The 55,309-nt window shown below is 59.0% G+C and carries 58 protein-coding genes (1 of these 58 only partly in view); 17 read left to right on the top strand and 41 right to left on the bottom strand.

Features of this window, described 5'->3' with window-relative positions:
* Positions 1–447: 447 nt before the first annotated feature.
* Both PSH78_RS08605 and PSH78_RS08600 read left to right on the top strand, forming a co-directional pair.
* Positions 448–867 (top strand): organic hydroperoxide resistance protein, encoded by a 420-nt coding sequence (locus PSH78_RS08605; RefSeq protein WP_305499765.1) that lies wholly within the window; start codon positions 448–450, stop codon positions 865–867.
* Positions 868–903: 36 nt separating this feature from the next.
* Positions 904–1,917: an alpha/beta hydrolase gene (locus PSH78_RS08600; protein WP_305499763.1), complete on the top strand. Its 1,014-nt coding sequence runs from the start codon at positions 904–906 to the stop codon at positions 1,915–1,917.
* Between the two features lie 89 nt (positions 1,918–2,006).
* Here the strand turns inward: PSH78_RS08600 and PSH78_RS08595 are convergent, their stop codons facing one another.
* Positions 2,007–2,576 (bottom strand): elongation factor P, encoded by a 570-nt coding sequence (locus PSH78_RS08595; RefSeq protein ID WP_025113141.1) that lies wholly within the window; start codon positions 2,574–2,576, stop codon positions 2,007–2,009.
* A gap of 48 nt (positions 2,577–2,624) precedes the next feature.
* Positions 2,625–3,758: an elongation factor P maturation arginine rhamnosyltransferase EarP gene (gene earP / locus PSH78_RS08590; RefSeq protein ID WP_305499759.1), complete on the bottom strand. Its 1,134-nt coding sequence runs from the start codon at positions 3,756–3,758 to the stop codon at positions 2,625–2,627.
* A 123-nt stretch (positions 3,759–3,881) separates the two neighbouring features.
* On the opposite strand from earP, the gene PSH78_RS08585 reads away from it, so the two are divergent.
* On the top strand, positions 3,882–4,274 hold the full coding sequence (locus PSH78_RS08585; protein ID WP_305499758.1) for a hypothetical protein: 393 nt from the start codon (positions 3,882–3,884) through the stop codon (positions 4,272–4,274).
* 2 nt (positions 4,275–4,276) lie between these two features.
* Positions 4,277–4,759, top strand: a complete 483-nt coding sequence (locus PSH78_RS08580) for a transcription elongation factor GreAB (protein ID WP_305499756.1) — start codon at positions 4,277–4,279, stop codon at positions 4,757–4,759.
* Between the two features lie 8 nt (positions 4,760–4,767).
* Here the strand turns inward: PSH78_RS08580 and cysB are convergent, their stop codons facing one another.
* The 4 genes from cysB to PSH78_RS08560 all read right to left on the bottom strand — a co-directional run bounded on the left by cysB (position 4,768) and on the right by PSH78_RS08560 (position 8,302).
* Positions 4,768–5,742 (bottom strand): HTH-type transcriptional regulator CysB, encoded by a 975-nt coding sequence (cysB, locus tag PSH78_RS08575; RefSeq protein WP_090284966.1) that lies wholly within the window; start codon positions 5,740–5,742, stop codon positions 4,768–4,770.
* A gap of 112 nt (positions 5,743–5,854) precedes the next feature.
* Entirely contained in the window at positions 5,855–6,355 is a 501-nt protein-coding gene (locus PSH78_RS08570) for a universal stress protein (protein ID WP_305499752.1), read from the bottom strand.
* A gap of 67 nt (positions 6,356–6,422) precedes the next feature.
* Positions 6,423–7,328 carry a 5'-nucleotidase gene (locus PSH78_RS08565; RefSeq protein WP_305499751.1) on the bottom strand — a complete coding sequence of 302 codons (906 nt, stop codon included), beginning with the start codon at positions 7,326–7,328 and terminating at the stop codon, positions 6,423–6,425.
* A 20-nt stretch (positions 7,329–7,348) separates the two neighbouring features.
* Entirely contained in the window at positions 7,349–8,302 is a 954-nt protein-coding gene (locus tag PSH78_RS08560; RefSeq protein WP_305499750.1) for a putative 2-dehydropantoate 2-reductase, read from the bottom strand.
* A 265-nt stretch (positions 8,303–8,567) separates the two neighbouring features.
* On the opposite strand from PSH78_RS08560, the gene PSH78_RS08555 reads away from it, so the two are divergent.
* Positions 8,568–9,644, top strand: coding sequence for a 3-deoxy-7-phosphoheptulonate synthase (locus PSH78_RS08555; protein WP_305499748.1), 1,077 nt, complete (start codon positions 8,568–8,570; stop codon positions 9,642–9,644).
* Between the two features lie 82 nt (positions 9,645–9,726).
* Here the strand turns inward: PSH78_RS08555 and PSH78_RS08550 are convergent, their stop codons facing one another.
* Both PSH78_RS08550 and PSH78_RS08545 read right to left on the bottom strand, forming a co-directional pair.
* A complete protein-coding gene (locus PSH78_RS08550) occupies positions 9,727–10,008 on the bottom strand; it encodes a GNAT family N-acetyltransferase (RefSeq protein WP_186610534.1) in 282 nt (93 codons plus the stop codon).
* Positions 10,009–10,193: 185 nt separating this feature from the next.
* Positions 10,194–10,475, bottom strand: coding sequence for a hypothetical protein (locus PSH78_RS08545; RefSeq protein ID WP_305499747.1), 282 nt, complete (start codon positions 10,473–10,475; stop codon positions 10,194–10,196).
* Positions 10,476–10,641: 166 nt separating this feature from the next.
* Between PSH78_RS08545 and oprI the strand changes: the two genes are divergently transcribed.
* On the top strand, positions 10,642–10,893 hold the full coding sequence (oprI, locus tag PSH78_RS08540; RefSeq protein WP_011335311.1) for an outer membrane lipoprotei OprI: 252 nt from the start codon (positions 10,642–10,644) through the stop codon (positions 10,891–10,893).
* Between the two features lie 129 nt (positions 10,894–11,022).
* Here the strand turns inward: oprI and PSH78_RS08535 are convergent, their stop codons facing one another.
* The 3 genes from PSH78_RS08535 to PSH78_RS08525 all read right to left on the bottom strand — a co-directional run bounded on the left by PSH78_RS08535 (position 11,023) and on the right by PSH78_RS08525 (position 13,190).
* On the bottom strand, positions 11,023–11,994 hold the full coding sequence (locus PSH78_RS08535) for a L,D-transpeptidase family protein (RefSeq protein ID WP_305499745.1): 972 nt from the start codon (positions 11,992–11,994) through the stop codon (positions 11,023–11,025).
* A gap of 240 nt (positions 11,995–12,234) precedes the next feature.
* Positions 12,235–12,528, bottom strand: coding sequence for a hypothetical protein (locus PSH78_RS08530; protein WP_024776677.1), 294 nt, complete (start codon positions 12,526–12,528; stop codon positions 12,235–12,237).
* Between the two features lie 56 nt (positions 12,529–12,584).
* Positions 12,585–13,190, bottom strand: a complete 606-nt coding sequence (locus PSH78_RS08525; RefSeq protein WP_305499743.1) for an arylesterase — start codon at positions 13,188–13,190, stop codon at positions 12,585–12,587.
* A gap of 10 nt (positions 13,191–13,200) precedes the next feature.
* Here PSH78_RS08525 and PSH78_RS08520 point away from each other — a divergent pair, with 10 nt between their 5' ends.
* From PSH78_RS08520 to greB, 3 genes are read left to right on the top strand one after another with little or no spacing between them, the layout of a single operon-like run.
* Positions 13,201–13,884 carry an ABC transporter ATP-binding protein gene (locus PSH78_RS08520; RefSeq protein WP_305499741.1) on the top strand — a complete coding sequence of 228 codons (684 nt, stop codon included), beginning with the start codon at positions 13,201–13,203 and terminating at the stop codon, positions 13,882–13,884.
* The gene (locus PSH78_RS08515) at positions 13,884–16,388 is read left to right on the top strand and encodes an ABC transporter permease (protein WP_305499740.1); all 2,505 of its coding nucleotides are present in this window, start codon (positions 13,884–13,886) and stop codon (positions 16,386–16,388) included. The genes PSH78_RS08520 and PSH78_RS08515 overlap by 1 nt, the downstream gene beginning before the upstream one ends.
* Positions 16,389–16,422: 34 nt before the next feature.
* Positions 16,423–16,920, top strand: a complete 498-nt coding sequence (gene greB / locus PSH78_RS08510) for a transcription elongation factor GreB (protein WP_305499739.1) — start codon at positions 16,423–16,425, stop codon at positions 16,918–16,920.
* Between the two features lie 11 nt (positions 16,921–16,931).
* On the opposite strand, the gene PSH78_RS08505 is transcribed toward greB, so the two are convergent.
* The 3 genes from PSH78_RS08505 to PSH78_RS08495 form a co-directional block, all read right to left on the bottom strand.
* Complete coding sequence (locus PSH78_RS08505) at positions 16,932–17,240, bottom strand: class I SAM-dependent methyltransferase (protein ID WP_305499738.1); 309 nt, start codon at positions 17,238–17,240, stop codon at positions 16,932–16,934.
* A gap of 250 nt (positions 17,241–17,490) precedes the next feature.
* Positions 17,491–17,925 carry a DoxX family protein gene (locus tag PSH78_RS08500; protein ID WP_305499737.1) on the bottom strand — a complete coding sequence of 145 codons (435 nt, stop codon included), beginning with the start codon at positions 17,923–17,925 and terminating at the stop codon, positions 17,491–17,493.
* A gap of 99 nt (positions 17,926–18,024) precedes the next feature.
* Positions 18,025–19,446, bottom strand: a complete 1,422-nt coding sequence (locus PSH78_RS08495) for a transglycosylase SLT domain-containing protein (protein WP_305499736.1) — start codon at positions 19,444–19,446, stop codon at positions 18,025–18,027.
* Between the two features lie 235 nt (positions 19,447–19,681).
* On the opposite strand from PSH78_RS08495, the gene PSH78_RS08490 reads away from it, so the two are divergent.
* The 3 genes from PSH78_RS08490 (at position 19,682) to PSH78_RS08480 (ending at position 22,565) form a co-directional block, all read left to right on the top strand.
* Positions 19,682–20,488 (top strand): TatD family hydrolase, encoded by an 807-nt coding sequence (locus PSH78_RS08490; RefSeq protein WP_305499735.1) that lies wholly within the window; start codon positions 19,682–19,684, stop codon positions 20,486–20,488.
* A 209-nt stretch (positions 20,489–20,697) separates the two neighbouring features.
* Entirely contained in the window at positions 20,698–21,915 is a 1,218-nt protein-coding gene (locus PSH78_RS08485; RefSeq protein WP_305499733.1) for a methyl-accepting chemotaxis protein, read from the top strand.
* 287 nt (positions 21,916–22,202) lie between these two features.
* On the top strand, positions 22,203–22,565 hold the full coding sequence (locus tag PSH78_RS08480; protein WP_305499732.1) for an Mpo1-like protein: 363 nt from the start codon (positions 22,203–22,205) through the stop codon (positions 22,563–22,565).
* A 14-nt stretch (positions 22,566–22,579) separates the two neighbouring features.
* On the opposite strand, the gene PSH78_RS08475 is transcribed toward PSH78_RS08480, so the two are convergent.
* The 3 genes from PSH78_RS08475 to PSH78_RS08465 all read right to left on the bottom strand — a co-directional run bounded on the left by PSH78_RS08475 (position 22,580) and on the right by PSH78_RS08465 (position 24,754).
* Positions 22,580–23,377, bottom strand: a complete 798-nt coding sequence (locus PSH78_RS08475) for an acyl-CoA thioesterase II (protein WP_305499731.1) — start codon at positions 23,375–23,377, stop codon at positions 22,580–22,582.
* A gap of 229 nt (positions 23,378–23,606) precedes the next feature.
* Positions 23,607–24,368 (bottom strand): CHAD domain-containing protein, encoded by a 762-nt coding sequence (locus tag PSH78_RS08470; RefSeq protein ID WP_305499729.1) that lies wholly within the window; start codon positions 24,366–24,368, stop codon positions 23,607–23,609.
* 95 nt (positions 24,369–24,463) lie between these two features.
* The gene (locus PSH78_RS08465; protein ID WP_039588883.1) at positions 24,464–24,754 is read right to left on the bottom strand and encodes a hypothetical protein; all 291 of its coding nucleotides are present in this window, start codon (positions 24,752–24,754) and stop codon (positions 24,464–24,466) included.
* Positions 24,755–24,961: 207 nt separating this feature from the next.
* Between PSH78_RS08465 and PSH78_RS08460 the strand changes: the two genes are divergently transcribed.
* A complete protein-coding gene (locus tag PSH78_RS08460; protein ID WP_305499728.1) occupies positions 24,962–25,999 on the top strand; it encodes a patatin-like phospholipase family protein in 1,038 nt (345 codons plus the stop codon).
* Positions 26,000–26,168: 169 nt separating this feature from the next.
* On the opposite strand, the gene PSH78_RS08455 is transcribed toward PSH78_RS08460, so the two are convergent.
* The 6 genes from PSH78_RS08455 to kdpF all read right to left on the bottom strand — a co-directional run bounded on the left by PSH78_RS08455 (position 26,169) and on the right by kdpF (position 34,153).
* Positions 26,169–26,867, bottom strand: a complete 699-nt coding sequence (locus PSH78_RS08455; RefSeq protein ID WP_305499726.1) for a response regulator — start codon at positions 26,865–26,867, stop codon at positions 26,169–26,171.
* A 48-nt stretch (positions 26,868–26,915) separates the two neighbouring features.
* Positions 26,916–29,564, bottom strand: coding sequence for a sensor histidine kinase KdpD (locus PSH78_RS08450; protein ID WP_305499725.1), 2,649 nt, complete (start codon positions 29,562–29,564; stop codon positions 26,916–26,918).
* A gap of 139 nt (positions 29,565–29,703) precedes the next feature.
* Positions 29,704–30,249, bottom strand: coding sequence for a potassium-transporting ATPase subunit KdpC (gene kdpC / locus PSH78_RS08445; protein ID WP_305499723.1), 546 nt, complete (start codon positions 30,247–30,249; stop codon positions 29,704–29,706).
* Positions 30,250–30,295: 46 nt separating this feature from the next.
* The gene (gene kdpB / locus PSH78_RS08440; RefSeq protein WP_305499722.1) at positions 30,296–32,350 is read right to left on the bottom strand and encodes a potassium-transporting ATPase subunit KdpB; all 2,055 of its coding nucleotides are present in this window, start codon (positions 32,348–32,350) and stop codon (positions 30,296–30,298) included.
* Between the two features lie 10 nt (positions 32,351–32,360).
* Entirely contained in the window at positions 32,361–34,055 is a 1,695-nt protein-coding gene (gene kdpA / locus PSH78_RS08435; RefSeq protein ID WP_305499720.1) for a potassium-transporting ATPase subunit KdpA, read from the bottom strand.
* An 8-nt stretch (positions 34,056–34,063) separates the two neighbouring features.
* Positions 34,064–34,153, bottom strand: a complete 90-nt coding sequence (gene kdpF, locus PSH78_RS08430; protein WP_003218754.1) for a K(+)-transporting ATPase subunit F — start codon at positions 34,151–34,153, stop codon at positions 34,064–34,066.
* A 405-nt stretch (positions 34,154–34,558) separates the two neighbouring features.
* On the opposite strand from kdpF, the gene eat reads away from it, so the two are divergent.
* The gene (gene eat, locus PSH78_RS08425; protein WP_305499719.1) at positions 34,559–35,923 is read left to right on the top strand and encodes an ethanolamine permease; all 1,365 of its coding nucleotides are present in this window, start codon (positions 34,559–34,561) and stop codon (positions 35,921–35,923) included.
* Between the two features lie 118 nt (positions 35,924–36,041).
* Positions 36,042–36,209, top strand: coding sequence for a DUF2897 family protein (locus PSH78_RS08420; RefSeq protein WP_003183831.1), 168 nt, complete (start codon positions 36,042–36,044; stop codon positions 36,207–36,209).
* 61 nt (positions 36,210–36,270) lie between these two features.
* Here the strand turns inward: PSH78_RS08420 and PSH78_RS08415 are convergent, their stop codons facing one another.
* The 4 genes from PSH78_RS08415 to PSH78_RS08400 form a co-directional block, all read right to left on the bottom strand.
* Positions 36,271–37,122 (bottom strand): DUF1989 domain-containing protein, encoded by an 852-nt coding sequence (locus PSH78_RS08415; RefSeq protein ID WP_305499718.1) that lies wholly within the window; start codon positions 37,120–37,122, stop codon positions 36,271–36,273.
* 15 nt (positions 37,123–37,137) lie between these two features.
* Positions 37,138–37,791 (bottom strand): GntR family transcriptional regulator, encoded by a 654-nt coding sequence (locus tag PSH78_RS08410; RefSeq protein WP_305499716.1) that lies wholly within the window; start codon positions 37,789–37,791, stop codon positions 37,138–37,140.
* 110 nt (positions 37,792–37,901) lie between these two features.
* Positions 37,902–38,237, bottom strand: coding sequence for a helix-hairpin-helix domain-containing protein (locus tag PSH78_RS08405; RefSeq protein ID WP_305499715.1), 336 nt, complete (start codon positions 38,235–38,237; stop codon positions 37,902–37,904).
* 114 nt (positions 38,238–38,351) lie between these two features.
* Positions 38,352–40,349, bottom strand: a complete 1,998-nt coding sequence (locus PSH78_RS08400; protein WP_305499714.1) for a nucleoside-diphosphate sugar epimerase/dehydratase — start codon at positions 40,347–40,349, stop codon at positions 38,352–38,354.
* 270 nt (positions 40,350–40,619) lie between these two features.
* Here PSH78_RS08400 and PSH78_RS08395 point away from each other — a divergent pair, with 270 nt between their 5' ends.
* Positions 40,620–41,615 (top strand): glycosyltransferase family 2 protein, encoded by a 996-nt coding sequence (locus PSH78_RS08395; protein WP_305499712.1) that lies wholly within the window; start codon positions 40,620–40,622, stop codon positions 41,613–41,615.
* A gap of 117 nt (positions 41,616–41,732) precedes the next feature.
* Here PSH78_RS08395 and PSH78_RS08390 read toward each other — a convergent pair whose 3' ends face one another.
* Positions 41,733–42,461, bottom strand: a complete 729-nt coding sequence (locus PSH78_RS08390; RefSeq protein ID WP_305499710.1) for a hypothetical protein — start codon at positions 42,459–42,461, stop codon at positions 41,733–41,735.
* A 231-nt stretch (positions 42,462–42,692) separates the two neighbouring features.
* Between PSH78_RS08390 and cysC the strand changes: the two genes are divergently transcribed.
* The gene (gene cysC, locus PSH78_RS08385; RefSeq protein ID WP_305499708.1) at positions 42,693–43,295 is read left to right on the top strand and encodes an adenylyl-sulfate kinase; all 603 of its coding nucleotides are present in this window, start codon (positions 42,693–42,695) and stop codon (positions 43,293–43,295) included.
* A 62-nt stretch (positions 43,296–43,357) separates the two neighbouring features.
* On the opposite strand, the gene PSH78_RS08380 is transcribed toward cysC, so the two are convergent.
* From PSH78_RS08380 to PSH78_RS08320, 13 genes are all read right to left on the bottom strand, one after another.
* Positions 43,358–44,512, bottom strand: a complete 1,155-nt coding sequence (locus PSH78_RS08380; protein ID WP_305499706.1) for an acyltransferase — start codon at positions 44,510–44,512, stop codon at positions 43,358–43,360.
* Between the two features lie 130 nt (positions 44,513–44,642).
* On the bottom strand, positions 44,643–45,647 hold the full coding sequence (locus tag PSH78_RS08375) for a glycosyltransferase family 4 protein (RefSeq protein WP_305499705.1): 1,005 nt from the start codon (positions 45,645–45,647) through the stop codon (positions 44,643–44,645).
* 83 nt (positions 45,648–45,730) lie between these two features.
* A complete protein-coding gene (locus PSH78_RS08370) occupies positions 45,731–46,675 on the bottom strand; it encodes a glycosyltransferase (protein WP_305499703.1) in 945 nt (314 codons plus the stop codon).
* 47 nt (positions 46,676–46,722) lie between these two features.
* Positions 46,723–47,613 carry a glucose-1-phosphate thymidylyltransferase RfbA gene (gene rfbA / locus PSH78_RS08365; RefSeq protein ID WP_305499701.1) on the bottom strand — a complete coding sequence of 297 codons (891 nt, stop codon included), beginning with the start codon at positions 47,611–47,613 and terminating at the stop codon, positions 46,723–46,725.
* Entirely contained in the window at positions 47,610–48,503 is an 894-nt protein-coding gene (gene rfbD / locus PSH78_RS08360) for a dTDP-4-dehydrorhamnose reductase (RefSeq protein WP_305499700.1), read from the bottom strand. The genes rfbA and rfbD overlap by 4 nt, the downstream gene beginning before the upstream one ends.
* Positions 48,500–49,576: a dTDP-glucose 4,6-dehydratase gene (rfbB, locus tag PSH78_RS08355; RefSeq protein WP_305499698.1), complete on the bottom strand. Its 1,077-nt coding sequence runs from the start codon at positions 49,574–49,576 to the stop codon at positions 48,500–48,502. Before rfbB ends, rfbD begins: the two co-directional genes overlap by 4 nt.
* A gap of 214 nt (positions 49,577–49,790) precedes the next feature.
* Complete coding sequence (locus PSH78_RS08350; RefSeq protein WP_305499697.1) at positions 49,791–50,021, bottom strand: lipopolysaccharide assembly protein LapA domain-containing protein; 231 nt, start codon at positions 50,019–50,021, stop codon at positions 49,791–49,793.
* 25 nt (positions 50,022–50,046) lie between these two features.
* Positions 50,047–50,340, bottom strand: a complete 294-nt coding sequence (gene ihfB / locus PSH78_RS08345) for an integration host factor subunit beta (RefSeq protein WP_025805547.1) — start codon at positions 50,338–50,340, stop codon at positions 50,047–50,049.
* Positions 50,341–50,486: 146 nt separating this feature from the next.
* Complete coding sequence (locus PSH78_RS08340; RefSeq protein WP_305499694.1) at positions 50,487–50,765, bottom strand: hypothetical protein; 279 nt, start codon at positions 50,763–50,765, stop codon at positions 50,487–50,489.
* 128 nt (positions 50,766–50,893) lie between these two features.
* Positions 50,894–51,853, bottom strand: a complete 960-nt coding sequence (locus PSH78_RS08335; RefSeq protein ID WP_305499693.1) for an NAD-dependent epimerase/dehydratase family protein — start codon at positions 51,851–51,853, stop codon at positions 50,894–50,896.
* 179 nt (positions 51,854–52,032) lie between these two features.
* Entirely contained in the window at positions 52,033–53,721 is a 1,689-nt protein-coding gene (rpsA, locus tag PSH78_RS08330) for a 30S ribosomal protein S1 (protein WP_186704721.1), read from the bottom strand.
* 119 nt (positions 53,722–53,840) lie between these two features.
* Entirely contained in the window at positions 53,841–54,530 is a 690-nt protein-coding gene (gene cmk / locus PSH78_RS08325) for a (d)CMP kinase (protein WP_305499691.1), read from the bottom strand.
* Positions 54,527–55,309 carry the final stretch of a bifunctional prephenate dehydrogenase/3-phosphoshikimate 1-carboxyvinyltransferase gene (locus PSH78_RS08320; protein ID WP_305501208.1) on the bottom strand. 1,425 nt of this gene lie beyond the right edge of the window, so only the last 783 of its 2,208 coding nucleotides appear in the window; its start codon lies off the right edge, out of view; it ends in the stop codon at positions 54,527–54,529. Before PSH78_RS08320 ends, cmk begins: the two co-directional genes overlap by 4 nt.

Raw genomic sequence — 55,309 nt, 5'->3', positions numbered from 1 at the left:
CGCTTTCGCGAGCAGGCTCACTCCCACATTGACCTTCACTGGTCACAAAATCCGTGGCCACCACCACTTCCCCTGTGGGAGCGAGCCTGCTCGCGAAGGCGTCGGCATCTCCAGCATCGCCGCCAACTGAACCACCGCTTTCGCGAGCAGGCTCGCTCCCACATTGACCAGCACTGGTCACAAAATCCATGACCACCACCAATCCCTGTGGGAGCGAGCTTGCTCGCGATAGCGGTCACACCGTCCGCCAGACCTCACGCATCAAAAAAATCTGCCACCTATAAAACCGCTCTAGAACAAGGCTTTCAGCCATCCAGGGTCAGTCTGTCCAAACTCATCCCAAAATTTATCTTGCGCCCAAAATACTTGTGCATTACATTCTCTTCACACCTACTTAGCGCGCAAACATTTAGCGTAATAAACCAACCATAAAACGAGGCGTCCATCATGAAAACTCTCTACACCGCAATCGCAACCTCCACCGGCGGCCGTGACGGTCGTGCCATCTCGAGCGACAACATCCTCGACGTCAAACTTGCCACGCCCAAGGAACTCGGCGGTGCGGGCGGTGCTGCGACCAACCCAGAGCAACTGTTCGCCGCCGGCTACTCGGCCTGCTTCATCGGCGCGCTGAAATTTGTCGCCAGCCAGAGCAAACGCAAGATTCCGGACGACGCCTCGATCACCGCTCACGTCGGCATCGGCCAGATCCCCGGTGGTTTCGGTCTCGACATCGACCTGCACATCAGCCTGCCAGGTCTTGACCAGGCCGACGCCCAAAGCCTTGTGGAAGCTGCTCACCAGGTTTGCCCGTACTCGAACGCCACCCGCGGCAACGTTGATGTTCGCCTGCACGTAACTGTCTAAACCCCCTACCCCGGACCGACCTTCAAGGAGATTCACATGAACACCCTCAGCAAAGCCCTGACCGGCACCCTCCTCGCCCTGAGCATCAGCAACGCCTTCGCCGACGGCATCGTCGAGCACAACACCCAGGCGTTCCTCGACGCACTGAATGCCGGCACCGGCAAACCGCTGGAGCAGCTGTCGCCCAAGGACGCCCGTGCCGTACTGGTCGGCGCCCAGGCGGGGGTGAAGTTGACGCTGCCCAAGGCCGACGTCAGCGAGAAAACCATCCAGGTCGATGGCCAGTCGATCAGCCTGACCATCGTTCGTCCGGCCGGGGTCAAGGGTGAGCTGCCCGCGTTCATGTTCTTCCACGGCGGTGGCTGGGTACTGGGTGATTTCCCCACCCATGAACGACTGGTTCGGGATCTGGTAGCGGGTTCGGGTGCCGTTGCGGTGTTCGTCAACTACACGCCATCGCCCGAGGCGCATTACCCGGTCGCGATCAACCAGGCATACGCCGCGACAAAGTGGGTGGCCGAGAATGGCAAACAGATCAACGTTGATGGCAAGCGCCTGGCCGTAGCGGGCAACAGCGTCGGCGGCAACATGGCGGCCGTGGTCGCGCTGATGGCCAAGGACAAGGGTACGCCGGCGATCCGCTTCCAGGCATTGTTGTGGCCGGTGACTGATGCCAGCTTCGAGACGGCGTCCTACAACCAGTTTGCCGAAGGGCACTTCCTCAGCAAGAACATGATGAAGTGGTTCTGGGACAACTACACCACCGATGCCGGGCAGCGAAACGAGATCTATGCCTCGCCATTGCGGGCAACCACCGCACAACTCAAGGGCCTGCCGCCGGCGCTGGTGCAGACCGCCGAGGCTGATGTGCTGCGCGACGAAGGTGAAGCCTACGCTCGCAAACTGGATGCGGCGGGTGTACCGGTTACAGCCGTGCGCTACAACGGCATGATCCACGACTATGGCTTGCTTAACGTGGTGAGCCAGGTGCCGGCGGTGCGTTCGGCGATGCTGCAGGCGTCCCAGGAACTCAAGCAACACCTGAAGTAATGGTGGAGCCACAGAGCCCGGACCGAAAATGAAGGAAATAAAAAGCCCGACTCAATGGTCGGGCTTTTCTTTCATACAGAAAGCTTCGCTTATTTAGCGCGGCCTTTGTAGGAACCGCCTTCGCGGGTATCGATCTCAATCTTGTCACCGATTTCGATGAAATCAGCAACTTGCAGCTCAGTACCGTTGCTCAGCTTGGCAGGCTTCATGACCTTGCCGGAAGTGTCGCCGCGAGCGGAACCTTCAGTGTAGTCAACTACACGCACGATAGTGGTCGGCAGTTCCACGGAAACCAGGCGCTCTTCGAAGAATACGGCTTCGCAGACGTCGGTCATGCCTTCTTCAACGAATGGCAGGACGCTTTCGATGTCTTCGGCGTTCAGTTCGTACATGGTGTAGTCGGTGGTGTCCATGAACGTGTAGGTATCGCCGCTGATGAAAGACAGGGTCGCCTCTTTACGGTCCAGGATCACGTCGTCCAGCTTGTCGTCCGCACCGTAGACGGTTTCGGTCTTGTAGCCGGTCAGCAGGTTTTTCAGCTTGGTCTTCATGATCGCGCTGTTACGACCCGACTTGGTGAATTCAGCTTTCTGAACCAGCCAAGGATCGTTGTCGATACGAATCACGGTACCGGGTTTGAGTTCTTTACCAGTTTTCATTGCGAATATCCGAATTTGGATGGGATTTACAAAAATCTAGGCCGCGTATCATATCCAATTTCGGTAAAACTTCACCAGCGCCGTGGCAAGATCGGCTCGAGAGGCCTGTTTCTGGCACCATGCCTGGGCATGTTCGGCGAGCACCTGGTGTTGCTCGCAGGCGGCGCTCCAGTGCTCTGCCACGCCTTGGCCGGCGTTCCAGGCCCGCCAGAGACCGCTGATCGCTTTTTCCGCAGCCTCCGGGAGCCCCTCGGTATACAAGCGGAGAAACGCCTCGAGTTTTTCCAGGTGGACGTCTTCTTCCTGTTGATAGATGTGCCAGAGCAGCGGCCGGCCAGCCCACTGCGCGCGCACGAAGGAATCTTCACCACGCACGGCGTTGAAATCACAGCACCACAACAGTTGGTCGTATTCATCCTGACGCACGAAAGGCAGCACCTGCACGGTCAGGGCGCCACGGCGATGCACGGCACCGGCTTTCAGGCCGCCGATACCAACCCAACGCTCCACATCGGCGAGGATGCGGCTTTCCGGAACCAGCACATGCGACGGACGAGCATCCCTCGCCAGCGCATCAAACCAGCTGGCCAAACCGTCGTTCTCATAGGCAAACAGCGAAATCAGCCGCGCCCCGGACTCGCGCTCGACGCCCAATCCTTGCAGGAAAGCCCTTTGTGCCTCGCCATTCTGCTGAAACTCTCGACGACGCTCCAACAAACCGGCCTCACGCAGCAAGCCACCCGTGCCCTCCTGGAAGCCCGGAAAAAAGAAATATTTCTGCACATGTTTGTACTTCACCGACGGCAAACCGTGACAACCGATCACCCAGTCCTCGGCGCTCAGGTAATCGAGGTTCATCCACAAAGGCGCCGCCGGACGCTCGGCCATCGCGTCCATGTAGGCGCTGGGCAACTGGCAGGCAAAAGCGGCGATCACCACATCGACAGCTTCGGTGGGCTGCCAGTCCTGGGGCCAGTGGCGCACTTGTACGCCTTGCTGCCATTGCTCGGTCAGCGTGACGTCGATAGACGGACATAACCGCTCGAAGGCACGCAGGTCGTCGACCCACAGCCGCACCGCGCATTGATGCTCGGCGACCAATTGCCGAGCCAGGCGCCAGGTGACGCCGATGTCGCCATAGTTATCGACGACGGTGCAAAAAATATCCCAACGCACAGTCATTCCCGACTCCCTGTGGCAAAGCCTGATTGTCCCGCATTAAAGCCTTGAAGCAGAAGGGCCGACGGCGATTAATCTTCATGCGACAATCAACGCATCCTCCATGTTCATCGCCAGGTAGCAGACATGCCCGACCACTCCTCTCCCCGCCTCACAACGTTGCAACTGACGCTGGGCATCGCCTTGGGTTTGTGGCTGGGATTCCTTGCCATCGTGCTGACAGGATGGCTGCTGTCCAGGTTTCTGTTCGATGAACAACTGGCCCCGGTGGCCGCCGCGGTTCATCAATTGGCGCAGCCGCCGGCAGCACCGCCAGCCCCGGAGCCGACCCCAACGCCAACCCCAATGTTCGAGCAGTATCAACAGAACCTGCAGAAGAACGAGCAACGCCAGGCCCTCGACCAGGCCCGCAGCAACCCTCGCAACCTGTCCAACCCCAAGTGTCAATTCTGGCTCCAACAGGACCAGAACGCGCCTAGCGAGAAAAGCCGCGCCAATGTCCTGCAATTCTGCGAATGAACATGAACAAACAGACCGTCCACCAACTGATTCTCGACAAGCTCAGGATTGACCTCGATATCGCCGAACGCGCCGCGCAGACCGCCTACGAAACCGCGACCCACGAGGAAAATATCGCCGAAAACAAATACGACACCCTGGGCCTGGAGGCTTCATACCTTGCCGCCGGGCAAGCCAGGCGCGTGGAGGAAATCCGCCAGGCACTGGTGCTCTGCCAGAACCTGGCGCTGAGACCTTACGATGAAGAACGCGGCATCCAGGTCGGCACATTGATCGGGCTGGAAGATGAGGAGGGTCGCCAGCAGTGGCTGTTCCTGGGACCTGACGCAGCAGGACTGAAGGTCTCCCTGGTGGGGCAGCCGATCACCGTCATCACCCCTCGCTCACCACTGGGACGAGGCCTGTTGGGCAAATTCGAAGGGGATGAAGTGGAGATCGTCGTGGCAGGCGCCCGGCAACAGTTCGCTGTCACCGAGGCGATCTAGAGGTCTGTTTAATGCACCGGCAGTTCGACGCCGTCGAACAGTTCTTCAAGTTCCTGCTTGTTGTGGCACTGGATGGCCTTGGCCATGACTTCCCGGGTCAGGTGCGGGGCAAATTTCTCGATGAAATCGCACATGAATCCGCGCAGGAAAGTACCGCGGCGGAAACCGATCTTGGTCACGCTGGATTCGAACAACTCGCTCGCATCCAGAACCACCAGGTCATTGTCGAGCTTGGTGTCGACCGCCATCTTCGCGACGATGCCCACGCCCAGTCCGAGGCGCACATAGGTCTTGATCACGTCGGCGTCGGCAGCGGTGAATACCACTTTCGGGGTCAGGCCGCGATGGCTGAAGGCTTCGTCGAGTTTCGAACGACCGGTGAAACCGAACACATAAGTCACGATCGGGTATTCGGCCAGCGCTTCGAGAGTCAGTTTCGGCAGCTTGGTCAGCGGATGCCCGTGAGGCACGACCACGCAGCGGTTCCAGCGATAGCACGGCATCATCACCAAGTCCCCGAACAGTTCCAGGGCCTCGGTGGCGATGGCGAAATCGACGGTGCCGTCAGCGGCCATTTCGGCGATCTGCATCGGCGAACCCTGATGCATGTGCAGCGCCACGTCCGGGTATTGCTTGATGAAATTGCTGATGACCGGCGGCAAGGCATAACGCGCCTGGGTGTGGGTGGTCGCGATGGACAGGGTGCCTTTTTTCTCGTTGGAGAATTCCTGGGCGATCTGCTTGATGCTTTCGACCTTGCGCAGGATCTCGCCGGCGGTGGTGATGATGCGTTCACCGGCGGGCGTGACGCGAGTCAGGTGCTTGCCGCTGCGGGCGAAGACTTCGACGCCCAGCTCGTCTTCCAGGAGGCGGATCTGCTTGCTGATGCCAGGTTGCGACGTGTAGAGGCTTTGAGCGGTTGCGGAAACGTTGAGGTCGTGGTGCGCCACTTCCCAGATGTAGCGCAGTTGTTGAAGCTTCATATGTATCCCTCAAAGCAGTTGGACGTCACGGGCATCAGCGACGGTGTATATAACTATATGAATGGTCGCACCAATAAATCTAGAACTTTTTATAAAAAGCCATCATTTAGCCTCAAGCTTCGCCCTGGCGCCTGCGCTGGACCAGCGGCACCAGGTAGACCGGCACGCGGGATAACTGCAATACCCGCGCGGCGGTCCTGCCCAACGGCGTCTCGCCGCTCGCCCCCTGGCAATGACTGCCTACGATCAGCAAATCGACAGAGAGTTTCGCAGCCTGTTCAAGAATGACCTGGGAGGGATCGCCCTGGAACACCCGAACCGACTTGATCAGTTTCAGGTCCTGCTGCCCCTCGCCCAACTCTTCGCGAAAATTGTCGAGGACCCGCTGCTCGATGTTAGCCATCACCGTACTCAGACCCTGGCGATGAAATTCGTTCAACGCCTGCTCGTCGAGATAGCTCTGCAACACCGATTCGGCGAACAGCCCCATCGGCTCTACCGCATGCACCACATACAACTCGGCTTCAAACGTCCGTGCCAACGCCAAGGCATGCTGCATCACATACGGGGCGTACAGCCCCAGGTCCGTGGCATACAGCATCGAACGAATCATGTGACCTCCTCGAGTGCCAGGATGGCGGAGATTGATTCAGCTTAGCAGCGCCCCGGGGAACGGGCGCTCAGGGCTTCACTTCGTTACTGATGCCGTGGGGCACATGCCCGGTGGCGACCACTTCCCGGGCAAGTTCGCAGTGCCCGGTCTGGTCGTCGAAAAACACGTCGGCGGCAAAGGCTTCGAGGAAGGCGGACTTGGTCAGCCCGCCGAGGAACAGCGACTCGTCCAGGCGGATGTCCCATTCGCGCAACGTGCGGATGACCCGCTCATGGGCCGGTGCCGAACGGGCGGTGACCAGCGCGGTGCGGATCGGGCAGGCGTCCTCGGGGAATTCGCGTTGCAGCGCATTGAGCGCCGCGAGGAACCCCTTGAACGGCCCTCCTCGCAGCGGCTCGCGCGCGGCCTGGCGTTCGCTGGCCTGGAACGCTTCCAGGCCACCAGCCTGGTAGACGCGCTCAGACTCGTCGGAAAACAGCACCGCGTCGCCGTCAAAGGCAATGCGCAGCTCTTCGCTGGCGGCGCGGCTGGCACCGCCCGAGAGAATCGTCGCCGCGGCAAATCCGGCGTCCAGGGCACTGCGCACATCTTCGGCGTGAGTGGACAGGAACAGATCACAGCCGAACGCCTTGAGGTACGGGTATGGGCTGCGACCGCCGACGAACGCGGCACGGGAAATCGCCAGGCCGTAATGATGAATCGAATTGAATACCCGCAGACCGGTGTCGGCGCTGTTACGCGAAACCAGGATCACCTCGACGCGGGCACGGCCCAGATGCTCGTTGAGGTTGAGCAGTTTCTGCACGAGCGCGAAGGCATCCCCCGGCGCGAGGACTTCATCCTCGTGTTCGATCTGGTATTGCCGATAGGCTTCGACGCCCCCCGACAGGTAAACCTTGTGGCTTTCGCTCAGGTCGAACAGCGCTCGCGACGAAATCGCCAGCACCAGCCTGTCATCGATATTGTTTGCCATGCTTCCCCCGTTTCGTCCGATCAGCGGTTGCGTCGATCGATGAACGCCAGCGCCTGATACAAGGCTTCGATTTTCGGCAACTCGCACCCCGCCGCCCTGGCCCTCGCCAGTGGCCGAGCGTAGATCGCCTCCAGCTCCAACGGGCGCCGTTGGGAATAATCGTGGTACATGCTGGGCCAATAGTCGGGCATTTTTCCGGTCATCGTGAACAGATATTCCGCGTAGCCTGGCGCGATCTCATGACCGCAGGCTTGTGCGCCACGCACCACTTCAGCCATCAGCGCCTGGATCAGGCCACGACTGTGGTCGTCGGCCATCAACGGCGTGGTGCTCGCGCCAAGCAGAACCGAAAGGCCGTTATAAGGCACGTTCCACACCAGTTTCTGCCAGCGTGCCTGCCCGAGGTCTGGCATGGCCTGTGAATCCAGGCCCGCAGCCCGGAACAGCCGCGCCCCCTCCTCGACGATCGCCATGCGTGCGGCCTGATCCGTCCCGGGACCGCTGTGGTAACCGATGTTGATCGCGCCGAGCGCCTGGTGGGCAATGACGCCCGGGCCGACCCGATTCACGCAGATCAGGCACAAGCCGCCAAGCAGGTGCAGTGAATCGGGTAACAGTGGTCGCAGTTGCTCTTCGACATCCAGGCCATTCTGCAGCAACAGGACTTTCGCGCCGTCGGCCGCGGCCTGGATGATGGCTGGGGCCAGGTCGGCATTGCTGGTGGTCTTGGCACCGACCAGCAGCCAGTCGCAAGGCGGCATGTCGGCCGCCGAGCGATAGGCCTGGGCCGGCTGGAGCGTCAGCGCGCCATGCACCGCGCTGTCGACCCGCAGGCCAGCCTCGGCCACGGCGGTAAATTCGCTGCGCAGCAGAAAGTGAACGTCGTAGCCGGCACGAGCCAGCATCACGCCATAGAACCCGCCAATCGCGCCTGTGCCGATCACCCCGATCCTCGGTTTACCGCCTGCCTGCATCACACGACTCCTCTGGTGAACAATCCCTGCACACTATCAGCGCGAGCGGCCAGGCATGCAAACGTCCTTACACCCGGTTACCTATTCCTTCGCGGGCCGACCCGATCACGGTTACCCGGAAAATAGGGGAGTAAACCCGCCCCTGCCCATTGTCGAGCCACCTCTTAACGCGCTAAGGTTCGGCTCCCCGCCGCGCTTAAATCCGCTGTGCACCGCCGCGCGGGGATCGCTGGCGGCCGGCACCCGTGACCTGACGAGTAACACGATGGCTGATTTACCGATCAATGACCTTAACGTCGCCTCCAACGAGACCCTCATCACGCCTGACCAGCTCAAGCGCGATATCCCCCTGAGCGATGCTGCACTGCGCACCGTGACCAAGGGCCGGGAAGTCATCCGCAACATTCTCGACGGCACCGACCATCGCCTGTTCGTGGTCATCGGGCCCTGCTCGATCCATGACATCAAGGCCGCCCATGAATATGCCGAGCGCCTGAAAGTGCTCGCGGCGGAAGTCTCCGACACCTTGTACCTGGTGATGCGGGTGTATTTCGAAAAGCCCCGGACCACCGTCGGCTGGAAAGGCCTGATCAACGACCCTTACCTGGACGACTCCTTCAAGATCCAGGATGGCCTGCACATCGGTCGCCAGTTGCTGCTGGACCTGGCCGAAATGGGCTTGCCCACCGCCACCGAAGCCCTGGACCCGATCTCCCCGCAATACCTGCAGGACCTGATCAGCTGGTCGGCCATCGGCGCGCGCACCACCGAATCCCAGACCCACCGCGAAATGGCTTCCGGCCTGTCATCGGCAGTAGGCTTCAAGAACGGCACCGACGGCGGCCTTACCGTGGCGATCAACGCCTTGCAATCGGTGTCCAGTCCTCACCGTTTCCTGGGCATCAACCAGGAAGGCGGCGTTTCGATCGTCACCACCAAGGGCAACGCCTACGGCCACGTCGTACTGCGTGGTGGCAACGGCAAGCCGAACTATGACTCGGTCAGCGTCGCGCTGTGCGAGCAGGCGCTGAACAAGGCGAACATCAAGCCGAACATCATGGTCGATTGCAGCCACGCCAACTCCAACAAGGATCCGGCATTGCAGCCGCTGGTGATGGAGAACGTCGCCAACCAGATCCTCGAGGGCAACCAGTCGATCATCGGCCTGATGGTCGAAAGCCACTTGAACTGGGGCTGCCAGGCGATTCCGAAGGATCTTGCCGATTTGCAGTACGGCGTCTCCATCACCGATGCCTGCATCGACTGGAGCGCCACCGAGAAGACCCTGCGCGGCATGCACGCCAAACTCAAGGACGTGCTGCCAAAGCGTCAGCGCAGCTGATCGGGCTTTATTCCCCGAACTTCAACACATAAAAAAACGCCGGGCTTCTCAGTCCGGCGTTTTTTTATCGGGAATCATCGCGTCAGAGCTTCGCCGCGTGCCGCTGGTGCCGCTCCATGTAGCGCTCCACATAGGAGCAGGACGGGATCACCGTGTAGCCCATTTCTTCAGCATACTTCAACGCCTCTTCGGTCAACTTCGCAGCAATCCCCCTGCCACGCAGCGCGTTAGGCACGAAGGTGCGATAGATGTCCAGGGTCTGTTTGCCCAGGTCCATGTAGGTCAGATAGGCACGATGACCGTCCACAATGGTCTCGAACTGATGACCAGCCTGGTCATGGTGGATGGAAACCGCCTCGCTCATCACTACTCCTCGCGGGTCTGAATGCGACCCCTACCTTACCGATGTTTTTCCGGCGAAGGAACATCTACGCCACCCCGTGCCTGTCTGGTCACCGAGCGCAAAAAACCAATCGCTCAAACCCGAGCACGTCGTGAATAGTAGGCACCAATGACGCAAATGCTCAAGGCACGCCTGTCACCGAGGTGTTAAACCTCGACGGGTTTATCGATTGAGCGACACGGCGCGCCGTAGTCGCCCAAGGCGCAATAGGTGAACATCGCCAGTTGTTGAGTCTTGGACGAGCGCCGATTGTTAAAGTCACCGTCACCGGCAATAAAAGATGCCGGGACGATTGCACAAAAAATGAACAAAACTCTAAGGGAATCAATAAACAGCGACTTTAGCGCAGGCCTGTGAGTTGCCGCGTCAACGGAACTTTTCATCATCGCCGTGCTCCATTCCGGGGCTTGGCGCTGGGTATTTTTCAAACACCGCTCGGAAAAGTTGCTTGAAAAAGAATCACCGCCTACAATTTTTTTGCTTCTTGCGCTACGTCAGTTTACTTACTACAAGTAATGAGTAGTATGTACGCCGGCTAACTCCTCACTCTGGGGAGACAGTCACTAAATAGAAAGTCCTTTGAAGGGGAACACGATGAACAACGTTCTGAAATTCTCTGCTCTGGCCCTGGCCGCAGTTCTGGCTACCGGTTGCAGCAGCGCATCGAAAGAAACCGAAGCACGTCTGACTGCCACCGAAGACGCAGCAGCTCGCGCCCAAGCTCGTGCAGACGAAGCCTACCGCAAAGCTGATGAAGCTCTGGCTGCTGCTCAAAAAGCACAACAGACTGCTGACGAAGCTAACGAGCGTGCTCTGCGCATGCTGGAAAAAGCTAGCCGCAAGTAATAGTCCTTCGGGATTGTTATCGAGCCGACCCATTACTGGGTCGGCTTTTTTATTGCCCGGCGTTTTCTCCGGGCAATAAAAAACCCGCCGACATCCCTGGATGTGGGCGGGTCAGGTTGGCGCGTCGCCCTATTGCGTCAGGTCGATCGGCGCGCTCGATACCATCGGTGCCGAGGCACTCGGAACAGCGATCTCTATCGGCAGGCCGTCTTCAGCGGCCACCACGTCACGCACCACATCCCAGTTCATGCGCAAGTTGCTGGTGATATCCTCACGCTTGAGCATCGCGTTGATGACCGCGGTGTGTTTGTCCACCACCGACGGGTTGCCCTTGTCGTCCAGCGGAGTGTGGGCTTCCAGGTAAACCTTGCCGCCACTCAGGCCCAGCTTGTACGGGTCGTTGATGATCCGGACAGAAGTCCCCACCGGCACCATGCCGGCCATCTCCAGCACGTTGTTGTTGAACATCCGGAAGCAACCGTGGCTGGTACGCATGCCGATGCCGAACTTCTTGTTCGAGCCATGGATCAGGTAACCCGGGGTTCCCAGCGTGAATTTGAACGGGCCCAGCGGGTTGTCGGGGCCGGCCGGAACCACATTCGGCAAGGGATCGCCGTCGGCGGCATGTTCAGCCTTGATCGAGGCCGGCGGGGTCCACGTCGGGTTTGGCGTCTTGGCGATGATGCTGGTGTGGGCGATGGGCGAGCCCCAACCTTCGCGACCGATTCCCAGCGGGAAGGTGTAGACCACGTTCCGCCCCTTGGGGAAATAATAGAGACGGTATTCCGCGAGGTTGATCACGATGCCTTCGCGCGGGCCCGGTGGCAGGATGAAACGGGTCGGCAAGACGATTTCAGTGCCGGCACCCGGCAACCACGGGTCAACGCCCGGGTTGGCGGCGACCATCTCGGTGTAACCCAGGTCATAGGTCGTGCCCAGGTCAGCGAAGGTGTCTTCGTACTTGGCCTTGATGACCTGCACCTGGCCGATGATGTCTTCACCCGGTGGCGGCAGAGGCAGCTCCAATGCAGCAACGGGCCCCGCCATACACAGGGCGGCAAGAGACAGGCAGCGGGCGACGGCAGGCAAGCGCGGCAACATCCGGGAAATCCTTCGCAGATCGAACAGAGGGTATGAAAACGCGATTGTACACTGCGTCCCGTTATTTCGGGGAGAGCGGCGCCGAAGCGTCCGATGTGTAGCAGATTTTGAGACAGACCAGGATCCCGTGGGAGCGAGCCTGCTCGCGAATGCGATGGATCAGCTTGCATGGATGCCCGACGTGCGGCCGTCTTCGCGAGCAGGCTCGCTCCCACAAGGGACATGCTCGGAATCAGGGGATCACAACTCGAAGCGCAGCTCCGGCCAGATCGGCGAGGTACCGCGCTTCTGCGATTCCAGGATCGCCCGGCACAAGGAGCAGAGGCGATGGTCCTGGAAAATCCTCCGGTCGACAGCCGACCAGCGTGGCTGCGCCGGCAAAAGACTGCCGCAAAGGGTCCGGTCGGCCGAGCCGCCGAGCTCCAGCTGCCGGGTCACCAGATGCACCCGCACTTCCTGGCAGGCGAACAGATCCAGCTGTTCGTCAGGCTCGATCAGTTGGTAGGCAAACAGGGACCAGGCGGGACGCGGCATCGGGGGCTCCAAATCGGGGGCGCCACATTAGCCGAAAGACCGCCTGTAGAAAAGCGTCAAAGCAGCGGTTTCAGCGTCGGCCAGACATTTTCCAGCAACTTGCCCTGGGCCGCGACGGACGGGTGCAATCCGTCGCCCTGCATCATTCCCTGCACGCCGCCGACATCCTTGAGGAAAAACGGCACCAGCGGGACTTTTTTCTCCTCGGCCAAGGTGCTGTAGACCTTCGAGAAAGCCTCGGTGTAGCGTCGCCCATAGTTCGGCGGCAGCTGCATGCCCAGCAAAAGCACCTTGGCACCGCTGGCGCGGGAGCTGTCGATCATCGCTGCAAGGTTTTGTTGCAATTGTGTTGGCGGCTGTCCACGCAGGCCATCGTTGCCTCCCAACTCCAGGACCACCAGCTCCGGCTTATGGGCTGCAAGCAGCGTCGGCAGGCGCGCCAGGCCGCCTGCGCTGGTGTCGCCGCTGATCGATGCATTGACCACTTTATCGTCGAAACCCTCGGCCTTGAGCCGTTGTTCCAGCAACGACACCCAGCCTTGGCGGGTATCCAGGCCGAAAGCCGCGCTGATACTATCGCCAACGATCAGGACTGTACCCGCCGCTGCGTTCTGGACCATGCACATCAAGGCCAGGCCGGCACTCAAAAACCACACTCGCATCGGATTCTCCATGGGCTCAAGCATTCTCACCGCGAAGGACCTTAGCAAAGTGGTTCCCAGCGCGGAAGGTGAACTGACCATCCTGCACGAACTCAGCCTGGAACTGAACAAGGGCGACAGCCTGGCCATCGTCGGCGCGTCCGGTTCCGGCAAATCCACGCTCCTTGGGCTGCTGGCCGGCCTCGACCTGCCCAGCAGCGGTGAAGTAACCCTCGCCGGCCAAGCCCTCAGCGCACTGGACGAAGACCAGCGCGCCCGGGTTCGCGCCGAACACGTCGGTTTCGTTTTCCAGTCGTTCCAACTGCTCGACAGCCTCAACGCGCTGGAAAACGTCATGCTGCCGCTGGAACTGGATGGCCGCAAGGATGCCCGGGAACGCGCCACGCAACTACTGCAACGAGTCGGTCTCGGCCAACGACTGACGCATTCGCCGCGCCAGCTCTCGGGCGGCGAACAGCAACGCGTCGCGATTGCCCGCGCCTTTGCCGCCGAGCCCGACGTGCTGTTCGCCGATGAGCCGACCGGCAATCTCGACAGCCACACCGGCGAACGCATCAGCGATCTGCTGTTCGAGCTGAACAAGGAACGCGGCACCACCCTGGTGCTGGTGACCCATGACGAACGCCTGGCCCATCGCTGCCGGCGCCTGATCCGACTTGAAGCCGGCCTGATGGTCGCGCCCCTGGAGCCTTGATGGCACGCTTGCCCCTGTTGCGCCTGTTCAGCCTTGCCCTGCGCCAGTTGCTGCGCGATGCCCGCGCCGGCGAGTTGCGCGTGCTGTTCTTCGCCCTGCTGGTGGCCGTGGCGGCGAGCACCGCCATCGGTTACTTCGGCGCCCGCCTGAATGGCGCGATGATGATGCGCGCGACCGAATTTCTCGGCGCCGACCTGCTGCTCGAAGGCAGCTCCCCTGCCCGCCCGGAGCAGATCCGCAGCGGCACCGAACTGGGCCTGGAACATGCCCGGGTGGTGGAGTTTTCCAGCGTTGTCGCCACCGACAACGGTATCCAGCTGTCCAGCGTCAAGGCAGCCGATGACATCTATCCCTTGCGCGGGGAACTGAAAAGCGCCCCGGCGCCCTTCGCCCCGGAAGAAACCGGCGGACGCCCCGCCCCAGGGGAAGCCTGGGTCGAAGCACGGCTGCTGACGGCACTGGACCTGAAGATCGGCGACAGCATCGATGTCGGCAACAAGACCGTTCGCCTGAGCCGCGTGCTGACTTATGAACCCGATCGCGCCGGTAATTTCTACAGCCTGACCCCGCGCGTCATGATCAACCTCAAGGACCTGGACGCCACGGGCGTGGTTCAACCCGGCAGCCGGGTCAGCTATCGCGACCTGTGGCGCGGCCCGGCGTCGGCGCTGCAAACCTATCGCGACCTGGTCAAGCCAGGTCTTGAGCCGAACCAGCGCCTGCAGGACGCTCGCGACGGCAATCGCCAGATCGGCGGCGCCCTGGGCAAGGCCGAGCGCTACCTGAACATGGCCAGCCTGGTGGCGGTGCTGCTGTCCGGCGTTGCCGTGGCCCTCTCGGCAAACCGTTTCGCCACTCGACGCTTCGATGCCAGTGCATTGCTGCGCTGCCTTGGCCTGTCGCGCCGGGAAACCATGGTGTTGTTCAGCCTGCAATTGGCCGTGCTGGGCCTGTTGGCGAGCATCAGCGGTGCGCTGCTGGGCTGGGTGGCCCAGTTGGGATTGTTTGCCTTGCTGCATGACTTGCTGCCCACCGCCGTCCCCCCGGGTGGCCTGTTGCCGGCGATCGCCGGGATCGGCACCGGGCTGGTGGCACTGGCGGGTTTTGCCTTGCCGCCGCTCGCCGCACTGGGCCGGGTGCCGCCGTTGCGCGTGCTGCGTCGGGACATGTTGCCGATTCCCTCCAGTAGCTGGGTGGTCTACGGTGCGGCCCTGGGTGCGCTCGGGCTGATCATGTGGCGCCTGAGCCTGGACCTGGTGCTGACTTTCGCGCTGCTCGGTGGTGGGGTGATTGCCGCACTGGTGCTCGGCGGACTGCTGTTGCTGGTGCTACAGAGCCTGCGTCGGATGCTGGCCCGGGCCTCGCTGCCATGGCGGTTGGGACTCGGTCAGCTGTTGCGCCACCCCCTGGCGGCAGCCGGCCAGGCCCTGGCGTTTGGCCTGATCCTGTTGTCCATGGCCTTGATCGCGCTGCTGCGCGGCGAGTTGCTCGACACCTGGCAAAACCAGTTGCCGAAAAACGCCCCGAACTATTTCGCCCTGAACATCCTGCCCAACGACAAGCAGGCCTTCACCGACAAGCTGATGGCGTTGTCGGCGCAGTCGGCCCCGCTCTACCCCGTGGTACCGGGACGGCTGATCAGCATCAACGGCGAGCCGGCCAAGGAGTTCGTCACCAAGGATTCGGCCGGTGACCGTGCGCTGCAACGCGACTTGAGCCTGACCTGGGCGGCCGAGCTGCCGGCGGGCAACGTTGTCACGGCCGGGAACTGGTGGCCACAACAGCCACCGGACGATATCCCGGGGGTTTCGGTGGAAGGCAAGGTGGCCGAGAACCTCAAGATCAAACTGGGCGACCGCCTGGTGTTCAACGTCGGCGGCCTCAACCGGGAAGCCAAGGTCACCAGCCTGCGGGAAATCAACTGGGACAATTTCCAGCCGAACTTCTTCATGATCTTCCAGCCCGGTACGCTGAAGGACCTGCCGGCAACCTACCTCACCAGCTTCTATCTGGCTCCCGGCCATGACCAGCAGATCGTCGACCTGTCCCGCGCCTTCCCGGCCGTGACGATCCTGCAAGTCGAGGCGTTGCTCGAACAGCTGCGCAGCATCCTGGCCCAGGTGACCCTGGCGGTGGAATATGTATTGCTGTTTGTGCTGGCGGCGGGGATGGCGGTGCTGTTCTCCGGCTTGCAGGCCACCCTCGACGAAAGGATTCGCCAAGGCGCGCTGCTGCGTGCCCTGGGCGCCGAGCGGCCGCTGTTGACCAAGGCCCGGCGCATCGAGTTCGGCCTGTTGGGTGCGGTCAGCGGTCTGCTCGCGGCCCTGGGTTCGGAACTGGTCAGCCTGGTGCTCTACCGTTATGCGTTCGACTTGCCGTGGCATCCGCATCCATGGCTGTTGGTGTTGCCGCTGGTGGGCGCGTTGCTGATCGGTGCGGCGGGCGTATTTGGCACTCGCCGGGCGCTCAACGCCAGCCCGCTGACAGTGTTGCGCGAGGGTTGATAGACTTCGGGCCTCGCCATCACCAGAAGTCGCCATGAGCCGCTATCGTCCACCCCGTACCGCCGGCACCGCGCTGATCACCCCCGAAGGTGAAGCGCGGATGCGCGCTGAGCTCCATGAACTGTGGCATGTCCGCCGCCCCCAGGTGACCCAATCGGTCAGCGAAGCAGCGGCCCAGGGTGATCGCTCGGAAAATGCCGAATACACCTACGGCAAGAAAATGCTGAGGGAAATCGACAGTCGCGTGCGTTTTCTCACCAAACGCCTCGAAGCACTCAAGGTCGTCAGCGAAAAGCCCAGCGACCCGAACAAGGTGTATTTCGGCGCCTGGGTCACCGTTGAGGATGAGGACGGCAAGGAATCGCGCTACCGCATCGTCGGGCCTGACGAGCTGGACCTGAAGCAGAACCTGATCAGTATCGACTCGCCCCTGGCCCGCGCCCTGATTGGCAAGGCGCTGGACGCTGAAGTCAGGGTCCAGGCGCCTACCGGAGAAAAGCTCGTCTACATCGTCGATATCAGCTATCCGTAGCCCGACTCGCCTCAACGGCGAGTGATCAGCCCCTGCCGTGCAACACGGGTCAAGTGCCGGATCATTTCGGCAGCATCCGCCGCCGTTGGCGACTGGATCACCGCCAGGTCGAAACTGTCGTTGGCGAAACGCGCCAGCGATTCACCGTCTTCGACAAACTGGATCAGGAAGGCCGCGGGGCCGTGGCTGCGTCGCGGCCAGCCGTCGAGATAACGCAACAGCGTAGGCTGATGGGTACCGCCCAGAAGAATTTTCGGATTGCGTTGCAGCAGGTTCGCCGTGATCGGCGCCAGACGTACAAGGGGGCTGGATGCGTTCATTGTGTCGTGTCTCTGCCTCAAAAGTCTGCATGGCAGGTGAGAGGCAACACCGAACCAGCGCTTTAGCGGTATTTCGAAGCCTTGTTTCACGGCTTCTGTCGATGACTGGACGAGTCACCTGGCGCCCCGCAAGTAGCTGTTTAAATCGGCGCATGAGCGGCATCCTAGAGAAGCTGACTGGCCAGTGTCAAGAATCGACGCGCACAAAAAAGGCCCGTACTGGACGGGCCTTGTTGTCTTGAGCAAGTTATCAACGGGCGATGGCGTTATCCGCTGACAGCTTGCCTGCACCTTCGATCAACACCGCGATACTGCCGGCCAGCAAGGCCAGGGCAAACTCATAACCGTTGTTGGCCATGAACAGACCGTTGCCGATGTGCACAGAGAAAATCGCCACCAGTGACAGGAAGGCCAGACCCAAAGCCGCCGGGCGCGTCAGCAGGCCGATGATCAAGGCCAGCCCGGCGAAAAACTCGGTGCCACCGGCCAGGGTTGCCATCAGGTAGCCAGGCGTCAGGCCGATGCTCTCCATCCACTGTGCCGTGCCCGCCAACCCGTAGCCGCCAAACAGCCCGAACAGTTTCTGCGAGCCGTGGGCAGCGAAAATGACGCCGACGACAATGCGCAGGACAGTCAGGCCGTAGCCGGCGCGGGAAAACAGAACCTTATTGATGAACGTGCTCATGGTGCATTCCTTGGGAGATGTGTGTGTTGGGCGCTATATTAATCAAATAATCGCAGGTAAAAAGCGCAAAAAACCCACCAAAACAATCTATAAATTAGATTATTTGGTCGAAGCCACCTTTCGCTCCGGAGGCTCCAGCGATTCACGCTCTCGATCAAACGCCAGGTAATACTTGTTCACGCTATTAACGTAGCTGACGGCGCCCATTCCCACCTGCTCCATGGCTATTCGCTCGACCTGGAAAAACCACTGGTCAGGGTTCAAGCCTCGCCGCCGAGCCTCGGCACGCATGCCCTGGACTCGCTCCGGTCCCATGTTGTACGCAGCCAGGACAAACGCCATGCGTTCGCGCTCGTTGAGCTTGGGGCTGGAGAAGAATTTGCGGCGGATCATGGCCAGGTATTTGGCGCCGGCCTGCACATTGGCATCCAGGTCCTGGATGTTGTTGACCCCGACCCGCTGGGCCGCGGACGGCGTGATCTGCATCAGGCCGGTGGGGCCGCTGCCGCTGCGCGCGTTGGGTTGCAAGGCTGACTCCTTGAACGCCAGGGCCGCCAGGTTGAGCCAGTCCATGCCCTGGGCCTGGGCATGTTTTTGCAGCACCGGCCGAAGTTTTTCCAGGCGTTGGCGATTGGCCCGGGCCAGCGGGTAGTGAACCTGGTACAAGCGTCGGTAGATACGCAGGAATGCGGCGTCCTGGTTGTCGGGGACTTTATAGGTGGTGAGGAATCGATCAATGCTCGCCCGCAGCATGGCGGCGTCGCGGCGGACGAACCAATACTCGTCACTGGGCTCGCCGATGAGCACCTGGCGGTCGAAGCGCAACTTGGGCAGGATCTTGCCCCAGCGTTCGGCGATGGGTTGTTCGACGATGGTGAGGTGGAAGATCCCGCCCTGGACCATCTCCAACACGTCTTCCACCGCCAGGGTGGGATCGACCCATTCGATTTTCACCGGCGGCAACTTGAGCAACGCCAGCTTCTGGTTGATCTGGCTGACCGCATCCCCCGCCGCGCTGCCGTTGGGCAGCGCCAGGGTCTTGCCAGACAATTGCTCCACGCGCGAATAACGTTTTTCGCCCTTGATCCCCACCAGCAGCAACGGCACATCCGTGCGTATCGGCTCACTGGCGCTCACCGCATGGCCGGCTTGCGGCTCAAGCAATTCGCCGGGCGCCACCAGATCCCCTTCCCCGCGCTGCAGTGCGCCGAGCAATTGATCCTTGGCCTTGGGAATGATTTTGAGGGTGATTTCCTGGCCATCCCGGGCATGACCATTGAGGTACTGTTCGAAGGCCCGCAAGCGATGGTATTCGACGCCGATGGGCTGGCCCTGGACTTCACCGGAGCTGTTGCGGCTCTGGTTGACCAACACCTTCAGTACCCGGCTGCTGCGGATCTGCGCCAGGTCACGCACGGTGCCCGGCGCCACCACTTGCAACGGTCCGGGCAGGCGTGCTTCGGCCGCCATTGGCAACAGCAGCGAACAACACAGCAGTAGCAATACCTGGGGACGAACCATCCACACTCCGAAAGGATGTTGCCGAGCCAACCCGGTGGCAAACCGTGGTTGATTCGGCAAAACAGAGCACCGTGGGGCGCTGAAAAGTGCGAAAGACTGGCACAGCGATGGCATTGATACCACCCCGACCTGTCTCGTGGCCTCAACAGACAGCCGCAACTCATTGTAGTTCTTGGCTTTTCTTATAAATCTACAGCTCTGGTATGCTTTCCGGCCTTTGGGCCGAGGTAGCACCATGCAACTCATCGATATCGGCGTCAACCTGACCAACCCCAGTTTCGCCGAAAAACACCAGGCGGTGCTTGAACGCGCCTATGCCGCCGGGGTCTGCCAGTTGGTGCTGACCGGCACCAGCATCGAGGGCAGCGAACAGGCCTTGGAACTGTGCCAGCAGCTCGACGAAGACGGGACGCGACTGTTTTCCACCGCCGGCATCCACCCCCACAGCGCCAGCGACTGGACAGCTGACAGCGCCAGGCATTTGCACGAGCTGCTCAAGCAGGACCGTGTGCGCGCGGTGGGTGAATGCGGGTTGGATTTTAATCGTGATTTCTCGCCCCGCCCGCAGCAGGAGAAAGTCCTCGAAGAACACCTCGCGCTCGCCGCGGAGTTGCAAATGCCGGTGTTTCTCCATGAACGCGACGCCGACCAGCGACTGCTGGAGATTCTTCGGGATTTTCGCGACCGCTTGCCCGCCGCTGTGGTGCATTGTTTTACCGGTGAGAAAAAAGCGCTGTTCAGTTACCTCGACCTGGACTTGCACATCGGCATTACCGGGTGGATCTGCGATGAGCGCCGAGGCACACATCTGCACCCATTGGTGCGGGAAATTCCCCGCGGCCGGCTCATGCTCGAAAGCGACGCCCCGTATCTGCTGCCCCGCACCCTGCGCCCAAAGCCCAAGAACGGTCGTAATGAGCCGGCCTATCTGACAGACGTATTGCGTGAAGTCGCCTTGCACCGGGGCGAAAGCGAGGAAGACCTGGCGGCCCATAGCACGGCGTGTGCGCGGGCGTTTTTCGGCTTGCCGGTGATTTCCTGACCGGAATGGGGCCCTGTGGGAGCGAGCCTGCTCGCGAAAGCGGTCTGTCAGTCAGATTATCTGCAGTAGATCGATCGCCTTCGCGAGCAGGCTCGCTCCCACAAGGGATACCTGGTATCCGTTGACCCACATCAAAACCCAGTCTTCCGAATAGCAGCAGAATACTGGCACCTTGCCAAAACTGTTTCCGCTATCAGAGAAGACCTTCCATGGGTGCCTGGCTTAGCAATATCTCGCTGAAGTACAAATTCTGGGCGGTCAATGCGGTCGCCTTTGTCACCACCTTGCTGTTGGTGCTTTATGCCATGCACCTTGAACAACAGGTCCGAGGGGTCAGCCTGGGCCAGGTGTTCGGCGAACGCTTCAGTCAGTATGCCGTGGCAGTATTCGTGCTGATGCTGGCGATGTTGGGAGCATCGCAGCTCTTGATCCGCTTTCTCCTCAGTCAGCTCAACACGTTGAAAGACGTGATGCTGCATGTCGAAAAAAGCGGCGACCTGTCCGCCCGCGTGCCCTTGGCCTGCAAGGACGAAGTGGGCCAGATGGCCGCTGCATTCAATGCCTTGCAAGCTGGCTACCAGCGGGTGGTCGACACCGTTGCCAGCACTGCTCGACAGCTGGATAGCGGTGCGACGCGCCTGGCTTCGAGCATGAACGATGTGCGCCAGGGCATGCTCGGCCAGCAGAGCGAAACGGATCAGGCTGCCACGGCCATCAATGAGATGACCGCCACGGTCTATCACATCGCCCAACACGCCGGCGCCACCCGCGACCTGTCGAAAACCACGGATATCCTGGCGGGTAACGGACGGGAAGTGGTCAGTCGCGTGCAGCAATCGATCACCGGGCTGTCCACTGGCGTGCAGCAGACCGCCGAGATGATCCAGCGCCTGGCGCAGGACAGCCAGAAGATCAACGGTGTGGTCAACGTGATCCACAGCATCGCCGAGCAGACCAACCTGCTGGCACTCAACGCCGCCATCGAAGCGGCGCGAGCCGGCGAAATGGGCCGCGGCTTTGCGGTCGTGGCTGATGAAGTCCGCAACCTCGCCAAGCGGGTCCAGACCTCGACCGACGAGATTACCGCCATGGTGTCGGCCTTGCAGGCAGGCACCCGCGATGCGGTGGAGTTCATGCAGGAAAGCTCGCACAAGGCTGACGACTGCGTGCAACAGGCTTGCGAGGCCGGCGACGCGTTGCTGCAGATCACCGAGGCGGTGGCGCAGATGCGCGAGAGCAACACGCAGATCGCGGTCGCCGCCGAACAGCAAAGCCAGGTGGCCGAAGACATGAATCGGGCGGTGGTGAGCATCCGCGACGTGACCGAAAATACCGTGCGCCAGACCGTGGATTCGGCCGCCACCAGCGATGAGCTGGCGACGCTGGCGGGTGAGTTGAACAAAGCGATTGGGCAGTTGAAGCTGTAATTCCGGATCTGCTGCATCGCCCGTGTGGCGAGGGAGCTTGCTCCCGCTGGGCTGCGCAGCGGCCCCAGGATTTTACGGTCGCTGCGCAACCGAGCGGGAGCAAGCTCCCTCGCCACGAGAGCGGATTCTGCTCATGAAGAAAGTCTTTGTCATCAGGACACGGAGATTCACAACAGCCTTATGCCTATGACGCCTATCGTTGCGATAGCCAACCGTGATTCGCCGCCCTGCCTGGCCCGGCCTATTCTTGGGTTATTCGGATTTCACGGACTCAAGGACAAAGCATCATGGGCAAACGTCACCCCAACCTTCCGGCCTGGCAATGGCGCGCCTATCCCGAGAATCACCGCCACCCGACCAACCTGGTGTTGCACCTGATCGCGGTGCCGCTGTTCATTGTCGCGTTTCTGTTGATCGTGTCGGGCGTCTTCAGCCTGAGCCTGGGCGATGTCGCCATCGGCGTGATCGGTGTACTCGCCGCACTCGGATTGCAGCGCCATGGCCACGGTCTTGAGGCGCAGGCCTCAGAGCCTTTCAGCGATCGCAAGGACGCCATGTCGCGCCTGCTGGTGGAACAATTCCTGACCTTTCCACGCTTTTTCCTCAGCGGCGGATGGTGGCGGGCCTGGCGGGATCGCCACCGTCACTGAATCGCCGTAACACCTCAGCCGAAGATCGTCACCGTCTGCCGGCTCATGGCGATCAAGCGCCCATCGGCGCTCCAGAACTTCGCCGCGACATGGCCATACCCATCCTGGGCGTGCTCGATCTCGGCCAGGTACTGGCACCAATCCAATGTCGTGAGCTCAAGCAATGGCTGGACGAACTCGATGGTCCAGGTCAGCGTGCTGCCCGGCGCCATTTGCGTAAGATGGGGCAACAACGCTGGCGGCCAGGCGTCCACCAAAGCCAGGATATGGCCTTCGTTCAGCGACTCCTCTTTCACATCACCACGCAAGCGCACCCAGCCGCCCATGCTTCGGGATTTGTTACCGGAAAACGGCAGGCCGCCGACGCTCCAGCGCATCGCCAGGTGCCGCATGAATTCCGGTGTCCCGCCTTTGATGTAGGGCAGTTCCTGACATTGCTCGACGTCCTTGAACGGTGGCGCGGGATCAGCCTGTACCGCCACCACCGAGGTTCGCGATGCGCCAAAGCTGCCTTGCACCACGGTCACTACCTGGCCTCTCTGCACAGCGCGCCCCAGCACCTGGCTGACGGCCTTGCCCTCTCGCAATATATCGACCTCGAAACTGACCGGGACATCCGGCTCGACCGGGCCGACAAAGGTGATCGCCAGCGACCGCACCGGGCGATCGGCCGGAACCCGGGCACGCATCGCCTCGTATTGCAGCGCCGCTACCAAGCCACCAAAACTGGCCCGGCCCTGACCCCATTCAGGTGGAATGGTGACGGCGCCTGGCTGATGACGCACGGCATCGATCAAATCGGAAAAGCGCATGGCAACCTCGAAGAGATGGGAAAACGATGACGGATATTAACTATCCCGAGCGGGCAGTACAGCGCTCATTCCGGCCAAAGAGGCTGACAGAAAAGCCGTCGGTTCTGAATACGCCTTGATTCCCTGTGGGAGCGAGCTTGCTCGCGATGACGGTGGGTCAGTTTGCATAAGGATTGACTGATACACCGCCATCGCGAGCAAGCTCGCTCCCACAGGGGTTCGGGTAGATTCAGGATTTCTCGAAGCAACTGACGATGAGTTTTTCAAGTACCCGGTCGGACTTGGCCTCGGCCTTTTCCATGGTGATCCGCCAGACCGGTACGCAGGCCCGCAAGTCGGCTTCCTGCTCGGCACGCGCCAGCCATTGCCAGCAATCATGCCAATCGCCCAACGCGCCTTGGGCGGCCTTGAGTCGGGGCATGGCCGCTTCCGGCAAGCGGTCGAGTTCGGGATAGGCTTCGATGGCATAACGCACGCGCTTGATCAGCAGGCGCAGTCGGTGGCGGTCATGAGCCGGATCGCGCAAGGCTTCGCCGAGCTTTTTCCACTGTTTGTCGAGGCGCTTTTCGACACGTTTGCGCAACCCCGCAAGCAGACCCTGGCGCTGGGCAGCGCGGATGAAGCGTGGGAAGGCATCGAGGATCATCAGCAAATGCGCCAGCTCCGGGCTGCTGGCCACGGCGGGATAGGCCTCGGCCATTTGCAGCTGGCGTCGCTGCGCGGCCTCGGTCTTGCCGTGCTGCTGAAGATAAGCCGCCAGCACCTCACGGTCGCGCAAGGGGGTGGTCAGGCTGCCGACTGCCGATGCGGCTGTCTCCAACTGCTCGACGCCGGGCAACCCGCGCAGCGGACGAAGCAGGCTGCGCAGACGGCGAACGGTGGTCCGCAGGTCGTGCAAAGCTTCGCTGTCGGTATGAGCATTCAAGCGGGCCTGGCAGGCCAGCAGGCGAACTTCCAGGCCCAGAATCCGGGCCACCAGCCGATCAATCATCGGGCGTACTCCGTACGCAGCTTCGAGTTTCGAGCTACAAGCCGCAAGAAAAAGCAGTTTCGCTTCTGCTTACAGCTTGCAGCTCGCCGCTGTGTTTATCGTCCCGCGCGGGATTCGCGAATGTAGAAACGCGCCTTCTCGGCTTTCTTGGTGCAGCCCTCAAAGGCTTCGAATTGCTGCTGGGTCTTGGCCCCGGTCAGCAATGAAAGAGCCTTGGAGTAGCTGACAGTGCCGGCGAAGCCTTCGGCCTTGGCCAGGTCAAGTTCGCGCCACGCGCTGTCTAGCTGGCTGCCGCAGCTGTCGCGGTAAGCAGTCTTGCCGGCGCAACCGGCCAGTGCCAGAACCATCAGGGATGCCACCAGGGGCAGGCAGATCCGGGCTTTCATCGATAACACCTCAAGTCAGGTCAACAGTCGTGCTGGTAAGACGGTTTCGCCGGCAAAAAGTGCCTCGGCGCGGCCGCTATATTCAAGTGGGCACGAGCATACGCAAATGCCGCTGCGGCGTGTCAAAAAACGACGCCTGCGCCACAGCGATTGAGCCGGCCCGTCGATGGGTGCATTGTTGACGTCTGTTTGACAAGAGGCCTGCTCATGACAAAACGTGTCGCATTGGTATTGGGCTCGGGCGGCGCCCGGGGCTATGCCCATATCGGGGTGATCGAGGAAATCGAACGACGCGGCTACGACATCGCCTGTATCGCCGGTTGTTCCATGGGTGCGGTCGTAGGCGGGATCTACGCGGCGGGCAAACTCGAAGACTACCGCAACTGGATCGAAAGCCTCGACTACCTGGATGTGCTCCGGCTGGTGGATGTCAGCTTTCGCCTCGGGGCCATTCGCGGCGAAAAAGTCTTCGGGCAGATTCGCAAGATCGTCGGCGAGCTCAATATCGAAGACCTGCGCATTCCCTACACGGCGGTGGCCACCGACCTGACCAACCAGCAGGAAATCTGGTTCCAGGAAGGCTGCCTGCACCAGGCGATGCGCGCCTCGGCGGCGATTCCCAGCCTGTTCACCCCGGTGATGCAAGGCAACCGCATGCTGGTGGATGGCGGCTTGCTCAATCCGCTGCCGATCGTGCCGGTGGTGTCGAGCCATTGCGACCTGATCATCGCGGTCAACCTCAACGCCACCAACCAGAAGCAATACCGGCTGCCCGTGATCCAGCGCCCCGCCGCGTTCCGGCGACGCTTCGACACTCTGGTCAGTTCCCTCGGTTCAAGGCTGCCGTTTCGCCGCAAACAAGCCGAACAACTGTTGCTGCTGGAACAGGAAGCCCTCAAGGCCGAGGCGGCCGACATCAACCCGTGGCTTGATTCGGCCGAACCGGAAGGCCAGCAACCGGCCGCCGCGCCGGAAATCGAAGGCGCGCCGAAATCCGCCACCGGCTCTTTCATCATCGATAACGTCGGGCCGGCCTCGTTGCTCGACCTGATCAACCAGAGCTTCGAGGTGATGCAGACGTCGCTGGCCCAATACAAGATCGCCGGCTACCCGCCGGATGTACTGATCAACGTGCCAAAACGGGTGTGCCGGTTCTTCGAGTTCTACAAGGCACCGGAGCTGATCGCGCTGGGACGCGAGATTGCCAGCGATACGTTGGATCGGTATGAGAGTGAGCAGAGCTAATGATCGCAAGATTCCCGGTGGCGAGGGAGCTTGCTCCCGCTGGGCTGCGAAGCGGCCCTAAAACCTGAACACTCGGTGTGTCAGGAAAAATCATGTCTGAAGTTTTTGGAGCTGCTTCGCAGCCCAGCGGGAGCAAGCTCCCTCGCCACAACAGCACTTGGCTTGAAACTCAAGCACCACCCTCCTCCAACAAGCGATACCCCACCCCCGCCTCGGTCACGATGAACCGCGGCCGGGTCGGGTCGTCGGCGAGTTTCTGCCGCAGGTGACCGATGACGATGCGCAAGTAATGGCTGTCTTCGACGTGGGTCGGGCCCCAGATATCCTTGAGCAGTTGCTGCTGGGTGATGACCCGCCCCGGATGTCGCGCCAGTTGCGCCAGCACCGCGTATTCCTTGCGGGTCAGGGCCACTTCGGCGCCGTCCAGCAGGACCCGGCGATAAGCCAGGTCGACCGTCAGCGGGCCGAACGTCAATGCCGCCGACGGTGCCTCGCCCGCTGGCGCCTGGCGCAGGAGCGCGCGCACGCGGGCGAGGAACTCCTGGATGCCGAAAGGCTTGGTCACGTAGTCATTCGCACCGTTGTCCAGCGCCTCGACCTTCTGTGCTTCGCTGGCGCGTACTGACAAAACCAGCACCGGCACGGCAGACCATTGGCGAAACTCGCGCAGTACCTGCTGGCCGTCCATGTCCGGCAGGCCAAGGTCGAGCACCAGCAGATCAGGCTTGTTCAACGCCGCCTGGGCCAGGCCCGCTGCGCCGGTCTCGGCTTCGAGCACCTTGTAGCCTTGCGAGGTCAGGCTGATCCGCAGGAACTTGCGGATCTGCGGTTCGTCATCGATGACCAAAAGGGTCGCGTTCTGGCTCATGGGGTCCGTTCATTTCCATCAAGTGGCGAGAGCATAACGCAGCGCCAGTCAGGCTTCATCGTCCATGCCCGGTTGTGTCTGCAAGGGCAGGTGCAAGGTGATGCAGGTGCCGCGCCCATCGAGCCCCTCGTCGACGCTGATCCGCCCGCCATGGGCGCCGACCATGCCCTGACAGATCGCCAGCCCCAGCCCGGTGCCCTGCCCGCCACGGTCGCCGCGCGCAGCGGTGTAGAACATGTCGAAGATTTTCTCACGCTCCGGCTCGGGAATTCCGGGCCCTTCATCGGCCACGGCGAAGCGTATTTCATCAGTCGTCGCTCCGGCGCTCAACAGCAACCGACCATGGGCGGGCGAAAAGCGCGCGGCGTTTTCCAGCACGTTGACCAGCGCCTGCTCGATCAGCGCCGCATGGACATACAACAGCGGCAAGCCGGTCGGCACTTCGATGCTCACCGCCAGCGGCGCCAGTACCGCCCGCAACCGGTTCAACGAACTGGCAACGATGTCGGCCGGCGATACCCAATCACGCGCCAGCTTCAGCGCACCGTGGCCGAGGCGGGTCATGTCGAGCAGGTTCTGGATATAACGATCCAGGCGCTCGGCTTCGTCGCGAGTGCCTTCGAGCAATTCGCGACGGTCCTGCAGCGGGATCGCCTCGCCCAGCGCCAGCAGGCTATCGATGCTGCCGCGCATGGAAGTCAGGGGCGTGCGCAAATCATGGGAGACGGAGGCCAGCAAGGCGCTGCGCAATTGCTCGGTTTCGCCGTGCAGGCGCGCCGCTTCCAGGTCCTGCGCCAATTGCGCCCGAGCCAGCGCCTGGGCCAGCGGCTGGCTGAGCGCCGCCAGCAAGCGCCGACGCTGACCGCTCAACGGCTTGCCGTCTTTCAGGCAGACTCCCAACAGGCCCAGCGGGCCACCCTCGGACGACAAGGGCCACCACCACCAGCGCCCGGACGGCAGCGTCGCGGTGCCGGCGCCGGCCGGCTGATCGTGCTGCCAGGACCAGTCGGCGGCAGCGCGCTCGGCCTCGGTGAAGGTCAACGGTTCAGCCGTCTCGACGTGCCAGCCGTGCTGTGCGTCGCGCTTGAGCAAGCACAGTTGCAAATCGCCCTCGCTGTTGAGGTGTTGCACGGCGGCGCTGATCACGGCCTGGCGATCGGTCGCGGCCGTCAGCTTGCGCGACAGATCGAGCAGCTCGGCGGTTTCCTGCTGGGTGTCGCGCAGCGCCTGCAATTGCCGACGCTGGCGCGCCGCGAGGTTGCCGGTCAGGGCGGCCATCAAGAGGAAAAACACCAGCGTCAGTACGTCTTCTTCGCGCTGGATCGTCAGGGAGAAATTCGGCGGGATGAACAGAAAGTCATACGCCAGGAACGACAGCGCCGCACAGGCCAGCGCCGGGCCGAGGCTGCTGCGCACCGCCACCAGCAACACCGCCATCAGAAATACCAGGGAGATATTGGGCAACGCAAGCAACCCGGAAACTCCCCAGGCCAGGGCACTGGCGGCCAGTGTAGCCACCACCGCCAGCGCATAGTCGAACCCGGTCTGGACGGCGCCCGGACGCAGGCGCGGCGGCGGTGCTTCATCACCGTCCAGCACGTTGATCTCCAACCCACGGGCATCGCGCAGCAATCGCGAAGCCAGGCCGCCGCCGAACAGGCGCCTGCGCAAACGCTGGCGGGACTGCCCGACCAACACCAACGTGGCCCGCCGTTGCATCGCGTGCTGGATCAGCGTCCTGGCGACCTCTCCCGCCCGCAGCAGCACGACCTCGCCGCCGAGGCGTTCCGCCAGTTGCTGGGCGCTCTGCAGACGCTGGCGCGAGGACTCGTCCCGTGCCGTGCCGTTGTCTACATGCACCACGCTCCAGGGCAGATGCCGGCGCTGGGCGACCCGGCTGGCGTGGCGTACCAGCCGTTCGGCCTGGTGATCCGCGTCCACGCCCACCAGCAACCGGCCCTGGACCGCCGGGGCCGACTGGCCCAGTTGTCGATAACCCTGGGCCAGGTCGTTGTCCACTTGCGCGGCAGCGGTCTGCATGGCCAGCTCACGCAGGGCGGTGAGATTGGTCTGGGTGAAAAACGCATCGATCGCCGCGCGGGCCTGTTCCGGCACATAGACCTTGCCGTCGCGCAGACGCTCCAGCAATTCGCGCGGTGGCAGGTCGATCAGCAACAGCTCATCGGCTTCCTGCAAGACCCAGTCCGGCAAAGTCTCGCGCACCTGCACACCGGTGATGCCACGAACCTGATCGTTGAGGCTTTCCAGATGCTGGACGTTGACCGTGGTGAAGACGTCGATGCCGGCGGCGAGCAGTTCCTGGATGTCTTGCCAACGCTTGGCATGGCGGCTGCCGGGAGCGTTGCTGTGGGCCAGCTCGTCCACCAGCGCCAGGCTCGGGCGAGCGGCAAGCAGGCCGTCGAGATCCATCTCCTCGAGCATCACGCCGCGGTATTCCGAACGCACCATCGGCTGTTGCGCCAGGCCATTCAACAAGGCTTCAGTCTCGGCGCGCCCGTGGGTCTCGACGACCCCGGCGATGACGTTGGTTCCTTCGCGCAACCGGGTATGGGCCGCTTGCAACATGGCGTAGGTCTTGCCCACGCCTGGGGCGGCGCCGAGGAAAACCTTGAGGCGGCCACGGTCGTTGCGTGGCAGGTTGGCTAACAGTGCATCGGCGCGGCCGGAGTCGCTCATGCTGGGTCTCTTGTTTCAGAAATGGGATGGAGCCTTTGTGGGAGCGAGCTTGCTCGCGATGGCGGTAACTCAGCCGACATTTCCGTCGGCGGATAAACCGCTATCGCGAGCAAGCTCGCTCCCACAGGTATTACAGGTATTACAGGTTTTCCAGGGCCAGGTTCAGCGCCAGCACGTTCACCACCGGCGGGCCCACCAAAGGCCGCTCGATATGGCTGTCGAGCAACTGCTGCAACGTCGACACCGGCAAGTTGCGCGCCGCGGCGACACGCGCCAGTTGATAGGCAATCGCGGCCGGAGGCAAGTGCGGATCCAGGCCGCTGGCGGAAGTGCTCAGCAGCGCCAGGGGCACCGGCCCCTGGCCGGGCACTTGCAGCTTGCCGGCATCATCGATGACCCGGGCGGCCAGCGCCGGGTTGCTCGGGGAAAAGTTGCTCGCGCCGCTGGCGACCGTGGCGAAGGCGCCGGCCGAAGGGCGCGGATGAAACCAGGCATCGCCGCTGAAGTCCTGGGCGATCAACCGGGAACCGCGGACCTTGCCGTCGGCATCGCGGATCAGACTGCCGTTGGCCTGCGCCGGAAAAGCGATTTGTGCCACGCCGGTGACGAACAGCGGGTAAGCGATGCCAGTGATCAAGGTCATCAGGAGCAAGAGGCTCAGGGCCGGGCGAATCATGGTGAACATTTCAAATCCTCAGTTGAAAACACATCTGTGATAGATGTCTTCAGGCTCAAACCAACCCCAACCCCGTCAGCAACAGATCAATCGCCTTGATCCCCACGAACGGCACCGCGATCCCGCCCAGGCCGTAGATCAGCAGATTGCGTCGCAGCAATGCCGCCGCACTCGCCGCCTGCACTCGCACGCCACGCAAGGCCAAGGGGATCAGCACGACGATGATCAGGGCATTGAAGACGATGGCCGAGAGGATCGCGCTCTGTGGGCTGTTCAGGTGCATGACGTTCAACACGCCGAGCTGTGGATAAATCGAGGCGAACAGCGCCGGCAGGATCGCAAAGTACTTGGCGATGTCATTGGCGATGGAAAAGGTCGTCAGGGCCCCACGGGTCACCAGCAATTCCTTGCCGATCTGGACCACGTCCAGCAACTTGGTCGGGTCGCTGTCGAGGTCGACCATGTTGGCCGCCTCCCGCGCCGCCTGGGTGCCGTCGTTCATCGCCATGCCGACATCGGCCTGGGCCAGGGCCGGGGCGTCGTTGGCGCCGTCGCCGCACATGGCGACCAGCCGGCCGTCGTTCTGCTCGTGACGAATGCGCGCCAGCTTCTTCTCCGGCGTGGCCTCCGCCAGTACGTCATCGACACCCGCCTCGGCGGCAATCGCGGCGGCGGTCAGCGGGTTGTCACCGGTGACCATGACGGTGCGGATGCCCAGCTTGCGCAGCTCGGCAAAGCGCTCGCGGATGCCGGGCTTGACCACATCCTTGAGGTGAATGGCACCGAGCAACCTGCCGTCCACGCAGACCAGCAACGGCGTGCCGCCGCTCTGGGCGATCTTGTCGATTTCCCGCGCCAGTACCGGCGGCAGCTCGTTGCGTGGCAGGCCGATGAAACTCAGCAAGGAATCCACCGCACCCTTGCGATAAACGCGACCCTGATGATCCACGCCGGACAACCGCGTTTCCGCGCTGAATGGCACCGCCGTCAGCGCGTCCAAAGCCGGCTCGGGCTGGGGATGCAAGCCGCGCAGATACTCGACGATGGATTTGCCCTCGGCCGTATCATCGGCCAACGAGGCGAACAACGCGCCTTCAGCCAGTTCCTTGGCGCTCACCCCAGGAGCGGCATAGATCGCCGCACAGCGACGATTGCCAAAGGTGATGGTGCCGGTCTTGTCCAGCATCAGCACGTGGACATCGCCCGCCGCCTCCACCGCGCGGCCGGATTTGGCGATGACGTTCAGACGCACCAGACGGTCCATCCCGGCGATGCCGATCGCCGACAGCAGCCCGCCGATGGTGGTGGGAATCAAGGTCACCAACAGCGCCACGAGGAACACCAGCGGCAGGCTGCCATTGGCGAAATGGGCGAACGGCTGCAGCGTCACCACCACCAGCAGGAAGATCAGCGTCAGACCGATCAGCAGGATGTCCAGCGCCACTTCGTTCGGGGTTTTCTGGCGCTTGGCGCCTTCGACCAGGGCAATCATGCGGTCCAGGGTGGATTCGCCAGGATTGCTGGTGATGCGTACCAACAACCAGTCAGAGACCAGCCGCGTATTGCCGGTGACCGCCGAGCGATCCCCGCCGGATTCGCGGATGACCGGTGCCGATTCCCCGGTGATCGCCGCTTCGTTGACCGCCGCGATGCCCTCGATCACTTCTCCGTCGCCGGGGATCATTTCCCCTGCCGCGACACGCACCACGTCACCTTTGCGCAAGCGGGTGGCGGGAATCACTTCAAAGCCGTCCGCCGTCTGGCGACGAGCACTCAGGCCTTCGCTGCCGGCCTTGAGGCTGTCGGCACGGGCCTTGCCACGACCTTCGGCCAGGGCTTCGGCGAAGTTGGCAAACAACACGGTGAACCACAGCCACAGGGCGATCTGCGCAGCGACGAAAGTCGGCACGGCGTCGTCGGGAACCAGGCAGAGCACGGTGGTGAGGATCGCGGTCAGCTCCACCACCAGCATTACCGGGGCGCGGTGCAACTGACGCGGATCGAGCTTGACGAAGGCTTGCACCAGCGCCGGCCGCCACAGCGCCGACAGCTGGGTTTGCGGTTGTTCCGGCGCCTTGGCGACGACGGTTTTGCTCATTGGCATATTCATCATCTGTTCCTCAGAAACCCATGCTCAGGTGTTCGGCGATCGGCCCCAGGGCCAGGGTCGGCAAGAACGTCAGGCCACCTACGAGCAGGATGGTCACGGTCAGCAGGGTCACGAACAGCGGGCCGTGGGTGGGGAAGCTGTTCTGGCCGATCGGTGCGGTTTTCTTCAGCGCCAGGCTGCCGGCCAACGCCAGCACGGGCAGGATGTAGCCGAAACGGCCGATCAACATGCCCAGGCCCAGCATCAGGTTGTGAAACGGCGTGTTGGCGCCGAACCCGGCAAACGCCGAACCGTTGTTCGCCCCCGCCGAGGTGTAGGCGTAGAGCAACTGACTGAAACCGTGAGCGCCAGGATTGCTCACCGCCGCGGCAGGCCCGGGCAGGCTTGCGGCAATCGCGCCGAGCACCAGCACACTCACCGGCATCACCAGCAGCGTCACCACCAGCAACTGCACCTCCCGGGCGCCGAGTTTCTTGCCCAGGTATTCCGGCGTGCGACCGATCATCAACCCGGCCAGGAACACCGCGATCAAGACGTTGAGCAGCATCCCGTAGAGCCCGGCGCCAACACCGCCGAAGATCACTTCGCCCAGCATCATGTTCACCAGCGCGACCATGCCGCTCAGCGGGTTGAGGCTGTCGTGCATCGCATTGACCGAGCCGTTCGAGGCTGCCGTGGTAGTCACCGACCAGAGCACCGTGGCCGTGGTGCCGAAACGTGATTCCTTGCCTTCCAGCGGCGCAGCCTGTTCAACGGCCGCGTTATCAAGGGCCGGGTTGGGCTGGAATTCCGCCCACAGCGACGTCGCGCCGCCGATCAGGAACAGCGCCAGCATGCAGGCGATGATCGCCCGGCTCTGGCGCAGGTCCTTGACGTAATGGCCGAACGTGAACACCAGCGCCGCCGGGATCAGGATGATCGATGCGACTTCAAACAGATTGCTCCAGGCCGTCGGGTTCTCGAACGGGTGCGCCGAATTGACCCCGAAAAAACCACCGCCATTGGTGCCCAACTGCTTGATCGCAATCTGGCTGGCGGCCGGCCCGAGAGGGATCACCTGATCCACGCCCTGCATCGTCACCCCGTGCACATACTGCGCGAAGGTTTGCGGCACGCCCTGCCACACCAGAAACAGCGCCAACAGCAGGCACAGCGGCAACAGTCCATAGAGGGTGGCACGGGTCATGTCGACCCAGAAATTGCCCAGCGTCGTCGCCGACTTGCGCCCGATCCCACGACACAGCGCCACCAGCACGGCCAGGCCGGTGGCGGCGCTGACGAAGTTCTGCACCGTCAGACCGACCATCTGGCTCAGGTAGCTGAGGGACGCCTCGCCGCTGTAGGACTGCCAGTTGGTGTTGGTCATGAAACTGACCGCCGTATTGAAGGCCTGGGGCCATTCCATGCCGGGCAGGTTTTCAGTGTTGAGTGGCAAATGCCCCTGCAATAACAGGATCGCAAACAACAGAACAAACCCCGCCAGATTGAACGCGAGCAAGGCCAGGGTGTATTTCTGCCAACTCTGCTCGGCAGTCGGATCAACGCCGGCCACCTTGTAGCAACCGCGCTCCACCGGCCCGAGAATCGGCGACAGCCAGGTACGCTGGCCCTCCATCACCCGGTAGGAAAACCGTCCCAGGAACGGTGCCGGAATCAGCACCAGGGCAAAAAAGCCGAGGATCAGCCCGAAGTCATAACCGTGCATAACCGCTCCTAGTTCCGATCCGCGCGCAACAGCGCAACCAGCAGATAAATGAACAGCGCCACTGCCAGCAGCAATGACACCCCGTCCAGAACACTCATGGGATTTCTCCGTGGTACGGCGTCATGCCGTGTGTGGAGGGATTGTCGGCAGGGAGGGTGTAAAGGCGCGAGATCGAGGGTTGGGTGGAGGAATAAAGAATGTGTAAAAACTGGCTTCTTGGTTGCCCGGGTGGGCCTCATCGCGAGCAAGCTCGCTCCCACGTTGCTCGGGTTGGGAATGAAGAATTCCGTTCCACTCACAGTCCCCTGTGGGAGCGAGCTTGCTCGCGATGAGGCCAGCCCAGGCACCGACGCTCCGAACTGGAGCACAAACCCGGACGATCCGGCAGCGAGCATCCCCGATACGACACGATTCCATCCATTACGACCGCCGAAACCATACTGGCACGCCCACTGCACTGCCCTCCCCCCAGCGCTTTTGCTATTTATCGAGGGGAGCCACCGATGAACACACAACTCAAACCCACCCTGGGCACCCTGCATCTATGGGGCATCGCCGTTGGCCTGGTGATTTCCGGTGAGTATTTCGGCTGGAGCTACGGCTGGGGAGTCGCCGGAACGCTGGGCTTTCTGGTGACGTCATTCATGGTCGCGGCCATGTACACCTGCTTCATCTTCAGTTTCACCGAGCTGACCACCGCCATTCCTCACGCTGGCGGACCGTTCGCTTACAGCCGTCGAGCCTTTGGCGAAAAAGGCGGCTTGATCGCCGGCCTGGCAACCCTGATCGAATTTGTCTTCGCACCACCGGCCATTGCCCTGGCCATCGGCGCCTACCTGAACGTGCAATTCCCGGCGCTCGACCCGAAACACGCTGCCGTCGGCGCCTACATCGTGTTCATGGGTCTGAACATTCTCGGGGTGAAACTGGCCGCGACCTTTGAGCTGATCGTCTGCGTGCTTGCCGTCGCCGAGTTGCTGGTCTTCATGGGCGTGGTCGCACCCGCGTTCAGTTTCAGCAGCTTTGCCCTGAACGGCTGGGCCGGTTCCGACGTGTTCGGTGCACCGGCCATCGCCGGAATGTTCGCCGCCATTCCCTTCGCGATCTGGTTCTTCCTCGCCATCGAAGGCGCGGCCATGGCCGCTGAAGAAGCCAAGGATCCGAAACGCACGATTCCCAAAGCCTACATCAGCGGCATTCTGACGTTGGTGTTCCTGGCCATGGGCGTGATGTTCTTCGCCGGTGGCGTCGGTGACTGGCGCACCCTGTCAAACATCAACGATCCCCTGCCGCAAGCCATGAAAACCGTCGTCGGTGAAAGCTCCGGCTGGTTGCACATGCTGGTGTGGATCGGCCTGTTCGGCCTGGTAGCCAGTTTCCACGGGATCATCCTCGGCTATTCACGACAGTTCTTCGCCCTGGCCCGCGCCGGCTACCTTCCCGCGTCCCTCGCCAAACTGTCACGCTTCCAGACCCCGCACCGGGCCATCATCGCCGGCGGCCTGATCGGCATCGCGGCGATCTACAGCGACGGCCTGATCAACCTCGGCGGCATGACCTTGACCGCGGCCATGATTACCATGGCCGTGTTCGGCGCCATCGTCATGTACATCATGAGCATGCTCAGCCTGTTCAAACTGCGCAAAACCGAACCGAATCTCGAGCGTACGTTCCGCGCCCCCGGCTATCCGATCGTACCGGGGATCGCCCTGGCACTGGCGGTGGTGTGCCTGGTGGCGATGGCCTGGTTCAATACGCTGATCGGGCTGATCTTCCTGGGGTTCATGGCGGTGGGTTTCGTGTATTTCGTGATGACCGCCCAACTGCGCGCAGATGCGCCGGCCGATGCGATGTTGACCGGGCTATAAGGTGGGCCCGGCATAATCGGCGTAGCATGGAACCACTGCGAACAGTCATCGCTCATAAGTGGTAGGGGCAGTGGCCAGCGAATACTCGCCTGGCTATTGCCCACACAAGGAGAACCCTATGCCCTGGTATGCCTGGTTAATCCTGATAGTCGCCATCGGCTCGATCGTTGGCGGCCTGATGATGCTGCGTGACACCGCCAACAAAGTGGAACTGACGGATGAGCAACGCAAGCGTGTTGCCGAGCGCAATGCGGAAATGGATGCGAAAGAGGCCAAGGATCGCTGATTCACACCGCTTTCGTGGCGAGGAAGCTTGCTCTCTCGCCACAAAAAGCCAGCAAACATGGTCACTTCTCCCAGTCGGCCTTTGCAATATGCAACCCATGCAGCCCCTTGTAAGCCGCCCGCTCCGGTTGACTCCAGCCCTGCAGCAACGAATCTTCCAACCGGTAAATCTCCACCCCCAACGGACGACAGACGCTTAAGGGATCCTGGGCATCCGGCCCCCACATCGCTAACGACAGGTCACCACCAGGGCACGTCGACAGCGCACACAACAAATCAATTTCAGCGAAAAACTCCAGGTAATCACCCTTCTGTGCCGGACACGCCTTCATGAAATACATGTCGTCATGATTCAGCCCGGTGCATTGGAAGATATTCAACACATCGTGCACATCGAACTCGGTCAAACCATGAGGCAATACCGCCCGGGTCAGATTCGAGTGGCAATGATGATGGAAATCCTCACCGGTCAGCATCTTGTTCACGTAAGGATCACAACGCGTCCCCAACAGATCATGAAGACGCCCGCCATGCTCGTCGATGCCGTAGCCCGCCAGGCTGTCATCAGTAATCGTCACCAGTGGACGTAGAAACGGCAAGTTCGACCACAACCGATCGTGGGTGCTGACATGCGCACCCTGGAGTTGCCGAGTACGCGCAGCCCACAGGCGCTCTCGCGGATCATGGGCATTCCAGACGTTGAAGTCTCCCACCTGCGGCCCCACCGGTGTGGTGACGCGAAACACATGCCCCGCCGGCACATGCCAAGCGCGACCGGTGCGGATCGGCACCTCGAACTGCTCGATGAGCGTGCGCTTGCCCTGTTCGGCGCGGATGCGCTCGTAGAACGGTTTGTCTACTCGCAAGGCTGAGCCTTTGCTGACCTGGTAAGCAGCTGGGTAGTCTTTGTACATGGCGAGGTCCTTTGTTCATTGAGGTGTGGCGCAAACCAACAAGTGCAGAAGCAACTGTTCGGAATCGTCGAGATAAAGGTTCATCCCCTCCAGGGCTGCGAGCTTGCTGCCTTCAGTCAACCAGTCATGGATTTGTCGATCTCGGGCGAGCCAAGGCGCCTGGAAACGCGCCTCATCGGGAGCGGAACAAAACACCAGGCGCAGCTGGGCGACCACGTTGGTGAAAAATTCATCGAGCAAAGGACTGCGCATCAGCCCAACGATGTGCTGGTGGAACGCCAGGCCGTGGGTCCCGACGGCGCGCCAGTCCTCGCGCTCACGAGCCAGCTCAGCCGCTTCAAGGGTTTCGAGCATCCGGTCGGACTGATAGTCGCTCAAGGGCTTGCTGGCCATGATGGCCTGTAGCTCCAAGGTACGACGGACGTTGAACAGATCCCGCACGTCAGTGACATCCAACCTACGGACCATCACCCCTTTGTTACGCACGTAACGGGTCAACCCTTCCTGGCCGAGACGATGCAAGGCTTCGCGGATGGTATTGCGTGATGCGTTATAGGCGGATGCCAGGTTGTTTTCTATCAGCGCCATGCCTGGAACCAGGCGACCGCCGATAATATCGGCTCGCAGTTCGAGGGTGATCTGGTCGGCCAGGGAGAGAGAGTTAGTCATGGGTAAGCCTGGGATTGTTGAACAATCGTTTGCCAACAACCAACCATTTATCGTGCCAGATCGACCAGATATAAAAAGGCCAGTCGATTCGACCGGCCTCCTTCGTTACCTCAATTCACTTCCAGTTTGTCGCGGTTCCTGTCGAGGATCGCCTTTCCGATCCCTTTGACCTCCAACAGCTCCTCTACTGAAGAGAAAGGTCCATTACTATCCCTATATGCAACAATCGCCTCAGCCTTACCCTTGCCTATGCCGGACAGCTCGCGTTGCAATGTCGCCGCATCTGCCCCGTTGATATCGACCTTGGCGCTTTGCGTGGTGACCGGTTGCTCCACTGCTTGTGGCGCAGCCATTGACACAGGCTTGGCCGCTGGGGCCGCGATAGCGCCGATCGAGGCGCTGGTAAGCAAGGCAAAGATCACCGAGTAGAGGTAGCTTGTACGCATAAGTGACGCTCCATGACATCGTTAAGAGAAAAGCAGCTTTTCCGAAGCTGCTTCTCAAACTTAGGCGATGATGAATGGCTGTCAAAAATGTGTACGTTTCGAGGTGTGTAACAATCAGGGTTCGAGACGGCGTTGCTGGTACACCCAGTCGACGATCTCGCCGTCGGGTGTATAGCCGTGGACAGTCTCGCGTAGCAGCTGTCGCACTCGAGTGTAATCATCGCCCTCGACCGCGACGAGCAATTCGCCCAACTTGAGCTTGAGTACGTCCCAAGGCAGATGATCCTCGTTGGCGGTCATGATCATCGGATGCTCGGTAGCCGCAACGTTGTCGCCGATCAGCAGCTCCTCGTACAGCTTCTCACCAGGCCGCAGGCCGGTGAACTCGATGGAAATGTCACCCTGGGGATTGCGCTCCGAACGGATGCTCAAGCCGGAAAGATGAATCATCTTCTCTGCAAGCTCGACAATCTTTACCGGTTCGCCCATATCCAACACGAAGACATCCCCACCCTGCCCCATGGACCCCGCCTGGATCACTAACTGCGCAGCTTCGGGGATCGTCATGAAATAGCGGGTGATTTTCGGGTGGGTGACCGTCAGCGGCCCCCCACGCTTGATCTGGCTGTGGAATAAAGGAATCACCGAACCCGAGGAACCCAATACATTGCCAAAGCGAACCATCGTGAAACGGGTCTTGTTTACCCGCGATACATTAGCCCTGTCGCCAAACAACACAGGCGCAACCTCCCGACTCAAGGCCTGAAGCGTCAACTCAGCCAAACGCTTGGTGCTACCCATGACATTCGTCGGCCGCACCGCCTTGTCGGTGGAAATCAGAACAAAATTGGAAACCCCCGACTGCAGTGCAGCCTGCGCCGTGCTCAACGTACCTATAACGTTGTTCAACACGCCCTCGGCAATGTTGTGCTCTACCATCGGCACATGCTTATACGCCGCCGCGTGGTAAACGGTGTCCACCTTCCAGGTTTTCATCACATCCAGCAATTTTTCCGGATGACGGATAGAACCCAGGATCGGTAACAACTTGATCGAAGTAGACTCGCGATCAGTACGCTGCTGCAGCTCGGACAGAATGCTGTAGAGATTGAACTCACTGTGATCGAACAGTAGAAGCGTGGTCGGACCCAAGGAAAATATCTGCCGGCACAGCTCCGAACCGATTGAGCCGCCAGCCCCCGTCACCATCACTGTCTTACCCTTGACGCAACGCTTGAGCAAGTCAGGGCGAGCCGGTACGGCATCCCGACCGAGCAGGTCGGCGATGTCGACTTCCTGGATATCGTCCACTTTTACCCGGCCACTGGCCAGATCGGCAAAATTGGGTATGCTGCGGACGTGCAATGGAAACCGCTCAAGCAGTGAGAGAATTTCTCGGCGACGTGCACGGGTCGAGGATGGCAAAGCAAGAAGAATTTCCTGAGCACCCGTCGTATCAATCATCTGCTGGATATGTCTGGGTTTATAGACCTGGAGACCGGAAATGGAACGATCGCAGATGCTTGGATCGTCGTCGATAAAGGCCACAGGACGCATAATACGCCCCATACGTAGCGCAGCTACGAGCTGATTACCGGCCACCCCCGCACCATAGATGGCGACCTTGGTCAGCCCTTGATCACGATTGGTGAACGGTACGTGCTGAGCGGCGGTGAACCAGTCCCCCATGAAATACTGCCGCATGCACAAACGTAGCCCGCCAATAATCACCAGGCTCAACCACCAGTAATTGAAGATAATGGAGCGCGGAACCACCGAGTTGTGATTGCTGTACCAAAATACAACCACCGCCAGAATAAGCGCGGAAAGACTTACCGCCTTGATAATTGCAATCAGCGCATCGTTGCCGAAATAGCGCATCACTGCTCGGTACATGCCAAAGCGGATGAACAACGGGATCGCGATCACGGGCGCGCTGACGAACAACCAGACGTGCGTCTTGAGCGGATCGGTTATGTCCTCAATCCCCAAGCGAACCACGAATGCTCCCCACAGCGAGAGCCAAACCAGAACCACGTCTGCAATTACCTGAATCAGACGTTTCTTCTGACGAGGCATACCCAGCAGGTATAATCGTAGTCTATCCATCATCCGCTTTTCCTTTTTTCAGTCATTCCCGAAACCTACCGGAATGCACCAACAGTCATCGCGCTTTAGAACAGGTAGTGGCCGTTTAGTGGCAAAATACCGCACACCAACGATGAGCAGGCATTTTGACGCTAATGGGTAGAGACCAAACCTTCCAAACCGATAAAATACACGCTTCAAGGCGTTTTTACCCTATCAGCCTGCCCTACAGTTTGGTCGAGCAAGGCTAACCGTTTTGCCAAGCCTATTCCTAACCCCAAGATGCGAGGACGCATGGATCCGCAAACACTCCGCGCTGGCAATGCAGGCACTGAGCCACTCGTCAAGAACGCTGAAACGCCGCCCTCCACATTTGAAATAGCTATTTTTTTATGCACGTATAATGGTCGTCTATTTCTCAAAGATCAAATTGACTCGATCATTGCTCAGACCTATGAAAACTGGACGATATATATTTCAGACGATGGTTCGACTGATGGAACTCTTGAACTCCTGAAGCACTACCAGGCGCTGCTCGACACCCAGCGCATTCAGATATTCAGCGGCCCCCGCAAAGGATTTGCTGAAAACTTCATGTCGCTCATTAGAAACACCGAAATCAGCGCGGATTTTTTTTCCTTTTGCGACCAAGACGATATCTGGTTTCACAATAAGCTGGAAAAAAGTGTCGCTCAGCTCAAATCGCTCCCCGCGCATCTTCCCGCTCTGTACTGCTCTCGTACTCGCCTGGTTGATGCGCATCAGAAAGTATTGGGGCTCTCATTTAATTTCAAAAAAAGTCCATCCTTCCAGAACGCGCTGATCCAAAGCCTCGCCGGCGCCAATACCATGCTACTGAATAACGCTGCCAGAACTGTTCTAAGTAAAGTCCCGCATCACACGCACGTTGTGGCACACGACTGGCTGGCCTATCTCTTGACAACCGGCTGTGGCGGAACCGTTATCTACGACTCTGAACCCACCCTGGATTATCGCCAACACGAGGCCAATGTCATTGGCGTCAACACTGGCCTTAAAGAGCAGCTGACACGAGCTACCAAGTTGATCGACGGCCGTTTTAAACAATGGAGCGACTCCCATATCGAAATCCTTGACCTGCTCGAGCGAGAGCTGACACCTGCACACCGGCAGGTATTCAACGATTTCAAACAAGGACGCCAAGGGTCTCTGTTCAAGAGGCTCTACCTCTTCAAGAGAGCGGGTGTCTATCGCCAGACCCTGGGAAGTAACATCGGGCTATTCCTGGCCGTTCTCCTGGGCAAAATCTGAACCATCAAACGGATCACGACCGGCCGCCCCTTTCCAAGGTCGACAGAAAGGACACACAATAAACAAGCAGGGCCTGAAGCAGCAATCACAGCAAAACCTGCCCGACCCTGCCGATCTTCAGATTAATTTATGGCCCCGGACCAAATCGCTTTTCTTCTCCTCGCTGATGACTGCCACATCAGATAAAACCGCCTGCATTTTTTCAATACCTTGCTGACCGCGACGAACGTCCGTTATGACGATACCTGTTGAACTTAGTTCTTTAGAGACTGCACCCAGATACTCATCAATCGGATAATGAAAGCCCCACGACTTACGCGAAATCACGCAATCAAAAGGCCCGGCCCCCTCAAGACTCCAGGCACCGACTTCACACAAGGCGATATTTTTCTCTTCAACCCCGTTCAAAAGCAGAAACTGCTTGGTTATTTCCAGCGACGCTGTAAATTTATACGTTTCATTAAATCCAGTAGGCGCAATGTCCGCAGGCGTCAGGCTTTTCATGTCAACTGACTGGTCGAACAGATAAAGCTTCGGCTTCTCACCCTGTAGATAATTGTGAATCAATAACGGAACCAACCCAATGCCACATCCAATATCCAAAATATTTGTGCATTTTTCAGGAAGGTACGGCAGGACGTTTTTGACGTACGCCTTGCTGGCTGTGACGACAGAATCAAGAAACGCTGTTTGAAACTCTTCGTTGCCTTTTAGAATCTCGAAAATATCTTCCCCTTCCCGTTCGTATTTCCGGCGAACCTCAGCGGAAGCGCTCTGTGCCAAGAGCACCTGAAGCGCAGCCATGGGGTATTTCAAGCCTTGGAATTCGATAGCTTCGTTAGTCATATCCGTCCTCGAAACATGGGGTACAATAGCCTCTCGTTCGGCCAATAGCGCCTGCCATGCAGTGAAAGCCTGCCAGGAACGCACACCTTACAATCTGTAAGGAATGCATGATGGCGGGCATCTTGCCATAAAGCCTGGTAATGGTCATTAGCGATAGCTGTCGCGGAAAGCCCAAGCGTATCCGCCACCTTACGCGCTCAAATAGCTCACGGACACTGGAAGGGTAGATTCATGACAAAAAATCTAGTCGCACAAGCGACATTGGTAGGTAGCGACCAGCGCGGACAGTTGAAACATCAGCGCCCGCTTGTGATCTGGTTTACCGGCCTGAGCGGCTCGGGCAAATCAACTCTGGCCAACGCCTTGGAACTTGCCTTGGCCGATAGCAAGCGACATACCTACTTATTGGACGGCGACAACATTCGTCTGGGACTGTGTCAAGACCTTGGATTCAGCGACGCCGACAGGAAAGAAAACATCCGACGTATCTCTGAAGTGGCCAAGTTGTTTATTGATGCTGGCCTCATCGTTATTACCGCCTTCATTTCACCTTTCCGTAGCGACCGCGACCTGGCCAGATCGGTCATCGGGGAAGATTATTTTATTGAGGTTTTCATCGATACCCCTCTCGCCGAATGCGAGCGTCGAGATCCTAAAGGATTGTACGGCAAAGCGAGGCAGGGGCTTATCAAGAATTTCACAGGAATTGATTCTGCCTATGAAGCACCTGAGAATCCTCATATTAAAATAGATACAACCTCGGAGCATTTGACCGACTCCGTGGACCGCATACTTGAATATATTGACGCCCGGATAAAAACCAACACGGCCTGACACGCCAGAAAGGTCCGCTTATTGATATCCTGGCGAACAGCTGTGCTTTCGTTATTTACAGGCTAGTTACGCTTCGAGTCTGCCACCTCGAGCCGTGCTCTCCCATCCGGACGTTTCGGATATAGTTTCTTCAACGAAAGCAAAGGCTTCTCCAGACACACAAACGAAAGACTAGCCAAACCCAAGGAAAACAAACTCACCACAATAAAAACCAAATAAGGCTGCAGCACCTCAGGAAAATGCTCCTTATTTCGAGCCACCCACTCAACCCCACCGGGCCTGGCAATATAATGTATAACGTACACACCATAACTGATACGCCCGATCCATTTAAAAACGCTCAACTCCAGCAGCCGCACCAAGCCACCCCGCTGGTTTTGTGAGACGTAGGCAATCAAGGTCACAGCAAACAGTGCAAAACATAAGTGCGCCAAGGAGGTATAAAGCACATCCTGATTTATTCCTGCACGAAAAAAGTAAAAATAAACGGATGCTGCTGTCAAGCACAGGAAGCCTGCCAGCACCGCTGACCCGCTGCCCACCCAGGTCACAGTGGAGCGTTTATATGCTAGTAACGCCCCCAGACAGAGCCCCTCTACACAGCCCCACAATGGATGTGTCGCGTAGTTCCATACATAAAAACCACCCCGAGCAGAAAATGAATAGGCAAACAGCGTTTTCAAAATAATGCCGCCTATAAAAAACATGACAATCCATAGAAAGGAACGTCGCGGCGCCAAAAGAATCAAAAAAAACGGAATAATAAAATAAAATTGCTCTTCAACCGCTAACGTCCAAAAATGGTCGGCATTTCCAAACGACACATCAGCAAAAAATGAATAATTCGAGACATAAAATAATAGCCAAGACGGATTGGCCGTGACATATGGATCTTTCGCCACCCAATAAAGATACGCCAGTGCCAGATAATATAGGGGGAAAATCCTTAAAGCCCTTCGGTAATAGAAGGTGGTAAAGGCTGAATACCTGCCAAGTGAACCATCACCGACGTGACGCTGCAGTTCCAGAAGGGACCTTGTCACCAAAAACCCGCTAATGACAAAAAAAAGAATTACACCTACGCGTCCGAAATGAAAATAATCAAGTATTGAATCGGGACGAGGCCAAAGATGAGAGATCAACACCATCAGCACGCCCAGTGCACGCATCCCATCCATACCGCTGATCTGTCGCTGTCCCGCATATTCTTGGTTCATATTCTGCCTTGCCTCAACAAACCTTATAGTCTCCACGGCCTCTATCGAAGCTTATACTATGTTTAATGTAGCCAGGCTAACATCTGAAACCCCGCTTACCTTGTTCAGCCACCGCGTAAGAACTACGAGGCTAGACCTGGCCCGCCTTCAATAGGTAAGCAATAAAAACAAGCGGAAGGTATGCCCAGAAGACTCCCGCGACAGCACTCAAGTAACCGAGCTGAACCAGGATCGAAACAGGCAACAGAAAAAGTACGTTTACATAGACAACCGTGCCAGTTACCTTTTTATGCCCCCAACGCCGAGCCGCCTTTTGGTAACCATGGCTACTATGGGCCTCATAAATTTTACACCCTCCAATCAGCCGTCGAACAAGCGTCCATGTAGCATCAACAATAAAAACCCCTAGGAGAATCAACCAACTCCAAAGCAACTCTGGTTTGCTCCAGGCAGCTTGCAGCACCATCGCGCCAATAATGATTCCGAGAAAACCGCTGCCTGCATCCCCCATGAAAATACGTGCAGGCGGATAGTTCCAACACAGGAAGCCGGCGACAGCTACCGACAGCATCAGCGGAGCCCAGATCAGCTCGTGAGCGTCGCCCATCCAGTAAAGCAAGCTTCCGCCCAGGCATACGCTGATCGCTTCAGCACAGGCCAAGCCGTCAATACCGTCCATAAAGTTGTAAAGATTGAGCATCCAGACCAGAGCAACTGTTCCAAATACGCCGGCAATCCATCCCGGCTCAAACAAAACACCAAACAGCTCAATAGGCGGAACCCCGTCAAACCAGAACAGAACCCAAGCGGCTGCCATGAAATGCCCCAGCAAACGCCACCGGGCCGGAATATGCCCATGATCGTCAACAAAACCGATTACCGCGACTACCATACCGGCTCCCAGCATCGCAATTAATTCCGGGCCTGGTAATGAACCTAATAATGTCAGAACCGGAAGAACCAGCATCAAGGCCAAAACGATCGAGACACCACCACCACGGGGCACCGGAACCGAATGAGCGCTACGCTCATTCGGAATATCCATCAGACTTCGCGACAACGCATATTTTCGCAAAAGCCAAGTACCTGCCCAGGTGGCAGTAAATACCATTATTAATAAAAACCCATAAATCATCGTAGTTCTCGATTCCGGTGATGGCCGACCGGCCACCTCAACGTCTATCAGCTCAGCACGTCAGTACCTTAACTCTCCGCCCGTTAGTCAGAGCCTGGATCTGGCCGCACGCCCTTGACACCAAACAATGCCGCTGCCCAGCAGATCAGAAAAAACAGACATTTGTCCCGAACCCGTCGCCGACAGCGCCAGGCACTAAAAGACAATTTTAATAATTGCACGCGCTCCATGCTTAGCCAACTCTGGACAAAAGGATCGGTAGTTTCCCCCACCAGACGGGCGATCAGCCGGATCTGGGAGAACCACCAGCCATCGTGAATTGTCTGATAACGTAAAATCAGCGATCTCAATCCGACGTTGGCCCCGAACTGATTACGCTCATGTTGGCGGTATTGCAGGGATGGCTTTGGATCAATGAACCATTTGAAGTTGCGGCTACGCGCAAAAGCGTAGCAATACCAATCATGCAAACTGACGCTCTGCAGATCAGCCCAGTTGGCCAGAATGGATTTCTTTATAGCCGATGCCACTTGTTGACTCATTACATAAGTACAACCTGGGCCCGCCGCCTCGAATAGATAGTCCCACCGGACCTGAGCTTGAGCTTTGTCAAGCAACCGGGTTTTTCCATCCGGCCAAAAAGCAGTGACATTACTGGAATAGACGTCCACACCATGTATCTGAATGGCGTGGGTCGCACGCTCGAGCTTGTCCTCATGCCATATATCATCTTGGTCGGCGAAGGCTACATAGTCATAATCTTCAAAACTTACATCACGAAGTAGCCTGAAAAAATTACGTGCCGCTCCACCCAAGGTGTCACTGGGAGGTAATATTTCCACACGTTTATTCGTGGCAGCATAACGAGTGCACCATTCGCTGGTACCGTCAGTGGATGGATCGATACTAATAAAGACAGTCACGTCACTCGCCGACTGGCAAAGGATCGAAAGCAGCTGCTCTTCGATCCACTGTATGCCATTGCAGGCAGCCAGCAAAACCGCAACCCTGGGATATTTCACTGGCATTATTTCCTGCTTATATCGTCAAACCAGGTTTAACGACTTAGCTTCGGTCAGTGGGAAGGTGAGTTCAGCAGCTTTTGCAAATACTGACCATAACCAGTCTTCTTCAACGCATCCGCTTGGGCACCTAGCTGTTCGGCAGTAATCCAGCCGTTGTTATAGGCAATTTCTTCCAGGCACGCCACCTTCAGCCCTTGACGTTGCTCGATGGTGTGCACGAAATGACTCGCCTCCAGTAACGAATCATGAGTACCCGTGTCCAGCCAGGCAAAGCCACGACCAAGCATTTCAACATTGAGAGACTGTTGCTCGAGGTAGACCCGATTGACATCAGTAATCTCTAATTCGCCACGCGCAGAGGGCTTGATGCTCTTCGCGATTTTGACGACCTGATTGTCATAAAAATACAATCCTGTCACCGCATAGCTGGATTTGGGTTCGAGAGGTTTCTCTTCAATACTCAAGGCCCGACCATCGGCGTCAAACTCAACCACCCCGAAACGCTCAGGGTCCGAAACGTGATAACCAAAAACGGTGGCGCCGTGTAGTTGTGTGCTGGCGGAGCGTAAGTTGTCAGAGAAATGCTGACCATAAAAAATATTGTCGCCCAGAATCAAGCAACATGGATCAGAACCAATAAACTCTTCGCCAATAATGAAGGCTTGCGCCAAGCCATCCGGACTGGGTTGCTCGGCATAGCTCAGTTTGATTCCATAATGAGTGCCGTCACCTAGCAGCTTGCGAAAGCACGGCAAGTCTTCAGGGGTGGAAATAATCAGAACTTCACGCATGCCGGCAAGCATCAGCACTGACAACGGATAGAAAATCATCGGTTTGTCGTAGATGGGAAGCATCTGTTTCGATACGCCCAACGTCAACGGATGCAGCCGCGTGCCCGAACCGCCAGCGAGAATAATACCTTTACGATTTGTTCCGGTCATTTATTTAGAACTTCCCTAAGCATTCGGGTTACGCCACTTTGCCAATCCGGCAGGCGTAGTGAAAAATTATCGCGCAGTTTTTGAGTATTCAGACGAGAGTTTAGCGGCCGACGCGCGGGGGTAGGGTAATCACTGGTTTCGATCGGGTTCACAGTAGTCACCATCAATGACTCTCCCTGGCTGCGAGCGAAGTCAATGACATAGCTGGCATAGCCATGCCAAGACACCTCGCCGCTGGCAGCCAAGTGATAAACACCGCTTAACTCAGGACATACCATGGCTTTCTGAATCGCCAAGGCAGTCACGTCGGCGATCAGGTCCGCGCCAGTAGGTGCTCCAACCTGATCAGCGATAACATTCAAAGTCTCACGTTCCTTGCCCAGGCGCAGCATCGTTTTTGCAAAATTATTACCCCGGGCACCGTATACCCAACTGGTGCGAAACAGTAGGTATTTGCAACCTGAAGCGATAATTGCCTGCTCACCGACGGATTTGCTTGCGCCGTAGTGATTCACCGGAGCTACTGCATCGGTCTCTTGCCAGGCCTTGGTCCCCTGGCCGTTGAAGACGTAGTCAGTTGAATAATGAATCAGCCATGCGCCTCGGGACGCCGCCTCCTCAGCCATGACTCGAGTGGCAGAGCCGTTGACCAGTTGAGCCAGCTCGGTTTCGGACTCGGCTTTATCAACAGCAGTGTAAGCCGCCGCATTGACAATTATGTCAGGCTTAACCTGACGAATCGTCGCACGCAGCATATCAAGGTTGGACAGATCGCCACTCAGGCCATCGGAGGAATGACGATCCAGGGAGATGAGATCACCAAGCGGAGCAAGCGAACGCTGTAGCTCCCATCCTACCTGCCCGTTTTTTCCGAGAAGAAGAATTTTCATGCCTTACCTGATCGATCGCTATAGTTCTGATCAATCCACTGCTGGTAGCTACCACTCTTCACGTGCATCACCCATTCATTGTTTTTCAGGTACCACTCGACGGTTTTACGGATACCGCTTTCAAATGTCTCCTCTGGCACCCAGCCCAATTCTCGTTGGATCTTGCTGGCATCGATGGCGTAACGCTGGTCGTGGCCTGGGCGGTCCTGAACATAGGTGATCAGCTGGGCATGGGGACGATGAACAGACTCGGGGCGCAATTCATCCAGCAGCGCACACAATGCATGCACAACTTCAATATTCTGCTTTTCGTTGTGACCGCCGATGTTGTAAGTCTCGCCAATCACACCTTCCGTTACCACCTTGTATAGCGCCCGGGCATGATCTTCCACATAGAGCCAGTCACGTATCTGGTTGCCTTTGCCGTACACCGGCAGAGGCTTGCCTTCCAACGCATTGAGAATGATCAGCGGAATAAGTTTTTCGGGGAAATGGCAGGGGCCGTAGTTGTTCGAGCAATTGGTCACCAGCGTCGGCAAGCCGTAAGTACGGCTCCAGGCGCGGACCAAGTGATCAGAACTGGCCTTGCTGGCCGAATAAGGCGAGCTTGGCTGATAGGGGGTTGTTTCGGTGAACAAGTCTTCCGGACCCTCGAGGTCACCATAGACTTCATCCGTAGAAATGTGATGGAAACGGAAATTGGCTTTTCGTGCTTCATCCAGCGCAGCCCAATAATGGCGGGCGGCTTCAAGCAAGGTGTAAGTGCCGATGATGTTCGTCTGAATGAACTCGGACGGTCCGGAGATCGAACGGTCCACATGGGACTCCGCAGCCAGATGCATGATCGCGTCAGGCTGGTGATCATGCAGGACGCGATCCATTTCAGCGCGGTCGCAGATGTCTACGCGCTCGAAAGCATAACGGGGACTCTGGCTGACTTCGGCCAAGGATTCCAAATTGCCGGCGTACGTGAGTTTGTCGACATTCACGACCGTATCTGTGGTATTGGAGATGATATGACGAATGACGGCAGAGCCGATAAACCCGGCGCCGCCAGTGACTAAGATTTTCACGCGAACCATACCCTTGAGCTGTCAACAGGCTGCCAACCGAGCGCTGTCTAATCCATGAACACAAAGCCATTTTCTGTGGGGCTTTGTTACGCTGACTGGACACGTAGACGCCATGTCCGATCAAGCGGAACATTTTACAGATTAATGGACTATTTACTAACGGATATAGACTGTCCGGCGTTCACTGGGTCTCGCCGAAATGCATGACCAACCTTCAGACCAGACGCTTACGCTTGATGCGGCCCACTAACCATCCGAGTAACGGACCGAGCAGCATGCCAAGCAACAACGCAACGACACTGATGACAGATACCGGCAATTGAGGCCCAGCCCAGCCCAGAAATGACAAGGAAACCTGCTCTTGGTTTTCCAAGACAAATGCGAGAACAATGAGAATTGTCAGCAGCACGAACACCGCAAAAAGAATACGTTTTAGTTTAGTCACTTTCCTGCTCCTCGTTCAGGCGCAGTCAAACGCCCTCCTCCTCTTCGTTCACACGATCCCGAAGCTCCTTGCCCGGCTTGAAATGCGGAACAAATTTTCCATCCAGGCTAACGGACTGACCGGTTTTGGGATTACGGCCTACACGTGGCGCCCGATAATGAAGAGAAAAGCTGCCAAAACCTCGAATCTCGATTCGATCGCCTGTAGCCAGGCATTGGGACATTTGCTCAAGCATGGTCTTGATGGCCAGCTCCACATCCTTGGATGAGAGTAGCCCTTGATGGGTGACAATCCGTTCGATCAACTCCGACTTCGTCATGTTTTTCCCTTCTTTTTCAAGCAGCTAGGAAAATCGCTTAACAGGTTTTAGCATGACCGGAGGGATTTGAACAGCCTATGTATTGACATATATTCAAGGTTGCGCAGATGCCCCGTTTTTGTGCAGATATCCAATGTGACCGGCGCTCATCGACAGATAACCAACATCGTGCGAGTCAGATAGCCGGCTGGGTTGATGCCAAAAGGATAGATATCTTCGTCCCTGGCGTCATCGGAACGCGTGATGACTTTGTATCCTGCACCTTTGCATTCTTTCGCCGCGCGCTTATGGCATTTGTCCCAACCAGAACCCAACCCGGAACAATCGACCTGTACGCCGCTGACCCCACGCACTGCTCGTGTCTTCGCCTGTGTACTACAACCGACGAGCATCAGAACGACCAATACGACCATTAGCTTTTTCATTCATTTCCTTAGAAACGGGACATCAGGTTTTATCCGCAACGATCCAGCCAACGCCAACGCAATCAAACGATTACCTTGTTACAGAAAGGACACCCTTTCGCCAGAAATGGTTTCGCCACCGAAACATATCAACGGCTCCGACGACGCGCCGCCCTGAACTTCCGCCCGGCATCTACCAGCGCCATACCCGCATCCACAGGTGCTCGCCAGCCTAAAACATCCCGCGCCTTGCTGGAGTCGATAACAAGACTTGCACATAGCTGTTCAAACGCCCCACGCATGCCCACCGCGCGAGCCCCCCATCGCATCAGGCCCTCTGGCGCAGGAAAAAGCAAAATCCCTTTGTCCATACCTTCCGCCAATCGCTCAATGATCTGCGCGGTCGAAAAATCCATCCCATCAGCTACCAAAAATGTTTCGTTAGCAGCAGCCGGATGGCGGGAGCACAGGAAAATGAAGTCCACCAGATTCTCCAATGCAATCATGCTGCGACAATTATGGATAGAGGCGAATGGCATCGGAAGCCCTGTGGCAACCAATCTCAGCAGACGACGAAAGTTGCCCGGAGCATGGCCAGCGTATACAAGCGGCGGCCGAATGATGACAAGTTCCATACCGGAGCCTTTTAGCAACCCGGTCAGCGCCTGCTCGGCCTCCCATTTTGAAATTGCGTAGTCCGCCTTGGGGGAAGGTACTGACTCTTCGTTGAATGGAACCCTCCCAGTAGCAGAACCATTTACACCGATAGAGCTGATAAAGACGAAGCGCTTTACACCAGAGGCAAGCGCCTTACGAGCCAGATTCACCGTGTACTCGACATTATCGACCCGATACATATCCAAGGATGAACCCGAAGAATCCTTTAGCACATGGGCACGACCAGCTAGATGAATCACGGTAGCAACATCATCAGGGAAAGACGGATCGCCTCCACTACAGACGAACTGCTGTACGGCATTTGGAAGCTCTTGGCTCCGCCGGCGAACCAGGGCGATGACCTCTGCCTCCTGTCGTAGCAAGAGTTGCCGTATAAGGGCTTGGCCAATGAACCCGGTAGCCCCGGTAACTAGTACTTTTTCTGAAGTCATCAATAACCTGCTCCGAGGACCCATGAGCCGCCCCGCCCCGGACCGTCAGCTTCCAACCGGTGCGAGTCCACTCCTCGACCATAAGCGTTGCTCATGTGCACCTCCAGGGGTTGCGCTAGCCAAATGTTGAGCAAGAAAAAGGGCGACCGAAGTCGCCCTTTTTTATGGTCTGACAGAACTCAGTTCTGCTTTTCCATCTGTGCACGCAGCAGGTCGCCCAGAGTGGTAGGACCAGGAGCATCAGTAGCTGGCTTCTCGCGCAGGCTCTGGATTGCTTCTTTCTCTTCAGCATCGTCTTTCGACTTGATGGAGAGCTGGATTACGCGGCTCTTGCGGTCAACGCTGATGATCTTGGCTTCTACTTCTTCGCCTTCTTTCAGAACGTTACGCGCGTCTTCAACGCGGTCACGGCTGATTTCGGAGGCTTTCAGAGTCGCTTCGATATCGTCGGCCAGGGTGATGATGGCGCCTTTGGCGTCAACTTCTTTCACGATGCCCTTAACGATTGCGCCTTTGTCGTTCTCTTGGACGTACTCGGAGAACGGATCGCTTTCCAGTTGCTTGATACCCAGGGAGATGCGCTCGCGCTCTGGGTCAACCGACAGGATAACGGTGTCCAGCTCGTCGCCCTTCTTGAAACGGCGCACGGCTTCTTCGCCCACTTCGTTCCAGGAGATGTCGGACAGGTGAACCAGGCCGTCGATGCCGCCGTCCAGACCAATGAAGATACCGAAATCGGTGATCGACTTGATGGTGCCGGAGATTTTATCGCCCTTGTTGAACTGGCCAGAGAAGTCTTCCCATGGGTTGGACTTGCACTGCTTGATGCCGAGGGAGATACGACGACGCTCTTCGTCGATGTCCAGAACCATGACTTCCACTTCGTCGCCGACTTGTACGACTTTCGAAGGGTGGATGTTCTTGTTGGTCCAGTCCATTTCGGAAACGTGTACCAGGCCTTCAACGCCTTCTTCCAGCTCAGCGAAGCAGCCGTAGTCGGTGAGGTTGGTAACACGAGCGGTGACGCGAGTGCCTTCTGGGTAACGGGCTTTGATAGCGACCCATGGATCTTCACCCAGTTGCTTCAGGCCCAGGGAAACACGATTGCGCTCGCGATCGTACTTCAGAACCTTGACGTCGATCTCGTCGCCAACGTTGACGATTTCCGAAGGATGCTTGATACGCTTCCAGGCCATGTCGGTGATGTGCAGCAGGCCATCGACGCCACCCAGATCGACGAATGCGCCGTAATCGGTGAGGTTCTTGACGATACCCTTGACCTGCTGGCCTTCCTGCAGCGATTCCAGCAGAGCTTCACGCTCGGCGGAGTTCTCGGCTTCCAGGACACTGCGACGGGAAACGACAACGTTGTTGCGCTTCTGGTCCAGCTTGATGACCTTGAATTCCAGCTCTTTGCCTTCCAGGTGCGTGGTGTCGCGCACTGGACGGACGTCAACCAGGGAACCTGGCAGGAACGCACGGATGCCGTTAACGTCGACAGTGAAGCCGCCTTTAACCTTACCGTTGATAACGCCCTTGACCACTTCCTCAGCTGCGAAGGCCGCTTCCAGAACGATCCAGCATTCAGCACGCTTGGCTTTTTCACGGGACAGCTTGGTTTCACCGAAGCCATCTTCAACCGAGTCCAGCGCAACGTGAACTTCGTCACCGACGTTGATGTTCAGTTCGCCAGCGTCGTTGTAGAACTGCTCAAGCGGGATCAGCGCTTCAGACTTCAGACCAGCGTGAACGGTTACCCAGCGAGCCTGGTAATCGATATCAACGATAACGCCGGTGATGATGGAGCCTGCCTGAAGGTTCAGGGTTTTCAAGCTTTCTTCAAAGAGTTCCGCAAAGCTTTCGCTCATTTTAATTCCTGTTGATTAGGGCGAAGTAAACGCCCATCTCCACACCCCAGACGATGTGGGTTAGTTTCATATAAAAGAAGCGCCACAGGACTATGACTGGTCCCCTGCGGAGCTTCCTGTCACCCGGCGATATCGCGAAGCGCGATTTCGCTCATGATGCGTTGCAACACCTGATCAATGGACAACTCCGTGGAATCCAGCTGAATCGCATCGGCCGCCGGCTTTAGCGGGGCGACTGCGCGCTGGGTATCACGCTCGTCGCGTGCACGGATCTCATCTAGCAGACTCGACAGACTAACATCCTCGCCTTTGCCCTTCAACTGCAAATATCGGCGGCGAGCCCGCTCCTCCGCGCTGGCGGTGAGGAATATCTTCAGCGGCGCATCCGGAAATACCACCGTGCCCATGTCGCGGCCATCGGCCACCAGCCCCGGCGGCTCCTGGAATGCCCGTTGGCGCTGCAACAGCGCTTCGCGTACCGCCGGCAGCGCGGCGACCTGGGAGGCCCCGGCGCCAACGCTTTCGGTACGGATGACGTCGCTGACTTCGTCACCTTCCAGGATGATGCGCTGCAACTGGCCATCGGTGGCGGCGATGAACTGCACGTCCAGATGGGCGGCCAGGGCCTTGAGCAGTTCCTCGTTGGTCAGGTCGACGCCATGGTTCTTGGCGGCGAAGGCCAGCAAGCGATAGAGGGCGCCGGAATCGAGCAGATTCCAGCCCAGTCGCTTGGCCAGCATGCCGGCGATGGTGCCCTTGCCCGAGCCGCTTGGGCCATCGATGGTGATGACCGGTGCCTTGATGTTCACGACTGTGCCTCTTGTGCTACTCGAATACCGACCTGCGCGCACAACGCCAGGAAGTTCGGGAACGACGTGGCGACGTTGGCGCAGTCGTGGATGCGGATCGGCGCGCTGGCGCGCAGGGACGCAACACTGAATGCCATGGCGATGCGATGGTCGCCATGGCCATGGACTTCGCCACCGCCAATCTGGCCGCCATCAATGATGATGCCGTCCGGCGTCGGTTCGCATTTGACGCCAAGGGCCAGCAGGCCGTCGGCCATCACCTGGATGCGATCCGACTCCTTGACCCGCAGCTCTTCGGCGCCGGTCAGCACTGTGCGGCCTTCTGCGCATGCCGCCGCCACGAACAGCACCGGGAACTCGTCGATCGCCAGGGGGACCAGCGCCTCGGGAATTTCGATGCCTTTAAGCTTAGCTGCTCTTACGTGCAAGTCTGCAACAGGCTCGCCGCCCACTTCACGCTGGTTTTCCAGGGTGATGTCGGCGCCCATCAGGCGCAGGATGTCGATCACGCCGGTACGGGTCGGGTTGATGCCAACGTGTTCGAGCACCAGGTCGGAGCCTTCGGCGATCGACGCGGCCACGAGGAAGAACGCCGACGAGGAAATATCGCCCGGAACTTCGATGTGGGTCGCGGTCAGCTTGCTGCCCGATTCGACAGATGCGGTAGCGCCGTCAACGCTGACCGGATAACCGAAGCCACGCAGCATGCGCTCGGTGTGGTCGCGGGTCGGCGCCGGCTCGGTGACGGTGGTCTTGCCTTCGGCATACAGGCCGGCCAG

This window comes from Pseudomonas sp. FP198, from assembly GCF_030687895.1.
Classification (GTDB): Bacteria; Pseudomonadota; Gammaproteobacteria; order Pseudomonadales; family Pseudomonadaceae; genus Aquipseudomonas.
The sequence above is the reverse complement of the archived record's forward strand: the minus strand, read 5'-3'. Positions and strand labels throughout refer to the sequence as shown.

What these genes read in the sequence shown, in the direction of transcription:
- PSH78_RS08595 (WP_025113141.1), bottom strand. Translation starts at nt 2,576, where the DNA reads ATGAAAACTGGTAAAGAACTCAAACCCGGTACCGTGATTCGTATCGAC.
- PSH78_RS08570 (WP_305499752.1), bottom strand. Translation starts at nt 6,355, where the DNA reads ATGATTCGTTCGATGCTGTATGCCACGGACCTGGGGCTGTACGCCCCG.
- PSH78_RS08605 (WP_305499765.1), top strand. Translation starts at nt 448, where the DNA reads ATGAAAACTCTCTACACCGCAATCGCAACCTCCACCGGCGGCCGTGAC.
- kdpC (WP_305499723.1), bottom strand. Translation starts at nt 30,249, where the DNA reads ATGTTCACCATGATTCGCCCGGCCCTGAGCCTCTTGCTCCTGATGACC.
- PSH78_RS08465 (WP_039588883.1), bottom strand. Translation starts at nt 24,754, where the DNA reads ATGAAAGCCCGGATCTGCCTGCCCCTGGTGGCATCCCTGATGGTTCTG.
- cysB (WP_090284966.1), bottom strand. Translation starts at nt 5,742, where the DNA reads ATGAAGCTTCAACAACTGCGCTACATCTGGGAAGTGGCGCACCACGAC.
- PSH78_RS08505 (WP_305499738.1), bottom strand. Translation starts at nt 17,240, where the DNA reads ATGAACGCATCCAGCCCCCTTGTACGTCTGGCGCCGATCACGGCGAAC.
- PSH78_RS08580 (WP_305499756.1), top strand. Translation starts at nt 4,277, where the DNA reads ATGAACAAACAGACCGTCCACCAACTGATTCTCGACAAGCTCAGGATT.
- PSH78_RS08565 (WP_305499751.1), bottom strand. Translation starts at nt 7,328, where the DNA reads ATGGCAAACAATATCGATGACAGGCTGGTGCTGGCGATTTCGTCGCGA.
- PSH78_RS08375 (WP_305499705.1), bottom strand. Translation starts at nt 45,647, where the DNA reads ATGATTTATGGGTTTTTATTAATAATGGTATTTACTGCCACCTGGGCA.
- PSH78_RS08420 (WP_003183831.1), top strand. Translation starts at nt 36,042, where the DNA reads ATGCCCTGGTATGCCTGGTTAATCCTGATAGTCGCCATCGGCTCGATC.
- rfbD (WP_305499700.1), bottom strand. Translation starts at nt 48,503, where the DNA reads ATGAAAATTCTTCTTCTCGGAAAAAACGGGCAGGTAGGATGGGAGCTA.
- PSH78_RS08455 (WP_305499726.1), bottom strand. Translation starts at nt 26,867, where the DNA reads ATGAGCCAGAACGCGACCCTTTTGGTCATCGATGACGAACCGCAGATC.
- PSH78_RS08380 (WP_305499706.1), bottom strand. Translation starts at nt 44,512, where the DNA reads ATGAACCAAGAATATGCGGGACAGCGACAGATCAGCGGTATGGATGGG.
- PSH78_RS08535 (WP_305499745.1), bottom strand. Translation starts at nt 11,994, where the DNA reads ATGTTGCCGCGCTTGCCTGCCGTCGCCCGCTGCCTGTCTCTTGCCGCC.
- PSH78_RS08410 (WP_305499716.1), bottom strand. Translation starts at nt 37,791, where the DNA reads ATGACTAACTCTCTCTCCCTGGCCGACCAGATCACCCTCGAACTGCGA.
- kdpF (WP_003218754.1), bottom strand. Translation starts at nt 34,153, where the DNA reads ATGAGTGTTCTGGACGGGGTGTCATTGCTGCTGGCAGTGGCGCTGTTC.
- PSH78_RS08520 (WP_305499741.1), top strand. Translation starts at nt 13,201, where the DNA reads ATGGGCTCAAGCATTCTCACCGCGAAGGACCTTAGCAAAGTGGTTCCC.
- PSH78_RS08555 (WP_305499748.1), top strand. Translation starts at nt 8,568, where the DNA reads ATGGCTGATTTACCGATCAATGACCTTAACGTCGCCTCCAACGAGACC.
- PSH78_RS08470 (WP_305499729.1), bottom strand. Translation starts at nt 24,368, where the DNA reads ATGATTGATCGGCTGGTGGCCCGGATTCTGGGCCTGGAAGTTCGCCTG.
- PSH78_RS08390 (WP_305499710.1), bottom strand. Translation starts at nt 42,461, where the DNA reads ATGACTAACGAAGCTATCGAATTCCAAGGCTTGAAATACCCCATGGCT.
- earP (WP_305499759.1), bottom strand. Translation starts at nt 3,758, where the DNA reads ATGACTGTGCGTTGGGATATTTTTTGCACCGTCGTCGATAACTATGGC.
- PSH78_RS08415 (WP_305499718.1), bottom strand. Translation starts at nt 37,122, where the DNA reads ATGTACAAAGACTACCCAGCTGCTTACCAGGTCAGCAAAGGCTCAGCC.
- PSH78_RS08500 (WP_305499737.1), bottom strand. Translation starts at nt 17,925, where the DNA reads ATGAGCACGTTCATCAATAAGGTTCTGTTTTCCCGCGCCGGCTACGGC.
- PSH78_RS08335 (WP_305499693.1), bottom strand. Translation starts at nt 51,853, where the DNA reads ATGACTTCAGAAAAAGTACTAGTTACCGGGGCTACCGGGTTCATTGGC.
- oprI (WP_011335311.1), top strand. Translation starts at nt 10,642, where the DNA reads ATGAACAACGTTCTGAAATTCTCTGCTCTGGCCCTGGCCGCAGTTCTG.
- PSH78_RS08515 (WP_305499740.1), top strand. Translation starts at nt 13,884, where the DNA reads ATGGCACGCTTGCCCCTGTTGCGCCTGTTCAGCCTTGCCCTGCGCCAG.
- greB (WP_305499739.1), top strand. Translation starts at nt 16,423, where the DNA reads ATGAGCCGCTATCGTCCACCCCGTACCGCCGGCACCGCGCTGATCACC.
- PSH78_RS08405 (WP_305499715.1), bottom strand. Translation starts at nt 38,237, where the DNA reads ATGCGTACAAGCTACCTCTACTCGGTGATCTTTGCCTTGCTTACCAGC.
- rpsA (WP_186704721.1), bottom strand. Translation starts at nt 53,721, where the DNA reads ATGAGCGAAAGCTTTGCGGAACTCTTTGAAGAAAGCTTGAAAACCCTG.
- cysC (WP_305499708.1), top strand. Translation starts at nt 42,693, where the DNA reads ATGACAAAAAATCTAGTCGCACAAGCGACATTGGTAGGTAGCGACCAG.
- ihfB (WP_025805547.1), bottom strand. Translation starts at nt 50,340, where the DNA reads ATGACGAAGTCGGAGTTGATCGAACGGATTGTCACCCATCAAGGGCTA.
- kdpB (WP_305499722.1), bottom strand. Translation starts at nt 32,350, where the DNA reads ATGAATATGCCAATGAGCAAAACCGTCGTCGCCAAGGCGCCGGAACAA.
- PSH78_RS08400 (WP_305499714.1), bottom strand. Translation starts at nt 40,349, where the DNA reads ATGATGGATAGACTACGATTATACCTGCTGGGTATGCCTCGTCAGAAG.
- PSH78_RS08485 (WP_305499733.1), top strand. Translation starts at nt 20,698, where the DNA reads ATGGGTGCCTGGCTTAGCAATATCTCGCTGAAGTACAAATTCTGGGCG.
- PSH78_RS08395 (WP_305499712.1), top strand. Translation starts at nt 40,620, where the DNA reads ATGGATCCGCAAACACTCCGCGCTGGCAATGCAGGCACTGAGCCACTC.
- eat (WP_305499719.1), top strand. Translation starts at nt 34,559, where the DNA reads ATGAACACACAACTCAAACCCACCCTGGGCACCCTGCATCTATGGGGC.
- PSH78_RS08585 (WP_305499758.1), top strand. Translation starts at nt 3,882, where the DNA reads ATGCCCGACCACTCCTCTCCCCGCCTCACAACGTTGCAACTGACGCTG.
- PSH78_RS08495 (WP_305499736.1), bottom strand. Translation starts at nt 19,446, where the DNA reads ATGGTTCGTCCCCAGGTATTGCTACTGCTGTGTTGTTCGCTGCTGTTG.
- PSH78_RS08460 (WP_305499728.1), top strand. Translation starts at nt 24,962, where the DNA reads ATGACAAAACGTGTCGCATTGGTATTGGGCTCGGGCGGCGCCCGGGGC.
- PSH78_RS08525 (WP_305499743.1), bottom strand. Translation starts at nt 13,190, where the DNA reads ATGCGAGTGTGGTTTTTGAGTGCCGGCCTGGCCTTGATGTGCATGGTC.
- PSH78_RS08370 (WP_305499703.1), bottom strand. Translation starts at nt 46,675, where the DNA reads ATGCCAGTGAAATATCCCAGGGTTGCGGTTTTGCTGGCTGCCTGCAAT.
- kdpA (WP_305499720.1), bottom strand. Translation starts at nt 34,055, where the DNA reads ATGCACGGTTATGACTTCGGGCTGATCCTCGGCTTTTTTGCCCTGGTG.
- PSH78_RS08340 (WP_305499694.1), bottom strand. Translation starts at nt 50,765, where the DNA reads ATGAAAAAGCTAATGGTCGTATTGGTCGTTCTGATGCTCGTCGGTTGT.
- PSH78_RS08600 (WP_305499763.1), top strand. Translation starts at nt 904, where the DNA reads ATGAACACCCTCAGCAAAGCCCTGACCGGCACCCTCCTCGCCCTGAGC.
- PSH78_RS08490 (WP_305499735.1), top strand. Translation starts at nt 19,682, where the DNA reads ATGCAACTCATCGATATCGGCGTCAACCTGACCAACCCCAGTTTCGCC.
- PSH78_RS08560 (WP_305499750.1), bottom strand. Translation starts at nt 8,302, where the DNA reads ATGCAGGCAGGCGGTAAACCGAGGATCGGGGTGATCGGCACAGGCGCG.
- rfbA (WP_305499701.1), bottom strand. Translation starts at nt 47,613, where the DNA reads ATGACCGGAACAAATCGTAAAGGTATTATTCTCGCTGGCGGTTCGGGC.
- PSH78_RS08550 (WP_186610534.1), bottom strand. Translation starts at nt 10,008, where the DNA reads ATGAGCGAGGCGGTTTCCATCCACCATGACCAGGCTGGTCATCAGTTC.
- PSH78_RS08475 (WP_305499731.1), bottom strand. Translation starts at nt 23,377, where the DNA reads ATGCGCTTTTCCGATTTGATCGATGCCGTGCGTCATCAGCCAGGCGCC.
- PSH78_RS08450 (WP_305499725.1), bottom strand. Translation starts at nt 29,564, where the DNA reads ATGAGCGACTCCGGCCGCGCCGATGCACTGTTAGCCAACCTGCCACGC.
- PSH78_RS08480 (WP_305499732.1), top strand. Translation starts at nt 22,203, where the DNA reads ATGGGCAAACGTCACCCCAACCTTCCGGCCTGGCAATGGCGCGCCTAT.
- PSH78_RS08530 (WP_024776677.1), bottom strand. Translation starts at nt 12,528, where the DNA reads ATGCCGCGTCCCGCCTGGTCCCTGTTTGCCTACCAACTGATCGAGCCT.